General features: G+C 42.1%; 38 protein-coding genes, 1 tRNA gene, 4 pseudogenes and 1 riboswitch. Of the genes and pseudogenes, 27 read left to right on the top strand and 16 right to left on the bottom strand.

Annotated features, from left to right (window positions below; genetic code table 11):
- Window positions 1-140 precede the first annotated feature (140 nt).
- Window positions 141-1,040 carry a DMT family transporter gene (locus LNN34_RS13485; protein ID WP_229043626.1) on the bottom strand — a complete coding sequence of 300 codons (900 nt, stop codon included), beginning with the start codon at window positions 1,038-1,040 and terminating at the stop codon, window positions 141-143.
- Between the two features lie 133 nt (window positions 1,041-1,173).
- Between LNN34_RS13485 and LNN34_RS13480 the strand changes: the two genes are divergently transcribed.
- Complete coding sequence (locus LNN34_RS13480; RefSeq protein ID WP_229043625.1) at window positions 1,174-2,622, top strand: PLP-dependent aminotransferase family protein; 1,449 nt, start codon at window positions 1,174-1,176, stop codon at window positions 2,620-2,622.
- Window positions 2,623-2,792: 170 nt separating this feature from the next.
- Window positions 2,793-3,566, top strand: a complete 774-nt coding sequence (locus LNN34_RS13475) for a GNAT family N-acetyltransferase (RefSeq protein ID WP_229043624.1) — start codon at window positions 2,793-2,795, stop codon at window positions 3,564-3,566.
- Window positions 3,567-3,651: 85 nt separating this feature from the next.
- On the opposite strand, the gene LNN34_RS13470 is transcribed toward LNN34_RS13475, so the two are convergent.
- Window positions 3,652-4,413: an MBL fold metallo-hydrolase gene (locus tag LNN34_RS13470; RefSeq protein ID WP_229043623.1), complete on the bottom strand. Its 762-nt coding sequence runs from the start codon at window positions 4,411-4,413 to the stop codon at window positions 3,652-3,654.
- Window positions 4,414-4,704: 291 nt separating this feature from the next.
- Between LNN34_RS13470 and LNN34_RS13465 the strand changes: the two genes are divergently transcribed.
- Window positions 4,705-5,124 carry an Lrp/AsnC family transcriptional regulator gene (locus LNN34_RS13465; protein ID WP_229043627.1) on the top strand — a complete coding sequence of 140 codons (420 nt, stop codon included), beginning with the start codon at window positions 4,705-4,707 and terminating at the stop codon, window positions 5,122-5,124.
- A 289-nt stretch (window positions 5,125-5,413) separates the two neighbouring features.
- On the opposite strand, the gene LNN34_RS13460 is transcribed toward LNN34_RS13465, so the two are convergent.
- Entirely contained in the window at window positions 5,414-5,998 is a 585-nt protein-coding gene (locus LNN34_RS13460; protein WP_229043622.1) for a DUF421 domain-containing protein, read from the bottom strand.
- Between the two features lie 329 nt (window positions 5,999-6,327).
- Between LNN34_RS13460 and LNN34_RS13455 the strand changes: the two genes are divergently transcribed.
- From LNN34_RS13455 to LNN34_RS13440, 4 genes are all read left to right on the top strand, one after another.
- Entirely contained in the window at window positions 6,328-6,663 is a 336-nt protein-coding gene (locus LNN34_RS13455; protein ID WP_229043621.1) for a thioredoxin family protein, read from the top strand.
- Between the two features lie 159 nt (window positions 6,664-6,822).
- Window positions 6,823-7,422, top strand: coding sequence for a TetR/AcrR family transcriptional regulator (locus LNN34_RS13450; protein ID WP_229043620.1), 600 nt, complete (start codon window positions 6,823-6,825; stop codon window positions 7,420-7,422).
- Entirely contained in the window at window positions 7,419-7,763 is a 345-nt protein-coding gene (locus LNN34_RS13445; RefSeq protein WP_229043619.1) for a DoxX family protein, read from the top strand. Before LNN34_RS13450 ends, LNN34_RS13445 begins: the two co-directional genes overlap by 4 nt.
- A gap of 131 nt (window positions 7,764-7,894) precedes the next feature.
- Entirely contained in the window at window positions 7,895-8,368 is a 474-nt protein-coding gene (locus tag LNN34_RS13440) for a GNAT family N-acetyltransferase (RefSeq protein ID WP_059353163.1), read from the top strand.
- 399 nt (window positions 8,369-8,767) lie between these two features.
- Here LNN34_RS13440 and abc-f read toward each other — a convergent pair whose 3' ends face one another.
- The 3 genes from abc-f to LNN34_RS13425 all read right to left on the bottom strand — a co-directional run bounded on the left by abc-f (window position 8,768) and on the right by LNN34_RS13425 (window position 12,829).
- Window positions 8,768-10,402, bottom strand: coding sequence for a ribosomal protection-like ABC-F family protein (abc-f, locus tag LNN34_RS13435; protein ID WP_229043618.1), 1,635 nt, complete (start codon window positions 10,400-10,402; stop codon window positions 8,768-8,770).
- A 359-nt stretch (window positions 10,403-10,761) separates the two neighbouring features.
- Window positions 10,762-12,141, bottom strand: coding sequence for an amino acid permease (locus LNN34_RS13430; RefSeq protein WP_229043617.1), 1,380 nt, complete (start codon window positions 12,139-12,141; stop codon window positions 10,762-10,764).
- Between the two features lie 178 nt (window positions 12,142-12,319).
- Window positions 12,320-12,829 carry a DinB family protein gene (locus LNN34_RS13425; protein ID WP_229043616.1) on the bottom strand — a complete coding sequence of 170 codons (510 nt, stop codon included), beginning with the start codon at window positions 12,827-12,829 and terminating at the stop codon, window positions 12,320-12,322.
- A gap of 167 nt (window positions 12,830-12,996) precedes the next feature.
- Here LNN34_RS13425 and LNN34_RS13420 point away from each other — a divergent pair, with 167 nt between their 5' ends.
- From LNN34_RS13420 to LNN34_RS13410, 3 genes and pseudogenes are all read left to right on the top strand, one after another.
- Window positions 12,997-13,455, top strand: a complete 459-nt coding sequence (locus LNN34_RS13420) for a MarR family transcriptional regulator (protein WP_044161608.1) — start codon at window positions 12,997-12,999, stop codon at window positions 13,453-13,455.
- Window positions 13,452-16,109, top strand: a complete 2,658-nt coding sequence (locus LNN34_RS13415) for an MMPL family transporter (RefSeq protein WP_229043615.1) — start codon at window positions 13,452-13,454, stop codon at window positions 16,107-16,109. The genes LNN34_RS13420 and LNN34_RS13415 overlap by 4 nt, the downstream gene beginning before the upstream one ends.
- 37 nt (window positions 16,110-16,146) lie before the next feature.
- A pseudogene (locus tag LNN34_RS13410) lies at window positions 16,147-16,452 on the top strand (SDR family oxidoreductase); the annotation flags it as partial.
- A gap of 40 nt (window positions 16,453-16,492) precedes the next feature.
- Here LNN34_RS13410 and LNN34_RS13405 read toward each other — a convergent pair.
- The 3 genes and pseudogenes from LNN34_RS13405 to LNN34_RS13395 form a co-directional block, all read right to left on the bottom strand.
- The gene (locus tag LNN34_RS13405; protein WP_229043614.1) at window positions 16,493-17,122 is read right to left on the bottom strand and encodes a nitroreductase family protein; all 630 of its coding nucleotides are present in this window, start codon (window positions 17,120-17,122) and stop codon (window positions 16,493-16,495) included.
- 15 nt (window positions 17,123-17,137) lie between these two features.
- A pseudogene (locus LNN34_RS13400) lies at window positions 17,138-17,631 on the bottom strand (MarR family transcriptional regulator).
- Between the two features lie 82 nt (window positions 17,632-17,713).
- On the bottom strand, window positions 17,714-18,271 hold the full coding sequence (locus LNN34_RS13395) for a helix-turn-helix domain-containing protein (RefSeq protein WP_059291866.1): 558 nt from the start codon (window positions 18,269-18,271) through the stop codon (window positions 17,714-17,716).
- 118 nt (window positions 18,272-18,389) lie between these two features.
- Here LNN34_RS13395 and LNN34_RS13390 point away from each other — a divergent pair, with 118 nt between their 5' ends.
- The 3 genes from LNN34_RS13390 to LNN34_RS13380 all read left to right on the top strand — a co-directional run bounded on the left by LNN34_RS13390 (window position 18,390) and on the right by LNN34_RS13380 (window position 20,839).
- Window positions 18,390-19,115 (top strand): AzlC family ABC transporter permease, encoded by a 726-nt coding sequence (locus tag LNN34_RS13390; protein ID WP_059353168.1) that lies wholly within the window; start codon window positions 18,390-18,392, stop codon window positions 19,113-19,115.
- On the top strand, window positions 19,112-19,435 hold the full coding sequence (locus LNN34_RS13385) for an AzlD domain-containing protein (protein WP_059291864.1): 324 nt from the start codon (window positions 19,112-19,114) through the stop codon (window positions 19,433-19,435). Before LNN34_RS13390 ends, LNN34_RS13385 begins: the two co-directional genes overlap by 4 nt.
- Before the next feature lie 198 nt (window positions 19,436-19,633).
- Entirely contained in the window at window positions 19,634-20,839 is a 1,206-nt protein-coding gene (locus LNN34_RS13380; RefSeq protein WP_229043613.1) for a Bcr/CflA family efflux MFS transporter, read from the top strand.
- Window positions 20,840-20,879: 40 nt separating this feature from the next.
- On the opposite strand, the gene LNN34_RS13375 is transcribed toward LNN34_RS13380, so the two are convergent.
- A complete protein-coding gene (locus tag LNN34_RS13375; protein WP_044161595.1) occupies window positions 20,880-21,617 on the bottom strand; it encodes a sulfite exporter TauE/SafE family protein in 738 nt (245 codons plus the stop codon).
- Between the two features lie 253 nt (window positions 21,618-21,870).
- On the opposite strand from LNN34_RS13375, the gene LNN34_RS13370 reads away from it, so the two are divergent.
- The 3 genes from LNN34_RS13370 to LNN34_RS13360 all read left to right on the top strand — a co-directional run bounded on the left by LNN34_RS13370 (window position 21,871) and on the right by LNN34_RS13360 (window position 25,605).
- On the top strand, window positions 21,871-22,545 hold the full coding sequence (locus LNN34_RS13370) for a GntR family transcriptional regulator (RefSeq protein WP_059334603.1): 675 nt from the start codon (window positions 21,871-21,873) through the stop codon (window positions 22,543-22,545).
- A gap of 138 nt (window positions 22,546-22,683) precedes the next feature.
- Window positions 22,684-23,946, top strand: a complete 1,263-nt coding sequence (locus tag LNN34_RS13365; RefSeq protein ID WP_069487562.1) for a glycoside hydrolase family 18 protein — start codon at window positions 22,684-22,686, stop codon at window positions 23,944-23,946.
- A 471-nt stretch (window positions 23,947-24,417) separates the two neighbouring features.
- Window positions 24,418-25,605 carry a macrolide family glycosyltransferase gene (locus LNN34_RS13360; protein WP_059291859.1) on the top strand — a complete coding sequence of 396 codons (1,188 nt, stop codon included), beginning with the start codon at window positions 24,418-24,420 and terminating at the stop codon, window positions 25,603-25,605.
- Between the two features lie 95 nt (window positions 25,606-25,700).
- On the opposite strand, the gene LNN34_RS13355 is transcribed toward LNN34_RS13360, so the two are convergent.
- The 4 genes and pseudogenes from LNN34_RS13355 to LNN34_RS13340 all read right to left on the bottom strand — a co-directional run.
- The gene (locus tag LNN34_RS13355) at window positions 25,701-26,408 is read right to left on the bottom strand and encodes a membrane lipoprotein lipid attachment site-containing protein (RefSeq protein ID WP_069487564.1); all 708 of its coding nucleotides are present in this window, start codon (window positions 26,406-26,408) and stop codon (window positions 25,701-25,703) included.
- Between the two features lie 64 nt (window positions 26,409-26,472).
- Entirely contained in the window at window positions 26,473-27,861 is a 1,389-nt protein-coding gene (phoB, locus tag LNN34_RS13350) for an alkaline phosphatase PhoB (RefSeq protein ID WP_229043612.1), read from the bottom strand.
- Window positions 27,862-28,406: 545 nt separating this feature from the next.
- A pseudogene (locus LNN34_RS22010) lies at window positions 28,407-28,886 on the bottom strand (DUF4944 domain-containing protein).
- Window positions 28,870-29,337 (bottom strand): annotated as a pseudogene (locus tag LNN34_RS13340) (GNAT family N-acetyltransferase); the annotation flags it as partial. The pseudogenes LNN34_RS13340 and LNN34_RS22010, both read right to left, overlap by 17 nt.
- Before the next feature lie 117 nt (window positions 29,338-29,454).
- Here LNN34_RS13340 and LNN34_RS13335 point away from each other — a divergent pair.
- Window positions 29,455-30,432 carry an HD domain-containing protein gene (locus tag LNN34_RS13335; protein ID WP_044161585.1) on the top strand — a complete coding sequence of 326 codons (978 nt, stop codon included), beginning with the start codon at window positions 29,455-29,457 and terminating at the stop codon, window positions 30,430-30,432.
- A gap of 220 nt (window positions 30,433-30,652) precedes the next feature.
- Complete coding sequence (locus LNN34_RS13330) at window positions 30,653-31,219, top strand: YdhK family protein (protein ID WP_229043611.1); 567 nt, start codon at window positions 30,653-30,655, stop codon at window positions 31,217-31,219.
- Window positions 31,220-31,235: 16 nt separating this feature from the next.
- Here LNN34_RS13330 and pbuE read toward each other — a convergent pair whose 3' ends face one another.
- Window positions 31,236-32,402, bottom strand: a complete 1,167-nt coding sequence (pbuE, locus tag LNN34_RS13325) for a purine transporter PbuE (protein WP_105955092.1) — start codon at window positions 32,400-32,402, stop codon at window positions 31,236-31,238.
- A gap of 54 nt (window positions 32,403-32,456) precedes the next feature.
- Window positions 32,457-32,556: riboswitch (purine riboswitch) on the bottom strand.
- A gap of 178 nt (window positions 32,557-32,734) precedes the next feature.
- Here pbuE and LNN34_RS13320 point away from each other — a divergent pair.
- The 8 genes from LNN34_RS13320 (at window position 32,735) to LNN34_RS13285 (ending at window position 39,981) form a co-directional block, all read left to right on the top strand.
- Window positions 32,735-33,046: a PTS sugar transporter subunit IIB gene (locus tag LNN34_RS13320; RefSeq protein WP_024120394.1), complete on the top strand. Its 312-nt coding sequence runs from the start codon at window positions 32,735-32,737 to the stop codon at window positions 33,044-33,046.
- Complete coding sequence (locus LNN34_RS13315; protein WP_024120395.1) at window positions 33,046-33,378, top strand: PTS lactose/cellobiose transporter subunit IIA; 333 nt, start codon at window positions 33,046-33,048, stop codon at window positions 33,376-33,378. Before LNN34_RS13320 ends, LNN34_RS13315 begins: the two co-directional genes overlap by 1 nt.
- Before the next feature lie 17 nt (window positions 33,379-33,395).
- Window positions 33,396-34,721, top strand: coding sequence for a PTS cellobiose transporter subunit IIC (celB, locus tag LNN34_RS13310; protein ID WP_229043610.1), 1,326 nt, complete (start codon window positions 33,396-33,398; stop codon window positions 34,719-34,721).
- A gap of 18 nt (window positions 34,722-34,739) precedes the next feature.
- Window positions 34,740-36,137, top strand: a complete 1,398-nt coding sequence (locus LNN34_RS13305) for a glycoside hydrolase family 1 protein (RefSeq protein ID WP_229043609.1) — start codon at window positions 34,740-34,742, stop codon at window positions 36,135-36,137.
- A 150-nt stretch (window positions 36,138-36,287) separates the two neighbouring features.
- Entirely contained in the window at window positions 36,288-37,001 is a 714-nt protein-coding gene (gmuR, locus tag LNN34_RS13300; protein WP_044161575.1) for a transcriptional regulator GmuR, read from the top strand.
- 28 nt (window positions 37,002-37,029) lie between these two features.
- Window positions 37,030-37,929, top strand: a complete 900-nt coding sequence (locus LNN34_RS13295) for an ROK family protein (protein ID WP_106295877.1) — start codon at window positions 37,030-37,032, stop codon at window positions 37,927-37,929.
- Window positions 37,926-38,873 (top strand): mannose-6-phosphate isomerase, class I, encoded by a 948-nt coding sequence (manA, locus tag LNN34_RS13290; RefSeq protein ID WP_044161571.1) that lies wholly within the window; start codon window positions 37,926-37,928, stop codon window positions 38,871-38,873. Before LNN34_RS13295 ends, manA begins: the two co-directional genes overlap by 4 nt.
- A 19-nt stretch (window positions 38,874-38,892) precedes the next feature.
- A complete protein-coding gene (locus LNN34_RS13285; RefSeq protein ID WP_229043608.1) occupies window positions 38,893-39,981 on the top strand; it encodes a glycoside hydrolase family 26 protein in 1,089 nt (362 codons plus the stop codon).
- A gap of 39 nt (window positions 39,982-40,020) precedes the next feature.
- Here LNN34_RS13285 and LNN34_RS13280 read toward each other — a convergent pair whose 3' ends face one another.
- Window positions 40,021-40,875: a manganese catalase family protein gene (locus LNN34_RS13280; protein ID WP_059291851.1), complete on the bottom strand. Its 855-nt coding sequence runs from the start codon at window positions 40,873-40,875 to the stop codon at window positions 40,021-40,023.
- Between the two features lie 336 nt (window positions 40,876-41,211).
- On the opposite strand from LNN34_RS13280, the gene LNN34_RS13275 reads away from it, so the two are divergent.
- Window positions 41,212-41,288 (top strand) — tRNA-Arg (locus LNN34_RS13275).
- Window positions 41,289-41,354 lie beyond the last annotated feature (66 nt).

The following is a 41,354-nucleotide window of genomic DNA, read 5'->3' as shown; positions in this document are numbered from 1 at the left end:
AATTGGCTGTATAAAAGGTGTTTTGATCCCTGTCTCAAAAACGGGGGTCAGTCCCTACGATTGGTATGTTTTTTATTCATTCATGTCATGACATGAAGCAGGGTACCGACCGATACCGTACATCAAGACAGAAAAGGAAATTAGAACTTTTTCATCTCCTTTAACATTTTTATTTTGCTTCCTTTTATGTAGGTGAAACAAACCCCGCTGACAGTCACCATTCCGCCTAGCAGTGAAATAAGTGAAGGCATTTCCCCTATCCACATCCAGGAAATCACCATCGTCAAAGCAGGTGTTACATAAAGTGAAATCGTTGCTTCAGAAGCACCGACGATTGAAGTTACATATGCAAGCGCAAAGTATGGGATGACCGTCGGGAATAAACCTAAGTAAACGATAGACAATGTGGAGTTCATTGAGGCGTTTAAAAACGCCCCACATAGGCCTGGAAGAAAAACAAGCATTGGTAAGGCTGCACCCCAAATCGTGAACGTTACAAATGGAATAAAACCATACTTTTTTATATAACGGGCTTGAAAAACAAAATAAATACTCTCTGCAAAAGCTGCCAGCAGAATGAACAGAATTCCTTTCATTGAAAGCGCATGGTCTCCTGTTCCTAATGAAATAAATGACACACCCAATAAACTAATGATAGAGCCAATCCATTTAGAAAAACCAAAATGTTCACCAAAAAACAGGCGAGACAACACTGCAGAAAAGATTGGTGCTGTGGTTACGAGTAAGCTTGCAATCCCGGCACTAACTGTTTTTTCACCGATATTAAGCAAAATGTGATAGAGTGCAAAACCTAAAAACCCTAATAATAAGATGACAGGGATATCTTTCATGTCAGGTAAGCGCATTTTAGTCAGCACAGCAAAAAGCAACAATGCCATAGATCCGATTAACAAACGAAATAAAGCAAGGTGTTCGGGTGTGTAATATTCCAGACCTACACGAATTCCCGGAAAAGCTGATGCCCACAAACCGATCATAAGACTGTAAGATATGATGAATTGCACAGTTTTCTTTTTCATGATCTTCACTCCTTCTTTACAAAAACCAACCAGTTATTTAGTGTGTTTTATACTAATAGAGATTTGATAAAATGGCTTCAACCAGTTACACAATTTTTGACCCAACCACTTTAGTTGAAGGAGACTGCTTTTGATGAGCTTTACAGAAGAAAAAACGGTTAGAAAGCTTCCTAAGTACTTACAAATCATTGATTATATAAAAGAGAAAATAGGAAATGGAGAGTGGCCGATTGGAAGTAAGATTCCAAGCCAGCGAACGCTTGCAAAAGACTTTCATGTAAATCGAAGCACGGTTATCACAGCGTTAGAGGAATTGATGGCAGATGGGTTGATTGAAGGCAGAATGGGCAAAGGGACAGTTGTCATCAACAATACTTGGACACTGTTGGCTAAGTATTCTGCACCCAATTGGGAGAAACATGTAACTTCGGGAATCCAGCAGCCAAGCCGAAGAATTGTTCAAGAGATCAATCAATCAGAATCAAATTCTGATCTTATACAGCTAAGCAAAGGAGAACTTTCAAATGAGATTTTTCCTTTGTCTGCTATGAAAGAGATTATGGGCAAGGTATCTCAAAACATAGAGGCGTTCGGATATGAGGAACCAAAAGGATACTTGCCTTTAAGAGAGGCATTGAGTGATTATTTAAAAACAATCGGGATTCATGCTTCACCTTCATCCATTCTTATTGTTTCAGGAGCACTGCAAGCCTTACAGCTTATATCAATGGGGCTTTTGCAAAGAGGTTCAACTGTTTTTCTTGATCAGCCATCTTATCTTTATTCATTACATGTATTTCAATCAGCCGGAATGAATCTGACTGGACTTCCTATGGATAAAGAGGGGCTTTTGCCAAACCATATTCATATGACAAAGGGGGAACGGGGAAGAGCCATATTATATACAAACCCTTGTTTTCAAAATCCGACTGGTATCTTAATGTCAGAAGAGCGGCGGAAAGAAATCCTTACCGCAAGCGAAAAAAAGCAGCTTCCCATTATTGAAGATGACATATATCGTGAGCTGTGGATAGATGACATTCCGCCATATCCTATTAAAACAATAGATAAAAACGGCCATGTGCTATATGTAGGAAGTTTATCGAAAACGCTAAGCCCGGGCTTAAGGATTGGATGGATAGTCGGGCCAGAGCCAGTGATTGAACGTTTATCTGACATTAAAATGCAGACAGATTACGGATCGAGTTCGTTGTCTCAAAGAGTAGCGGCGGAATGGTTTACATCTGGCCAATATCAGCGGCATTTAGAACGGGTGAGACATCAATTAAAGATAAGAAGGCAATTTGTTACGAGCGCTTTAGAAACCAATATGAAGAATGCAGCTGTTTGGACTATTCCTAAAGGGGGATTCTTTATCTGGTTAAAAATATTGCCCTCGATATCTATGAAATTACTTTATAAAAAAGCCTTAACAAAAGGGATTCTTCTCAATCTTGGGAGTATTTATGCTCAGGAAAAAGGCAATTATATTCGCTTGTCATACGCTTATGCATCCCTTGAAGATCTCCAAAAGGGAATTTATGAATTAAGTTTGATCATTAAGGAACTGGCAAGTAAATAAAAATGCATTCAATGTTGATAGATAGGTTCTTAGAAATTATAAGATGAATATGTAGAGTGGTGGGTGTCTCCTCATCTTACTGGCTGTTTTAAAAAACAGAAGTGTCTCTTAAAAGAGGGGAATTCTTTTACGGATAGAATAAAAGAGGGAAAGTGATAGGAGGGTACAGTTTGCAGGAGATAAAAAAAGAACAATATAGTAAAGTCAAACCATTGATACATCATAAAGAAACATGTTGCCCGACATTTGTTTATTCAATATTAGAACAAACAATTCCGGGAGTTGTTTATGCAGATGATCAATCGTTTCTGATAGGAACCAGCTCAGGAATTTATTATGTTGCAGGAGATGAAAGAAATCAAAATGTTAATGAATGTATCGTTGAATTATACAAAAAGAGAGCTAAATCCCAAAAAAGATTTACTCTATTTTCTCCCAATCGCTCATGGGACAGCGTAATAAAAACTGTACTGCCTGATGAGTTGAATCAAATGATACGATATGCGTTTTTTCAACAAATTTCTGCCAAAAAGGCTTTTCAGCTTCCAAAGGGATTTACATTAAAAAGAATAAATGAAGATATCATTTCAAGCAGCACTGCATTTCAAAAAGCTTATTATGAGGAATATTGGGGCTCAGTCTCGAATTTTTTAAAAAACGGATTTGGATTCGCTGTTTTGTATGACAATCATGTTGTCAGTGAGTGCACCTCCATATTTCTAGGCGGCGATCATGCAGAAATGGATATCTATACACACGAAGAATATAGAGGGATGGGGTTCGCTTATATTGCTGGGAGCAAGTTTATAAATGATTGTCTCGAAAAAGGCGTCAGCCCTAGCTGGGATTGTGATGTCAGCAACAAATCATCTATTCATGTAGCAAAAAAACTAGGATTTGAGATATCAACCAAATACACCATTTTTTTTAAAAAATCAGGTTGAAAAAGACCCTTCTAAGGAAGGGCCTTTTCTTGAGCACCAAGCTGACGGAGCATATCATGCTTATTCACATGAACTCTTTCGCCATTTAAAATGAATATGATTCGCCATCATCCGGCACTAGTACATGAGATGACATGCCTTTTTCATGAATAAAGCCTTTTACTTCTTCTCTGGATAATGCCCAATGGTTGACCGCTTCCATATGGCTCACGATTATTTTTGCATGAGGGGCTGCTTGATGCGTTTCATGGATATCTTCTTTCCCCATGACGAGAGAGCCGCCCTCAAAGAATTGATTGTTTCCTCCGTTCACTACAATGATTTCTGGCTGGTGTGTATCGATCTCTTCTTGGATCGCATCATACCAAACCGTATCTCCGGCTACATATAACGTTTTCTCGCTTTGGTGTTTGAACACGACACCGCATACAAGACCGGCAAGTTTTAAAATATCTCCTCTGCCGTGTTCGCCTTTGGTTTTGATTAATTGAATACCTTCAAAGTCTGTGTCGGTTGTGAGAATCTCGACATTTTGAAAACCGGCGTTTCTGACTTCTTTCGCATCTTCTTCATTTTGTACAAACATTTTTATGTCTTTTGGCAACATGTCTTTGGCTGCATCATCAAAGTGATCTAAATGCAAATGAGTGACAATGACTGCATCAAGATTGTTGATGATATGATCCACTGATGTCGGCAAGCTGACTAAAGGATTTTTTTGGTCTTGTCGTGGTGAATTTGGGAATGGAGGATAAGTGCCCTTTTCTGCTAACATTGGATCTATTAAAAACGTTTTGCCTGCATATTCGACAACAAGTGTGGCATTACGAATTTGTTGAATGTTCATATTAAAACTCCTTTTCTTTGATATACGTATAGCTTATACTATGACCAATCGCCAAATACATGGATGAAATCAAGTCTTTTTGCCGTTTTACTTGAATGTTGAAAGAACCTATTACAAATGAACATCGAACGGGCTAGAGTGCATGCTGATTGAAGAGAATGCAGGAGACAACCAAAATAGTACGCGGGTTTTAAAAAAGTGAATGTGTTTTTTGGAACTCGGACATAGGTGCCAATTTACTTAGCGCATACAATGTTTTCATTTGTTTTTGAAAGGAAAGGATAGGATATGATGTTGGATCACACGGATATGCAAATAATAGAAGAGTTATCTAAAAACAGCCGTATTACAATGAAAGAATTAGGAGAGAAAGTTCATTTGACGGGCCAAGCCGCTGCATCCAGGGTTGCCAAATTAGAAGATAACGGAGTGATTGAGGGTTATACCATTAAAGTGAATCAAGACAAATTGGGATATTCTATCCATGCCTTGATTAATATCTATACAAAAAGCACGCACCATCAGCCTTATCTTTCCTTTATCAAAACGCAAGAGACATACGTCATCAATAATTATAAAATCAGCGGGGATGGCTGTTATCTTCTGGAATGCAGATTTCCCTCTAACGAATTGCTGGATGAATTTTTGGTAGGCTTAAATAAGCATGTAAACTATAAATTGTCTATTATTATTAATAACATGAAACAATAAAATGCATAAAGTAAGAATATATAAATGCTAAAAAAACCAAGGGTGTCAGCCTTTGGTTTTTGTTATAAGGCGGAAGGATACTGAAGTGATAAAGACATTTAATCAGACTGTGGCGAATCATCTGTAATTGGAATCCATTCTTATTCCAATTAGTGATTAACAAATTACGTATATCATCTGGATCTGTGGTGTTCTTTGGAACAGGGAGGCGCTGCACCAGCTGTTCAACTGAATGGCCGACAATTGATGAAAAAAGGCACACAAAGACGTCCAATCACAGGCGTCTTTTTTAATGCAGCTTTTTAGGGCTTGAATTTACATTTTCATGATCGATTTCATCAAATAAATTTCGGTTCTTTGAATGGGATGGCTGAACATCTTCTTTGATAAAGTCGGGGTGAATAATCTTTTTTAAATCCCTGACTGTTAAAGGCTTGGCTTCATCAATTAATTCTAAGCCTAATAGACCGTTTGCTTCTAACGTCGCCTTTTTGACATCCTGTAAAGTAGAAACGCCGTGCAGTCTCAATTGCATTTCCAGCTGATCTAACGTCAGTCTCATTCTCTTTAAATTGTCTACATGTAATTGGCCATCTTGAATGATAATTGTCGCTTTCCCGGTTAACAGCTTTTCAATCAAATTAGACTTTAGCTGAATCCACTCCATAAAAAGGAGTGAGAGCGTAAAAATGACAGCTGCAACTAGTGTTTTTAATAGGCTGTTTTCGATGATCGGCTGAACAATGATGGTTCCGATCGAAATCATGACAACCGTTTGTGCCGAGGTCATTTGCGCAATTGATTTTCTTCCTGAAATTCTAAGCAAAATCACACCGGATATTATGAGGACAAATGCTTCCCAAGTAAAACTCATCCTACCACCTGACCAGTAATGTAAAGGATTATAACGCCGGAGGCTAACTGCAGAGCGTCTTTGACCATTTGAACGTTAATATATCCGAAAGCCTGGTTGTTCATTCAGCATGATGAATGACTTTGTATGTTGCCAAGCTGCCCGCATGAGAATAAACAGCGATAAAGTTGCCTTACAGCGGTTCGCGTTCCAAGCGACTTAGATTAGGTGAAAAGATTTGTATTACAATTTTTGACAGGTTATATAAAAATAAAGCAGATATATGGACATTCTTAAGGCTGGTCCCGTATATTTCAGGCAGGTAAATACCAATCAGCAGGAGGAATGGGATGAAAGAGGTTACTGAATTACTATCACTGAATGCAATAGAGAATTTTATAAACCGTCACCAGTTAAGTTTTATCTATATATCAAGACCTAGCTGTATAGTATGCCACGCAGTTTTGCCTCAGCTCAGAGAATTGCTGGAGCAGTTTCCGCATATCAAACTAGGACACGTTAATGCTGATAGTGTGGAGGAGGTTGCCGGCAGATTTTCGGTCTTCACCGTTCCCGTTCTTCTTTTATTTATTGAGGGTACTGAATTTCTGAGAGAAGCGCGTTTCGTGCATTTTGAACAGCTGGAACAGAAATTAAAAAGAGTTTATCAATTATATGAGGAATAAAATGCGCAGTTAAACGAACATGGCAGCAAGTCATGTTCGTTATTTTTTTATGAAGGAAGCAGCTGAATATGAAATTCATTGACATAAAATCCAAGTGCATGAAATAATACTCATGAGTAATGTTACTAAAGAGTATCTTTTTGTGGAGGCTGATCCGATGTGAAAAGCAGAAAAGGACGTAAAGGGGAGGAGAGCCGGAAACGATTGCTCAAAGCTGCTGCACAGGAATTTTCGATTCGGGGATTTCATGAAACGAAGGTAAGTGCCATAGTGAAAAGAGCTGGACTGACGCAGCCTTCCTTTTATCTGTACTTTCAAAGTAAAGAAGCCATCTTTTTGGAGTTAATCAATGATTTCCACTCTCGCTTAAGAAAGCTGACAGAATCACTTCTCCTGGAAACCAGATTACATGCGAACGATCTAACAAACAAAGTGCTCTCTGCTGTGGAAACTGTTTTTCAGTTTCTGGCGGAGGACAAGGATTTAACAAGGATCGGTTTTTTTCTCAACCCAGAAGCGAAACAATTGAAACAAGATGTCGCGATGGTTTTGAAAGGCAACTTAGAAGCAGAACAGCGCCTTGGCTATTTTCGTTCCGAATTGGAAATGGAAACCGTGGCGGAATGCTTGATCGGCATGATTGAACATTTGACCGATTCATATTTGTTAACCGGAATCAAAGATCCGGCAAGTCTCGCAGCTCAGGTTGTCAATCTCTTAATATACGGGATGCTTCCAAAAGGGAGTGACGCAAGATGATATCTATCATCATGAAAGTCAGTTTGGCAGCTTTTATGCTCGCGGGAGGCATCATAAAGGTGTTCCGCGTGCCCTTTCAAGTGGAGCATTGGCGGCATTATCAATATCCGTTATGGTTTCTGACTGTTACTGGTATTCTTGAAATAGCGGGGGCATTTGCTATGACAGCGGGAATTTGGAATCGGTATGCAGCATTTGGGGCAGGCGTCCTGTTTATCGTTCTCATGGCGGGAGCGGTTCATGCACACATTGTTCGAGCGCGCCAATCGGTTCTCATGACGATACCCGCAATAATCTGTTTGATTGTTTCTATCATTATAATCATTTGGGAGTCCACATAAGCCATTCACTTAACAAACCAATTTGAAGGAGACCTCCTTCTCTTATCGAATAGAATAATAGAAGTAGATCTTCATGTGTACGTTATTCGTCCGGCACCAGCTGGACTTTTTTCATAAAGGAGGAATACAGGATGGCGTTAACTTTGGAAAACATGACTGTGGAGGAGTTCGAAGCATTTCGCGGGACGTCCGTGCAAAATTATGCGAAACAAAACATACAATCGGGAACATGGACGGAAAAAGAGGCGTTTGAGAAATCGGAACAGGCATATGAGAACATGATTCCGAATGGACGAAACAGCAGCAATCATCATTTTTGGAACATCAGGAATGACCTTGGAGAAAACATTGGCTGGCTCTGGCTGTATGCTGACCCGCACCATCCGCAAAAAGAGGCGTTTATTTATTCATTTGGCCTGTATGAAGCTTTCCGCGGTAAAGGGCTGGCTCAATTGGCGCTTCACGCGTTAGATGATAAGGCGAGGCAATTGGGAGCGGAAAGGCTTGCTCTCCATGTGTTTGCGCACAATGAAACAGCCGTCCACCTTTATCAGAAAATGGGGTATATCATGACAAATATCAAAATGCGGAGACAGCTGGTCTAGCAGGTGAAAATGCGGCCTGCTTAGCGGACGCGTTTAGTCCGAGATTGTTGAAGAAGAAGCAGCGTTTATCATTGGTTTTTTGAGTCCCGGAATGCCCTATGTAGCCTTTTTGCTGGCAATGTCGTTTATGGCTCCTGCAATTTTATTTCAGCCCAGTACCTTGATGTTTCTGCATGCTTTGAAAAGCCGGATTGGACTTGTTTTTAAAGAATCGGGCATCACATGTCCGCCCGAGAAGTGTGTGATAGCCTTTATTACGCTTTTTGAAGGGCTGACATTCAGCTGGTTTACGAGAATAAACAAACATTTGAGCGGTCTTTAGATATTTCCTGCGGCGAGGGCTGGAGACGAAAGCTTAAAAAATACCAAGGGCGAACAGCCCTTGGTATCCCTAAAACGCTATTGATCCAGTTCTTTCATCCGTTTCGTAAGCTCATTGAAAGCCTGGTCCAGCTCCTTGTACCCTTTATCATTTGGCGTCATAAAACTGAGCTTTCCCAGCACTTCTTGTCTTTCTGTCTCAAGCTTTAAACGAAGCTCCTCCCGGTCATTTCTTTCTGAAGGAACGTCATTCAATTGCCTTTCGATGCCATTGTTTGAAATAACGAGTTTGCTGTTCGTTGTTTTCTCGAGAAAATAACGGTCGTGTGAAACCACAATCAGTGTGCCGCTGTATTGTGACAGTGTTTCTTCCAGCTGTTCGCGTGACGGCAGGTCGAGGTGATTGGTCGGTTCATCTAATATCAGCACGTCTTTTTCCTCTAAGATATAAGCCATCAGCTTGCACTTTACACGCTCGCCCATACTCATATGTTGAATTGGTTCTGTCCATTGAGAAGCGGTAAATCCCAATCGCGTCATGATATTCTGCACGTTTCCTCTCGCCTCGAACGTGTCTTGATAAAATAACTCCTCCGGTGTTTGTTCTAAAGGCAAATCAAATACTTCCTGTGTTAAATAACCGATTTTTGCTGATGGTGATATCCACACCTTTCCCTCAGCCGTTTCCTGTCCAAGAATGACTTTCAATAAGGTTGTTTTTCCGCAGCCGTTTGGGCCTGTAATGGCAACCTTTTCTCCGTGCTGAATCGTAAAGCGGGCGTTTTGGAACAGTGTCTTTTCGCCAAATGACTTCGTCAGGTTTTGAACCTCTAAAAACCGTTTTCCTGTTTTATGAGTTGTATCAATTGAAAAACGAACAGTATATTCCGGGTCGACAGGCTCAGCCTTTGTCTTTTCGAGTTCTTTTTCAAGCCGCTTTTGTTTCGATTTGATCTGGGCATCTGTGCGCTTTGCTTTTACACGATGATATTCTTTAAACCCTTCCTTTTTCGTCGATTGTGCGTGGGCTTTTTCCGACCATGAAGTGAGTTCTGTCATTTGTGCTTCAATCCGTTCAATCATTTTCTGCTGTTTTTCATATTCGCGCTGCTGTGTCAGTCTTTTTTCTTTCCGGAACTTCATGTAACCAGAGTAATTCCCTTTGTATTCAGTCAGCGTGTGGTCCTCGATTGACCATATTTTCGTGGCAGCTTCATCTAAGAAATACCGATCGTGCGAAACGAGAATGACAGAGCCGCTAACATTTTTCAGCTGCTGAATGAGAAATTGCAAGCTTATGTCATCAAGATGGTTTGTCGGTTCATCCAGCAGGAAAAGGTCTGCATCCTCTGATAGCCCTTTTGCCAGCCGTGCTTTCAGTTTTTCTCCGCCGCTTAACTGGCTGAAATCACGGGCTGGCACGTGCCATTTCTCCAGCAGTTTCACTTCGGCAGGTGTCTGATTCTCAAAGGAATACGATTCAGTTTCCTGTTCAACCAGCACCGTTTTTAAGCCGTGATGCATCCATTGGATTTGTCCCTGTGACGGAGTTAAGTCCTTGTTGATGAGGTGAAGCAGCGTCGATTTTCCTGCCCCGTTTTTGCCGATAATCCCAATGATATCGCCTTGCTGAACACTGGCATTTACGTTTTTAAAAACGGTAAGATCCTTCACTTCATAGCTGATGTTTATTAGTTTTAATTGTTCTTTCATCTATATCCCTCGCTTTAAGGGAGAACAAAAAAATCCTCCCAAATGTTTTGGAAGGATTAGCCGTGCCTTTGCCATGATTAAATAAGCTATTCTTCAGAAATAGCGCGTACGTATATAGAAAATGGGCAGACTAATCCTATTTTTTATGATTTGAAATATGCGATTTCAATCGTTAAAAATAAGATTAGTTAATCATTGTCCACCCATCATCCCTTCTCAATTTATTACAAACAATATAGCATATTTTTCAATCCTTCTCAATTTATTACAAACAATATAGCATATTTTTCAATTAGAAAGCAAAGGTCATTTTCATCAAAAAGCTCCTGCTCTCATTTCTGAGGCAGGAGCCGCGAATCTTATTGATGCTTCGCTTTTCTTACTTTATAGATCACAATCAGCAAAATAAACCAAACCGGTGTAACAAATAAGGAAACCCGAGTATCCTGTGCTAATGCCAGTACAACAAGGACAAACGCCAGGAACGTCAAAATTAAGTAATTCGTAAATGGATAAAGCGGCAGCTTAAATTTGTTTGCTTTCGCCAATTCAGGTCTTGTTTTACGGTATTTCATATGGCAGATAACGGTAATTCCCCAAATATAGATAAAACATACGGTGGAAATACTTGTGATCAAGGTAAATACGCCTTCCGGCATGATGTAGTTCAATGTGACACCGATTAAAATCACGATAGCTGAAAAGAACAATGCATTTCTCGGTACCTTGCGCGGTGTCAGTTTCGCCATTGATTCCGGCGCATTTTTGTCTTTCGCCAGTGAATAGACCATGCGGCTTGTACTGAATACAGCGCTGTTGCAGGCTGAGGCAGCTGACGTTAATACAACAAAGTTGATAATGCTTGCCGCACCGACGATGCCGACTGCAATAAAGACCTGTACGAATGGGCTTTCGCTAGGATTGATGACATCCCATGGATAGATGCTCATAATCACAAGAAGCGCCCCAATATAGAAAAGCAGCACCCTTACAGGGATATTGTTGATTGCTTTAGGGATGACTTTTTCAGGGTTTTCTGTTTCACCAGCCGTAAGCCCGACGAGTTCAATGCCGACAAAGGCAAACACAACCATCTGGAACGAGAGGATAAACCCGTGTATTCCATTCGGGAACATACCTCCGTGGCTCCAGAGATTCGAGAAACTGGAAACACCTGAACTTGTGGAAAAGCCTTTGAAAATCATAAAAAGACCGATCACAATCAGCGCCAAGATGGCAATGACTTTAATTAATGCAAACCAGAATTCCAATTCTCCAAACAGCTTGACGGTAGCCAGGTTCATAATCAGTAAAATAATAAGAGCGATTAAGCCCGGAACCCATTGCGGCACACCGGGAAGCCAATACTGGGTATATAGCCCGACCGCAGTTAAATCGGCCATCGCGATTGAAATCCAGCAGAACCAGTAGGTCCAGCCTGTGATAAATGCGGCCATATCGCCTAAATAATCTTGAACAAAATCAACAAAAGAGTGATAGTTCAGATTAGACAACAGAAGTTCTCCAAGCGATCTCATAATTAAAAAGCAAATGATCCCTGTGATCATGTAAGCAAATAAAATTGACGGCCCTGCAAAGTGTATCGATTTTCCCGAGCCGAGAAACAGGCCTGTCCCAATGGCTCCGCCGATCGCAATAAGCTGGATGTGCCTGTTTTTCAGGCCTCTCGACAGTTTCTGCTGATTTATATTAGGATCTTGCGTCATGTCGTCTGTCACTTTGTGTGTTCCTCCATTGAAAATTGTTTAAACATGTTTTTAGATACTATTATAACACTAAAATTTCTATCTTTTTTACTATACAGGAAATATGGAAGGGAATTTTAAGGTTTATCGATTCATCACAAGATACGAAAAAAGCGGCTCAATCGTGGGAGCCGCTTTTGTTTACGCCATTTTATGATTTTTTCATATACAGATAAAGCCCATAATCAGTCGGAGCAGATGCGTACCCTATCTGATGCAGCATCGCTGTTATGTTGCCGCGGTGATATGTCCCGTGATTTACAACATGCGGCACCAGTTCAGAAGCGGTCGTTTTCATGATTCCGCCGGCGGGATTTTCAATCTGAAGGGGTTTATGGATCTGTTCCTTTTGCTCGAAAAAAGTTGTATATCGCTCGGACAACTTTAGAAACAGGGCTTCCATTTCCGCTAGTTCCTTCGCCACTGTCTGGTCTGTAAGCTGTTCAGCTAATGCCAAAGCATGGTTCATACTTTTTCCGGAAAACACTTCCGCCCAGCCGAGATCAGAAAGATAAACATGGGACAAGACATGGGATATTGACGGGAACACACTTTGGATCTCCTGACGATAAACCTCCTGTGGAAGCTCTTTTAATCGATTAAATATTTGCTGATGAGCCCATACGTTATATTCATACAATTGTAATGCTAGATCAGACATGTGAATTTTCCCCTTTCACGTTTATCGTTTCTATTGTATACGAACAAACATTCTTTAGGGAGTTTTCTGCGAATAAAATGTATTGACAGAACATAGTTTAGGGGGATAAACTATGTAGTATCAATCGAAAGTTTAGGGGTGTAAACTAAAGTGCAGGAGGAAAGACGTTGAATGAACAGAAGCTATGCCAAGCGATCAATCTTTTCGTAGAAGTTTTACTTGAAGGTACAGAGTTTGTACATCATGAAGTCGATCAGGATGTATTCAAACACATCTCCAGAGAACAGGCCGACCTGTTAAAAATTTTAAAAGTCAAGGGCCCATCTTCTCCCGGCAGCCTGGCCATGTATCAAAACGTGCATAAGAGCGCGATTTCTAACCGATTGAAGAAGCTGCTGGAAAAGGGATTGGTTGAGTGGGATGACTGTCCGGTAAAAAGTGATAAACGCACGAAACGAATCAAAATTTCAGAAAACGGTGAAAGCATTATCGAAGAATTGGATTCAGCTATCTTTCACGCGCTCAAAGAGCTGATGCACGATATAGATGAGGAGCACTTACAATCATTCATTGACATATTTACCATTCTAAAAAGCAAATTTAAAGGAGGGGATCTTCCGGAATGAAATCGATTGTCAGATTCAAATGGGTCATTGCGGCGGTTATCTTAGCGCTGACTGTTATATTGAGTTTATTTTCTCCCAACTTAACGGAGCTGGCCAATCAAAAGGGGCAGTCACAGCTGCCGGCTGATTCCGTTTCAGAAAAAGCAAATGCTATTCTGAAAAAAGCCGGAGAAAACAATAATTCGATAAGCATTGTCTTCACATTAGATCGTGCGCTAAATAAAGATACAGAGGATCAGCTCCGCAGCATAATCGATAACGTCAAAAAGATTGATGGTGTTGAAGAGGTAACATCTCCGCTGACAGGTGAAAAAGAAATCAAAGATCAATTGATTTCAAAGAATAAGAAAACCATTCTTATTCCCGTAACGATCACCGGATCTGATAAGAAAGCGGAAAATATTGCTGATGATATTTATCAAATCGTTCCCGATGATTTGACGGCATATATTACGGGAGCGTCTCTTATCAATCAGGATTTTGCGCACAGCTCAGAGGATGGGCTTAAGAAAACGGAAGTGATCACAGTCTGTTTGATTATCGGCTTGCTGCTGATCGTGTTCCGCTCTGTTGTGACGCCTTTTATCCCGATTGTGATTGTCGGTTTCTCGTATGTAATCAGTCAATCTATACTGGGCATTTTAGTTTATCATGTTGATTTTCCTATTTCGACATTTACCCAAACCTTTTTAGTTGCCATCCTGTTTGGGATTGGAACAGATTACTGTATTCTTCTTCTGACTCGTTTCCGTGAAGAACTGGCAAACGGGCATGACAAAAAAGAGGCAACCCTTATTGCTTACCGTACAGGCGGAAAAACATTGTTTATCAGCGGGTTTGCGGTATTGATCGGGTTTTCTGCCCTTGGTTTTGCGAAGTTTGCCATTTTCCAATCAGCTGTGGGAGTTGCTGTCGGGGTTGGCATTTTAATGATCATCCTCTTCACTCTGCTGCCTTTATTTATGGTGATGCTCGGTGAAAAGCTCTTCTGGCCGTCTAAGAAAGTGCTGTCGCACAGTGACAATAAATTGTGGGCGTTTCTCGGCAGACATTCTGTTGCCCGTCCGTTTCTGTTTCTCGTCATAACAGTCATCATCACGCTTCCGTTCATTTTGACCTATGATGACCAGATTTCATTCGATTCAACGGCGGAAATCAGCAGCGATTACAAATCTATCAAAGGTCTTGAAGCCATTAAGGATGGGTTTGGTGAAGGAAAAGCATTTCCGGTGAATGTGGTGATAAAAGGAGACAAGGATCTCACTACCGCTAAGACGATCCCTTATCTCGGAAATATCAGCAAAGCCATTGAGAAAGTCGAACATGTTGATTCCGTCATGACCATCACCCAGCCGACGGGTGAAATAATCAAAGATTTATATATTGATAAACAGCTAGGCTCTGTGTCAGACGGACTGGATAAGACAGTAAAGGGGATTGCTGATGTCCAAAGCGGGTTAACGGATATTGAAGATGGGCTGAATCAAATGTCCGGGCAAACCGGAACGGCCGCGAATGGCAGCTCCGAAGGCTCACTGTCAGATGCAGCTGACGGTTTGGGAAAAATCAATCAGCAGCTGCAGCTTGTCAGCAAACAGCTTTCTCAAACCGGCAATACCGCACAGGCGGTGCCGCAGCTCACAGCAATCAGCGGACAGCTTGGACAAATTCAAACCGGACTTGAGCAAGCAAATGAGCAGCTTTCAGGCCAGCAGAAACAGGCCGGAACGCTGACAGAAAGCCTGAATCAGCTTGCCGAAGGTGTGAAGAGCGCAAATAATGGACTGACAAAAATCACCGACGGGATTACGGCATCCAGTGATATGTTAGAGGGCATGAGCAAAAGCTCAACCGTTCGGGATACGGGGATTTTTATTCCTGATCAAGTCCTGAAAGATAAGGATTTTAAGAAATCAATTGATCGGTATTCCTTTGCAGACGGCAAGGGAGTGCAATTAAGCGTCGTCTTGGATTCAAACCCGTATTCAGAACAAGCGATTACGACCATAAACCAGATCAAAAAAGCGGTAGCCGGCGAAGTCGGCGGCACGCCTCTGGAGGACACTCAAATTGTTTACGGCGGGGTAACGAGCGTCAATGCCGATTTAAAAGAGCTGTCTACAACGGATTTCTCCAGAACGATGGTCATCATGATTCTCGGGCTGTTTATCGTTTTGACAATCTTGTTCCGTTCAATGGTGATGCCGATTTATATGATCGCTTCACTGCTGCTTACGTATTACACTTCAATATCAATGACGGAATTAATTTTTGTGAATATCTTGGGCAATGATGGAGTCAGCTGGGCGGTACCGTTCTTCAGTTTTGTCATATTGATCGCGTTAGGGGTGGATTACTCGATCTTCCTGCTTGACCGCTTTAAAGAAGAGGTTCAGCTTGGCATTCATCAAGGTGTCATCAGGTCAATGAGCAAAATGGGCTCTGTCATCATCACTGCGGCTATTATTTTGGCCGGTACATTCGCGGCGATGATGCCATCAGGTGTTAATACGCTGATGCAGGTGGCAAGTGTCGTCATTATCGGGCTGCTGCTATACGGCCTTGTCATTCTTCCGCTCTTGATGCCGGCAATCATTGTGACATTTGGAGAAGGAAACTGGTGGCCGTTTGGCAGAAAGAAAAATAAAGAATAGAAAAAAAGAGTGGTGACAATTCATTTGTTCATCACTCTTTTTTGTAAATGTAAAAGGCACGTTTTTCACCTGTCAGCAAGCGTTGAAATACATGGAGGAGAAGGGGAGAATCATCAACTTTTCTACATCTGTTGTCGGTCAAATGTTTCTGACGTACAGCATATATGCGGGAACAAAAGGCGCTTGAGCAATTCACCCGTCAGCTTGCCAAAGAATTAGCTGTGAAACAAATCACCATTAATGCGGTACCGGAAGATATCGCAAATGTGATTGAATTTTTAACGAGCGAACAATCCAATGGATCACAGACCAGACGATCCGGGTGAACGGCGGATTTATTTAAAATGAAAAAGCTCCCAAGAGTCATTCTTGGGAGCTTTGTTTTATTTCCATTCTGCAATGGTAGCAATCGGCAGACGGTAGGAAGCGTATCCTTCGTCCGCAGCTTTTCCGATGGAAAGAAGCATAACAGGCACATAACGCTCTTTGTCTAATCCGAAGGCTTCCGCGATGTTTTCTTTATCGTAGCCGCCGATCGGGTTTGTGTCATAGCCGTGCGCGCGTGCAGTCAGCATAAGCTGCATAGAAACAAGGCCGCCGTCAATCAGGATCGTTTCACGGTTTACCTGTGCAGGAAGCTTTTCAAAATGAGCAGTCAGGGCAGCGATTTGTCTGTCTTTGACCTCCTGCGGCATGTAACCGAGCTCCACGGCTTTTGAATAGATTTCTTCTAAGTAGTCTGCATTGTTCATGTCTGCAAAAACAGCGATGACGGCAGATGATGTTGTGACCTGTGTTTGGTTAAAGCTTGCTAGCGGCGCGAGCTTCTCTTTTCCTTCCGGGCTGTCGATGACGAGAAAACGCCATGGCTGCGCGTTGACAGAGGATGGCGCAGTTGTAGCTTCCTCTAGGATTTCTGTCATCTCTTCTTTGCTGATTTTCACTGTCGGATCATAATTGCGAATGGAACGGCGTCCTTTCATAATTTCCATAAAATCGTTTGTTTTGATCATGTTGATACACTCCTTTTAAGCTTCAATATTATCTATATTGTTTCGCATGCGCGCCAGCACATCAATGAGCAGGTGGCGTTCTTCTGCGCTTACATTTGCGAGCATTTCCTTCATGAAACGCTCCTTTTCCTTCTTAGAAGACTCAATTCGCTCTCTTCCTTGGTCTGTTAACCGAACAAGGGTGATGCGGTTGTCCTCGGGCTTGCGCCGTCTTGATACCATGCCTTTGGCTTCAAGCTGTTTTAGGTGTCTTGTGACGGCCGCGCTGTCGATATTGACTTTCTTTTGAAGGTCGCTTTGACTGATCTCATCCGCATGATAAAGCAATGTCAGCAATTCCAAACGAGATTGGCTGATGCCCGTGCATGCCTCGAACTTCACGCCAATCACTTTGTTCACGCCTTGCAGCTGATATAAAATCTCGGCTTCCTCAGAACAAAATGATGCCAAAACCCATCCCTTCTTTCTTGTCAAAAAAATAATTGATATATCAATGATTGACACGTCAATTAATATACAACGATTGATTTCAATTTGCAAGCCATTTGCACATTTGAAAAACCTCCCAACATATAAGGTGGGAGGTTCTTGTTATCCTTGCGGCTCAGGATAAAACATCAGCAGAAAAAAGCTGGCCGTTTTCTGTGATGAATTGATGTAGCTGTGCGGCGTGGATCCCGTAAACTGCATGGCGTCTCCTGGTACCAGCGAATGCTCCTGATCCTGCAGATTGACGGTTAACTCGCCTTCTTTGATTAAAATGTATTCTTCTCCTAAATGTGTTTTTGCTTCATGTATGCATCCCGGTTTCAGATCGACAACATAAATTTCAAACTTTGTTTCAGGATTGTAGGGAAAAAAGGGGTAAACAATGTAGTTTTCTTCATTATCTGTAACAGGTTCAATATCTTTAAGATTAATTTTTTTTACTTTCGGCTTGTCTTCTTTCAGAAAAACAGAAAAAGATACCTGCAGCCCATTTGCGATCTTCCAGAGAGTGGTGACAGTCGGGGTCGATTTTTCTTTCTCAATTTGTCCGAGCATCGCTTTGCTGACGCCCGTTAACTCAGAAACTTGATCAAGAGTCAGGTTTCTGCTTTTTCTGAGTTTGACAAGATTCTTTGCGATAATGGCTTGGATATCATCCATACATGTATCTCCTTACGTCATATTCGCTTCATTATAACATATTAAAATCAGCTATTACATACAGTTGTAAGCTATAACATATATGTGTATAATATGTTGGACGAGGAGGAGAAACAGAATGATATCAGAGAAAGAAATCACTCATGCCCAAACTTGCGAGCCATCGTTCTTACAAGGGTTTAAAGATTGTGTCCCGACGCTGATCGGCTATATCAGTATAGGTTTGGCTGCCGGAATCGTGGGGATTGCCTCGCATTTAAGCGTCCTTGAGATTACGCTGTTGTCAGGTTTGGTTTTTGCCGGCGGCTCCCAGTTCGTTATCTGTGCTTTGTTAGCAGCGAACAGTCCGATGTCCGCTATTATCCTGACAACGTTTATCGTGAATTTACGCAATTTTCTATTAAGTGCCGCGCTTGCTCCTCATTTTTCAAAGTATTCGCTAGTGAAAAATGTGGGGATCGGCATGATGGTGACAGATGAGTCATTCGGTGTTGCTTCAAATAAGATTGTAAAAAAAGAACCAATTAGTGATCGATGGATGTTCGGTTTAAATCTCACTGCATATGCGTGCTGGGTGCTCTCTTGTGTGGCAGGGGCAGTCTTTGGTAAATGGATTACCGATCCGGAAACGTTCGGACTCGATTTTGCGGTGACGGCTATGTTTTTAGCACTGCTGATTTTGCAGATGGAACATGTTGTGCCTGCAAAGATTAAACACTATGTATCTCTCATTATTTATATGGTGATTGGGATGATTGTTTTCTCTTTCTTTATGCCGTCACATCTCGCTGTGATCATCTCAACGATCATTGTAGCGACAATCGGGGTGGTGACAGATAAATGAGCATAAATACATACATCCTGATGGTGATTATCGGCTGCGCGCTGGTTACAATGATTCCCCGCGTAATTCCATTTTTAGTTGTACGGAATATTTCCTTGCCGGAGCCTGTGCTGAAATGGCTCTCCTATGTGCCGGTTTGTATATTGACGGCACTTGTTGTGAAGGATTGCATGATTCAATCCAATGATTCTCTGAAATTGAATTGGCAGGCAGCAGTTGTATTGATTCCTACTCTATTGATTGCACTGAAAACAAAAAGTTTATCTATGACAGTCATCAGCGGTGTTGTTCTTATGGCCGGCTTGCGCTTATGGGTATAAAACAGCTGCTTACATCAAAACTCACGATATCAGGGGGAAGCACCCCCTGGTATTTTTTGTGTCTCTGATTCAATCTTTAAGCGGCTTTCACTGGCTGAAAGTTATGGTACAATATACAAATGTTTTACAGCTTCAATCAATTGTTGGAGTGACATCTGTTTCAGATAAATAATAGATTGAAGGGAAGGTTTTGATAGGATGCTGCAAAATCCAACTGGAAAAGAGCGTTTGGCATTGGCATTTCTGCTCGGCATGCTTGCTATATTGGGCCCGCTTAATATAGATATGTATTTGCCTAGTTTTCCTGACATTGCCGATGATTTATCGGCCAGTGCCTCGCTTGTACAGTTAAGTTTAACAGCCTGTCTGATCGGGCTTACCATCGGCCAGGTGATTGTCGGGCCGGTCAGTGATGCGCAGGGAAGACGGAAACCGCTATTAATCTGTATTTTCTTATTTGCGTTATCTTCTCTGTTCTGTGTGCTTTCACCAAACATTACAACACTGGTGGCAGCCCGTTTTTTACAGGGGATTACGGCCTCTGCAGGACTTGTGCTGTCTCGGGCAATCGTGCGGGATGTGTTCACAGGGAGAGAGCTTTCTAAATTTTTCTCACTGTTAATGGTGATTACCGCAGTCGCGCCAATGATTGCGCCAATGACAGGCGGTGCTCTTTTATTGCTGCCGTTTGCAACGTGGCATACGATTTTTCACTTTTTAACGATCATCGGATTTGTGCTAGTACTGGTTATTGCGCTGAGGCTAAAAGAAACATTGCCGCCCGAAAAGCGGATTCCAAGCTCAATTGGAACATCTGTCAGAACAATGGGGAGCCTGCTGAAGGATCGTTCTTTTATGGGCTACGCGTTAACTGTCGGATTTGTTCACGGGGGAAGCTTTGCTTATGTATCCGGTACGCCTTTTGTGTACCAGGATATTTACGGAGTGTCGCCGCAGGTGTTTAGTATTTTATTCGGCATTAACGGCCTGGCGATTATTACGGGAAGCTTTATTATCGGGCGCTTTGGCGGAATCATTCATGAAAAAAGCCTGCTCCGCATGGCGGTCATTACAGCTATGATTGCGACTGCCGTGCTATTAACGATGACGATGATTCACGGTCCTCTCGCTGCATTGGTTATCTCTATTTTTGTCTATATGATTACGATCGGCATGGTTCTGACGAGCACGTTTACGCTGGCCATGGAAAAACAGGGGCACCGCGCCGGAAGTGCAAGTGCGCTGCTGGGAATGCTCCCACTGCTCCTTGGCTCCATCGTTTCGCCGCTTGTGGGCATTGATGAGACGACAGCTGTTCCGATGGGAGCGATCATGTTTGTTACAGCAGTTATCGGTTCGCTCGCCTTTTTTAGATTAACTAAAGAGAGCGTGAAGCAGAATTAATCAAAAAAAACCTGACGGCATGTCAGGTTTTTTGATTTTATTAAAATAGCAAAAGCAGGCCGGCGATGGCCGGAGTCAAAAAGATTGCTGATTTCAAGACTGCCTTTGGCATGAGATTGGTGAATTTCGCGCCAACATACGCACCGCACATGGTTCCGATCAAGACTTTGACCAGCAATACATAATCAACAAATCCTTCCGTGATATACCCTATACCTCCGCCTACAGCAAGAGGGATAATGACAAGCATCGTCGTTCCGACAGAATGTCGGATGGAAAGGTTCAGCATAATCATTAAACCGATCTGGATAAAAGGAGCAGAACCGATGCCGAATGTGCCGGAAAGTATGCCTGATACAATTCCTAAAATCACGGCTTTTGTGTACATTGACACATTGCTTTGATTCCCTTGAGGCTTTTCTTTTAAAATAAATAATCTGATTAAAATGAGAATCGCTGATAAAAATAACATTCCCGCTGTCAAATAATGAAGCAAATCGGCGGGAATAAAAGATGTCAGCTTTGCCCCGAAAAATGACCCGACGGCAGCAAAGCATCCGACCGTTAAACCGATTTTTAATTGGATGTTGCCTTCCCGGTAATGGCTGTAGGCCCCTGATAAACTGGTGAAAGCCATGCCGGCGAGGGATGTGCCTAAAGCTGTATGAATCGGAATATGGAAAACAAGGGTTAAAAGAGCAATAACAAAGCCGGCGCCCCCGGCACCAATAAAGCCTAAAATGATTCCGAGAAGAAACATAACAAGAATAATGAGCATATTTATTCCTCCATTGTATTCTGAGCTGTAAATGTAATGAAGCTGAGTGATTGTAGCTGAGGCGAAGTGTCCGGCAGCCGATGAGAGAATCATCTCATTGGTTGACAGTAGTCCGTCGACCGTCGTTTAGCAAACATATCGTACCGCAAATTTTGGAATTTGACAAGGCAGTTTGTTGCTTCCCTTTATCATCTGTTATATGATTTTGATGAAGAACAGCCCCCTGAATCTATTCAAAAGAGGTATTATTTATATGGATGATTTTAAATTAGACAAGCCGACTCCTTATTACCTGCAATTTTATTTCCAGCTGAAAAAAATGATTTTTAACGGGACTTTTAAGCCGGGGGAACGGATCAATGAAACACAGCTGGCTAAAAGTTTCGGCGTCAGCCGCTCTCCGATACGGGAAGCTATGCGGCTGCTTGAGAAAGACGGCTTGTTAAGAGCAGATGACCGGAATGGATTTTCAATCGCTTCTTTAACGGCTAAAGATGTAGATGAAATTTATAAAATCAGAATTCCACTCGAACTGCTTGCTGTCGAATTGGTCATAGACGAAGCGAATGACGAAGAGCTTCAAACGCTTGAAACACAGCTTGAAGAAACAGAAAACGCTATTCGTAACGGAGCGGAAGAAACTGAAATGATCAGCTTAAACCAAAAGTTTCATCAGCTGCTTGTCGATTTTAGCCATAACAGACATTTAAAAAACTTGCTTGAGCATGTAAACGATCTGATTCACTTTTGCAGAATTCTTAATTATAAAGGGGACAACCGCCCTGAAACGATCCTGCGTGAACACCGCAGCATATTTGAAGAAGTAAAAAAGAGAAACAAAGAAGCAGCCAAAGAATATATGATGGCTCATTTCAATCATGATTCAGAACATTTGAAGCGTGTGCTTGAAGAAGGAAAAGAAAATTAAATGACATGTACAGATACCGAGGATGAGTCCTTGGTATTTTTTATTTCTCTCATCACTTTAATCAATCGTAAATCATATATAAGGAAGCCCATTAATAAGATTCTATGATGATTGACTAACGAATAATGGGGGTTAGACATGTTTATCCATATCGTCCGGCCGGGTGATTCTTTGTTTTCCATAGGCAGAAGATACGGTGCTTCTGTTGATCAAATACGGGGTGTGAATGGTTTAGAAGAAACGAATATTGTGCCGGGGCAGGCTCTGCTCATCCCTCTTTATGTATATACAGTACAGCCGGGAGACACGCTCGGAGCTATTGCGGCAAAAGCGTTTGTTCCGGCAGAACGGCTAAGAGCCGCAAATCCAGCTATAAATCCAAATGCCTTGCAAGCAGGAATGAGACTGACGATTCCTAATATCTCAAACTATATTGCGGGAACGTTAAGCTTTTACGTGCTCCGCAATCCGGAGCTAGATCGTGATTTAATCAATGATTACGCCCCGTATTCGTCTTCGATTTCCATTTTCGAATACCATATTGCGCCTAATGGCGACATTGCGAATCAATTGAATGACGCAGCCGCTATTGAAACCACATGGAGAAGACGGGTGACGCCGCTTGCTACAATAACAAATCTGACCTCAGCAGGCTTCAGCACGGAACTTGTACACCAAGTGTTAAACAATCCAACTGCGAGAACCAATCTGGTTAACAATATTTATAACTTGGTATCCACAAGGGGATATGGCGGCGTGACGATCGATTTTGAACAAGTGAGCGCCGCTGATCGGGATCTGTTCACAGGATTTTTGCGTCAGCTGAGAGATCGTCTGCAGCCGGGAGGGTATGTGCTGACCATAGCGGTTCCGGCAAAAACAAGCGATGATATTCCGTGGCTGAGGGGCTATGATTACGGAGGGATCGGAGCGGTTGTCAATTATATGTTTATCATGGCGTATGACTGGCATCATGCGGGAAGCGAGCCGGGGCCTGTTGCGCCGATTACTGAAATAAGAAGAACAATTGAATTTGCGATTGCCCAGGTGCCGCGGAGAAAAATCATCATCGGAGTCCCGCTCTACGGCTACAATTGGATCATCCCTTACCAGCCGGGAACAGTGGCTTCAGCTATCTCAAATCAAAAATCAATTGAAACAGCGATGAGGTACCAAGCACCCATTCAATATTCAAACGAATATCAATCGCCTTTTTTTCGCTACAGAGATGAGCAGGGGCGGACGCATGAGGTATGGTTTGAAGATGTCAGGAGCATGAGCCAAAAGATGCTGATCGTCCGCGAGTATGGATTACAAGCAATAGGCGCCTGGCAGTTAACACTCGGATTCACACCAGCACCGTGGCTTCTGCGGAAATTTTTTACGATCAGAAAGGTTTAAGGGCACCGGTTCGGTGTCTTTTTAGTGATGTTTTAAGCGGCTGCTGAATGCTTTTACCGTCTCAGCTGCCCTGCGTTGTTTCTCGCATCGTGCATTATCTCTAAGCTGCTTCGTTACAATCAGATGATAATGGTTCACGGCGTTGAAAATAAGAAGCAGATAAATGCCATTCTCATACAAAGGAGGATATAGGCGTATTTTTTTGACTGCGGTGCTTCGAGCAGCCCTGAGTTCCCGGAAAAGTGTCATTTCACTGGCTGGCAGCGCTGGTGATATCCTTTATCTAACCGATTGATAGCTGGAAAACCGCATCAGCCTAAAGCGGCAGAATAATTCGATCATTTGTCACTTGCATGGCGTCAGTCTCCCCCATTATGATCGATAGTGAGAACGATCATCAGTCTAATCAGGCACAAATTGCATATCATCTTATGAACGCTTACGGAATATGAGTGAGAGGAAGTTGTCAGAATGAAAAAAGTATTGATCCTGAATTTCCCAGCAGAAGGCCATGTGAATCCTACATTAGGCATTACGAAAGCCTTTGCCGATCGAGGATATGATGTCCACTATATATCCACTGAAAAATATAAAGAAAGATTAGAAGCGGTGGGAGCGACTGTCCATCTTCATCAGGATTTGCTGAGAACAACACCTATTCAAGTCGCTTCGCCAAACGGCATTCTTGATTTCTTGAAAATACATATCAAAACCTCACTGGACATTTTACATGTCGTAAAAGAGTTGTCAAAAAGCATTCAGTTTGACTTTGTTTATTATGATAAATTCGGTGCGGGAGAGCTGGTCAGAGACTATCTCAACATCCCGGGCATCTCTTCATCTGCTTCCTTCTTATTCGATGAAGAGCATTTAAAGATATTGCCGCTGCATCCGGATTCAGAAGTGCCTTTACAATTGGATCAAGAGTGTGAAGATCTGCTGGCAGAGATGAAAGAAACATACGGCGTATCCCCGAAAAACTTGGTTCAATTCATGAACAATAAAGGCGAACTGAATGTCGTATATACAAGCCGTTATTTTCAGCCCGAAAGCGATCGTTTTGGGGATGAATGCCTGTTTATCGGACCAAGCTTTCCAAAAAGAGCAGCCAAAACGGATTTTCCTGTTGAACAGCTAAAAGATGAAAAGGTCATCTATATTTCAATGGGTACGGTACTGGACAAAACAGAAGAATTCTTCAACCTTTGTATTGACGCTTTTTCTAATTTTGCTGGAATAGTCGTTATTGCAGCGGGAGAAAAAGCAGATCTCACAAAATTAAAACAGGCACCGGAAAACTTTATCATTGCCCCGTATGTGCCTCAGCTGGAAGTGCTGGAACACTCAGACGTTTTCATTACACACGGCGGCATGAATAGCGTCAATGAAGGCATTCATTTTAACGTGCCTTTGGTTGTAATGCCTCATGACAAGGATCAGCCAATGGTAGCGCAGCGTCTCTCTGAACTCCAAGCGGGCTATACGATCTCTAAGGATGAAGTAAATGCGCAGTTATTGAAACAGGGGATAGAGGAAGTTTTACAAAACGATCAATATTTGGAGGGCATTAAAAGAATCAATCAAAGCTTTCAAGAGTGTATGGACATGGACGAAGTGATGGAGCGAATTGATCAGCTGATTCATCAGAAAACCAAATAGAAAAAGTGTATAAAGAAAACCGCTGTGTTGAATAGCGGTTTTTTTCATATCTATCCGTAGACAAAACCTCCTGTACGATGTGCAGGAGGCAATGATTAAAATGCAATTTTGATCTTTTGTGAATCACTGATCTTCTTATGGTTTTGGTCAAAAACGTCACTTGTTGTGATTTCAATCCATTTGATCTCTTTTTTCTTCTTCTCAGCTGATGGTTGATCATGAGCATGTCCGTTTGCTGCGTTTACAATAAAGCCGAGATTGCCGGATTTTTCGGCGCCGCCTTCTAATTCACCATTCAACTCTTCGAGGTACATATCTTTGTTCCAATCAAAGGTTTCACCTGTATTTGTTTTCATCAATGCAATCGGGGCAAAATTCACTTTCTCGGAAGATGTGTTTTTGATATCAACGAAAACTTTAACGAAATCAAACTCTTCATCGTGTGTTAATACATGAAAATAATCAATCATGCTGTAATCCGGACGTAAGTGGATCAGCTTCATTTCTTTTACTGTTAACTCTACGTTTCCAATCTTATAAGTTTGATTGACTTGTTTGATATCTTTTAAGACGGCTTCTCCTTTGTCATCAGAAAACGTTTGATTTACCTTAAGCAATGACCGGTCATCTGTTACCTGTGCATTAGGCTGATACTCATCTATACTGTCCTTTTGAGACGAAGTGCTTTGCGGTACGGCTTTAGCTGTTTGCTCTCCGGCTGTATTTTGTTTTTCAGAATCGGCGTTTGATGAACAGCCCGCAAGCATGACGATAAAAAATAAAATCGATAGAATCTTTTTCATCATGAGTCCTCCATTAAAAAGAGAGCCCGTTCCTTATACAAGCAACGGGACACCTTGTATTCTCCTACTTATCTTTAATCTTAATGTTGTATTGTAAAGCGTCGAAAACATTTTTGGCGATTTCAGTATTATCGATTTGGCCGGAAAACTTCTCATTGGACGGTCCGTACGCATAGACAGGAACATCCTCGCCGGTATGTCCGCCTGTTGTCCATCCTGTGTGGGAGCGTTTATTGAAAATCTCCTCAATCGCATTATCGATATCAAGGACTTCCTTCGATTTTGCCGCTTTTTCAACAGATTGAATTTCAGATGCTGTTAAAGCTAATTTCTTTTGATCAATATACGTTTTTAATGTTTTTTCAACATCTGCGCCGCCGGCGATTTTTTCTGCCATAAAGTCAGGCGTGCGTTTTGCCGCTTTAATTGGCTCACTGAACCAGTTGTAAATGCCGTCCGCACCGATGGAGTACCCGCCGGTTGAGTGGTCAGCCGTTGCGACAACCAATGTATGCTTGTCTTTTTTAGCGAAATCGATCGCTGCCTTGTAGGCTTGTTCAAAGTCTTCCATCTCACTCATGGCGCCGACAATATCATTGTCATGCCCCGCCCAGTCAATCTGGCTTCCTTCAACCATGAGGAAGAAACCGTCTTTGTCCTTGCTTAATTTTTTGAGAGCTGTGTTTGTCATGTCTTTTAATGAAGGAATATCCTTCGTGCGGTCGATCTTTTTAGGCAGGCCGCCGTCAGCGAATAGGCCGAGAACTTGGCTGTCCTTGTTTTTCAGCATGTCCTTGCGGTTATCCACATAGCTGTATCCCGCTTTTTTGAATTCCTTTACCAAATTACGGTCCTTGCGGTCAAAATTGCTTTTTCCTCCGCCTAGAAGGACATCGATTTTGTGCTTGCCGTTGACCATTTCATCAAAATAATCGTCTGCAATAGAATTCATGTTTTTCCGGCTGTGATCATGTGAGCCGAAAGAAGCCGGAGTGGCGTGAGTAATCTCTGAAGTGGCGACAAGGCCGGTCGATTTTCCTTTTTCTTTTGCCGCTTCAAGAACTGTTTTGACCTCTGAACCGTCATTATCCACTGCAATTGCATTATTATATGTTTTAACCCCAGCTGACATAGCCGTTGCGGCAGAAGCAGAATCCGTTACATTTTGTTCAGGGTCTTCAGGGTAAGTCGTCTGCTGGCCGACAAGGAATTGGTCAAAAGCTGTAGGCTCAACAACCTTTGTCTTTTTATTATCCTTTAAGTAACGGTGAGCGGACGTATAAGACACACCCATCCCATCACCGATCAGGACGATGACATTCTTAATTTCGTTTTGATTCCCCTTTTTCTTTTCCTGGGCGCTGGCTTCAGGCACGCTGCCGCTGACTAGGCTGCTGAACGCAATAGATGATAACACCGCAATAGGCAGCAGCTTCTTCGGGAATTTTTTCAACTGAATAACCTCCTAAAAATATGATCCTCAATGACAAACCCATTATATTTTTAAAGTGTTAAGCTAGTATTAATCGATTTTAAAGATTGAGTTTACAAGATGACTAACTATGGTGGAAAAGGGAACTGTAAGAAGTTGATTATTGTTTATCAATTGGAAAGCAAAAAGGAATTTCAGACAGGTTCTTTCTATCTTTCTTCTTCCCTAGATTTTGTGTGAGCTGTTTTTAATTCAGAGAGGATTAATCAGATGTTTTCGATTAGCGCGGTTTCGAAAAGTATGGGATGATTCGTATACATTAAGTTATTACGAGAAAATCGTTTTTATACGGAAGGAGTCATTTCTGCAAAAAAAATAAAACTGGATTCCTATTATTGGTATTTGAAAGAGGAGGGGAGACAGCCAATGAGACGTTTGAAAGTGTACTCGGTGCAACTGACTTCCCCGATTTTTACAGGTACTGTCTTTGCCCTAGCTAAATATATTGTTGGCTATTTCTATCCAGCAACCACTATGGCTCGGGCCGGACTCCAGATTGTGAATCTTTAATGATGAAATAAAGTTTTTTCATCAAGCGAAAAAACGGTATCAAAATGTTGCTTACCCTGCTTCCATATCACTTCAACAGATGAGTCATGCCCATTAAGCTCCGTTTCATCTATGGGTGCCAAAAAAGAGACAGACTTCTCTTTTTGGCTTCCGTCACGGAAAACTGCCGCCGGAATAATCACTTATCGGTGTTTCTGTATGAGAATGGAGCAGCACCTCGTCATCTTTTTTCACAATGAGCGATTTCAAATATGTGTTGTCTGCTTTAGCTTGATCACTAATCCAATAAAGATTGCCGCTGTATTCATTTGGCGCATCTTCGTTCTTAGCAAAAACGTCTTCCCAATGTTTGTTCTTGCTTTCTCCTATGTAATTTGGGTATTCCAATCTGGCCTGATGAATGAATTGATATTCAAAATATATCACCGCAAAAAGCGCATAAAAAAAATAAGCGGGTATTTATAATGATGAGACATAAAAAACTCCTATCCTAAAACAATTTCCTTTGAAAAAAAGAATTTCATCCCGAATCAAAATCTCGTTTTCAGCTTTTTCGGGAATTTCCGGTTTGATCCGCCTTGTTTTTTCAACTGCGTTTTGCAACAATGCGGTGAATCAATAGCCCTTGCTTTTGGTAAAATGCCATCGTATGTATGTTATCATTTGTTGTGATGAGCTTTATCCGTTTACACAGCCATAGCTTGGCTGTTTCTTCAGCCTTTCTCAGCAATGTTATGCAATTCCTTTCTTTTCAATCAGACTATCCAATGAAAAAATATTGCAGTCTTTTCCATCTATAATGTATGTAATCAACCGATGATGTCCCCATTCTCATCTAAAGCATCATAACCGGCCAATTCAACACATTGAAATGTATAGCTGGACATTTTCATCTAGGCGTACCCAATGCGCGGCAAAGAAATCAGTCCTATTTGCTTAGCTAACTCTTTACTTTGGGATGATCTTCATCTTGACCTCTTTCTTTTGTTTACTAACAATATATACAAAAAATAGAAAGAAGAAAATAGATTTTGAGGTGACAGTATGGAAATAAACGATGTGCTTTACGGCAGGCATCAAATAGACGGAGTACTGGAAGAACTCATAAAAAGCGTACCCGTGCAAAGATTAAAAGGGGTTTATCAAGGCGGCGCCAGCTTTTTAGTCAATCCAAAGTGGAATGTGACCCGGTATGAGCACTCCATTGGCGTTATGCTTCTAATCAAAAGGCTGGGGGGAACCATAGAAGAGCAGATCGCGGGTCTTCTCCACGATGTGTCGCACACAGCATTTTCTCATGTAATCGATTTTGTATTTGAAAATGAAGCGGAAGATTATCATGAAAACATTTTTCAACAAGTCATTGACCAATCCGAGATCCCTGGCATTCTAAAAAAACACGGTTATGATGCCGACGATCTTTTATTAAATGATACAAGATGGACACTGCTCGAACAGCCCGCACCGGAGCTGTGTGCTGATCGCATAGACTACACGCTGCGAGACATGTATCAATATGGAAAGATCACGCTCCGCGAAGCAGAAATCTTTTTAGATCGCCTCATTGTGAGAAACGGAAGGGTGTTTCCAGATGGTATCGCAACAGCCGAATGGTTCGTGCGGGTGTATTACAAGGAAGTAATCGATTTCTTTATGAACCCAGTGAATGTATATGGATATGAATACTTAGCGCGAACGCTGAAGGCTGCGCTGCAGCACAATGTCATCGCCGCCGAAGATTTGCTGAAAACAGACCAAGAGGTGTTAGACATCCTGCATTCATCAGAAAATGAAGAAGTACGGAGACTGCTTGAAAAAATACATCCTCACATACAAGTAAAAGAGGATGACATTCATTACGATTTTCATCGAAAAAAGAAAATGCGTCTCATCGACCCTTCTGTTTTCCATCATAATGAATGGATCACATCCTCATCAGTATCTGAAAACATCAGAAAAATGGGAGAGGCCGCATATCAGAAAGCAAAAAAAGGCGTGTATGTCAAAGTAATCAAAAACTAACCGAAGCCGCGCCACCGCGGCTTTTATCCTCCGCGTTTTATTCTGCGGATCACGGGGAATAGGACAAACAGCAGTATATTTTATGAGAATATCAGCGCATTTACATACCGTTCGGGGGTATAGTATTATTGGAAAGATCATGTCTGACAGGCAGATGTGAAGGCCATTCTGTTTCTGCGGATTACATTCACACCAAAAAATGAAGCAAAGGAGAATGAACATGAAGATTTCGAAAAAGGCACTTGGAATTTTATTGATGTCACTTATTTTTGTTTTATCAGCATGCGGCAATAGCGATAGCAAAAAAGAAAGCACTCATGAAAGTCATTCGGACTCCGGCTCACACGAAGAAATGGATCATTCCGGATCTGCTGAAGTTCCAGAGGGATTAACAGAATCGAAACATCCTAAATATAAAATAGGCAGCCAGGTCATCATTAATGCTTCTCATATGAAAGGGATGAAGGGCGCCGAAGCAACAGTTACAGGCGCATTCGATACAACGGCATATGTTGTTTCTTATACACCGACAACCGGAGGACAGCGAGTTGATCATCACAAATGGGTGATTCAAGAAGAGATAAAAGATGCAGGAGATAAACCCCTCAACCCCGGAGATCAGGCGATCTTAGAGGCTTCTCACATGAAAGGCATGAAGGGAGCAACTGCTGAAATCGACTCTGCAGAAAAAACAACGGTATACATGGTGGACTATACATCGACAACAAGCGGAGAAAAAGTGAAAAATCATAAGTGGGTAACTGAAGACGAGCTTTCAGCTAAATAATGAAAAAATCCTCCCTTTACAAGGAGGATTTTTTTACGGTATGAACAGGTCTTGTTAAAGAAAATAAAGCAAACAGAACGGCGATCACAACAATCGATCCTCCGCACCAAGCTGTTGACACAACAGTCCCCGTCTGATCCAATACAACACCGCCAATGGCTGAACCAAGGGCAATCCCGATTTGCAGCGCAGACGTATTAAAGCTTTGCTGAATGTCAGACGTGTCCGGTGCAATCTCAATTAAATAGCTTTGCTGTGCGGGAGCCAGACTCCAGCTCAGCAATCCCCAAATGACCATAACAGGCAAAAAGAAAATCATAGACGACGTTGACAGCGGCAATAAGAACATAATGATGGCGAAGGAACCGGTCACCAGCAAGATGCTCTTAAAGGAACCGAGCCGGTCAGAAAGCGCTCCTCCAAAAGGACCTCCGCACACGGCAGATATTCCGAAAAGGAAATAGCAAATGCTGACCCAGAAAGAGCTTAGATGGAGAGTCGTCTCTAAAAACGGGGCAAAATAAGCATATAAAGTGTAGTGCCCCGCTAATGTAAACATCGTCACAAGATGCGAGCTGGCGATTTTTGCATTGGCAATTGTCTTGATTTGATCCCGGAATGGAATCATTTTCTCCGTCGGTATCTTCTCAAAAAAGATCGAAATAATCAGCATAGAGACAAGCGCCAGAAGCCCGATGCCAAGGAACAAAATGCGCCATCCGAAGGAATTGCTGATCAATATTCCAAGCGGCACACCTAATGCGATGGCAGAACTGAATCCCATAAAAATGATGCCGATTGCACGGGCTCTGTATTCAGGCGCCACAATTTTCGGCGCAATTGTCAAGGAAAGCACAACAATCAGCCCCGTGCTCATCGCCGCCAATACCCTTGATACCATCAGCATCGCAAAATTAGGGCTGAAATAGGCAACAAGGTTACTTAAAAAGAAAACAAATAACGCAATTAAATATAAACGCTTCCGTTCAACCTTCGCGGTCATTGCCAAAAGCAGCGGCCCTGAAACAGCATATCCCAGTGCAAACACACTGATCAGCTGTCCGGCCGAAACAATGGAAATGTGTAAATCATTTGCGATTTGAGGAAGAATCCCACCCACAATTAACTCAACCAATCCGACTGCAATTGTAGAAGCTGCAAGCAGAAAAACTTTAAAATTCATAACAAACTCCTTTACATAAATTTTTTGACAAATAAAAAAATCCTGATTACAAAAAAAGTGATACACAATTTTTGTAATCAGGATTTTACGGTTCCTGGTAGACACCCTCAATCCATATTATTGAGGTTATACAAGTAAAAATAGCTATTTAATTGATTTAGTTTCCGAGGATGAGTTTAACATATTGTGAGCGAATCTTCCATAGAAAAATTTGATAAATAGTTGAACTGAAAAATATGAATATATTTATCTTTATAAAAGTATAGACAATTAAAATTAATTGACTATAATAAATTTTGTAAGCGTTTTAAATAAAAGAGGGGGGTCATCCATTGAAGAAAATTTTACTGGCGTGCAGTTCGGGAATGTCCACCAGTTTGCTGGTGACAAAAATGAAAGAATACGCGCAATCCATCGGAGAGGAAGCGGAGATCTGGGCAGTCGGCCAGGATAAAGCGAAAGAAGATATGCAAAAGGCAGATGCGGTTTTAATCGGCCCGCAAATGAGCTTTCTGAAAAGCGAACTGCAAAAAGAAGCCGACCAATACAACATTCGGGTTGAGGTCATTGACATGATGGCTTACGGAATGGCTGATGGCAAAAAAGCTTATGAACAGGCTTTGTCATTAATGGGGCAACAATGATGGAGCAGATAAAAATCACCGATTTAACAGACGAACAAATCAGCTTTCAGCTTATTCTCCACAGCGGCAATGCCCGCAGCTGCATCATTCAATCACTGCGCGCCTACAAGGAAGGAAACAGGGGGGAGGCAGATGCCCTTATTGCCCAGGCTGAGGATGCTCTATCTGCAGCCCATGACATTCACTTTCAAATGATACAGAAAGAATCAAGCGGCGAGGCAGCCAATTTCTCATTGCTGCTTATGCACGCGGAAGATCACCTGATGTCAACATTGACTATGAAAGAATTGGTAAAAGAGCTGCTTGGCATCTTTAAAACAAAGAATATATAAAAATCGGGGTGGATAGGGTGTTCGAGAAAATCAGCCAGTTCCTTGTTCCAATTGCAGGGAGGTTAAATAATAACCGTTATTTGCAGGTGTTGCGCGATGCGTTTATGCTGGCCTTCCCGCTTACGATATTCGGGTCCATTTTTGTGGTGTTAACGAACCTGCCGTTTTTAAGTAAATTCATGAATGCTTCAATGCTCACATCGTTTCAGTCCAATTTTGGCATTGCGTCTACGGCGACCATGGGGATTATGTCTGTCTTCGTCGTGTTTGGTATAGGCTATTATCTCTCAAAAAGCTATCAGGTCGAAGCCGTGTTTGGCGGTGCGATCGCTTTGGTTTCCTTTTTGCTGCTGACGCCTTTTATCGTTCAGCCGGAAACAGGAGATGCCATAACCGGAGTCATTCCGGTAGACCGCCTCGGTGCCAAAGGAATGTTTCTGGGTATGATCACGGCATTTCTTTCTGGTGAAATCTACAGAAGAATCGTTCAAAAAAACCTGACGATCAAAATGCCTGCCGGGGTTCCGCCGGCTGTAGCAAAATCATTTGCCGCACTTATTCCGGCTTTTATCACATTGACTGTGTTTTTGCTGATTAACGTTCTGGTCACTCAGCTTTTCAAAACCAACATGCATGATGTCATTTATCATGCGATTCAGGCTCCGCTTGTCGGACTTGGAAGCGGTATCATTCCGACGCTGATTGCCGTGTTTTTCATTCAAATTCTTTGGTTTTTCGGATTGCATGGGCAAATCATTATCAACTCTGTGATGGACCCGATCTGGAATACACTGCAGGTGGAAAACCTGTCAGCCTACACAGCGGGGAAAGAAGTGCCGCACATCATCTCAAAACCGTTTATGGAGATTTATACAGTGGGGATGGGCGGAACCGGGATGACGCTGGCAATTGTATTTACGATTCTTATATTCATGAAAAGCAGGCAGATGAAGCAAGTATCAAAACTCGGCCTTGCTCCAGGGATTTTTAACGTAAACGAACCGATTATCTTCGGACTGCCGATTGTGATGAATCCGATCATCCTTGTGCCTTGGGTTTTGGCGCCGATGGTTGTCACACTCGTTACCTATCTGGCTATGTCCGCCGGGCTTGTTCCGCCTCCAACAGGTGTCACGGTCCCATGGACGGTCCCGCTATTTATTAATGGCATCATGGCGACAAACTCAATCATGGGCGGCGTGATGCAGCTTGTCAATCTGATGATTGTCTTTGTGATATGGTTCCCGTTCCTGAAAGCAATGGATAAATTACATTTGGCGAAAGAAAAGGAACAGGCTGTTCAGGAAACAGCACAGCAAAATGATAACAGCATCAAAATGTGACAGAAGGAGAGAGAGAACTTGACTCAAACAAAACAGTATCGTTTTCCGAAAGATTTTTGGTGGGGATCATCCGCTTCAGCGACACAAACGGAGGGTGCCTCCGATCGAGACGGAAAAGGGAAGAATATTTGGGATTACTGGTTTGAAAAAGAGCCTCATCGCTTTTTTGATCATGTAGGGCCTGCATCCACATCGCAATTTTACGATCACTATAAAGACGATATCAGGCTGATGAAGGAGCTTGGCCACAACTCGTTCCGCATGTCGATTTCATGGTCGCGGTTAATACCGGGCGGAACAGGCGAGATCAACCCTAAAGCCGCGGACTTTTATAACAGCGTCATTGATGAGTTTACGGCTAACGGAATAGAGCCTTTTGTCAATTTGTTTCATTTCGATATGCCAATGGAACTTCAAAAACTCGGTGGCTGGGCAAACAGAGAAACGGTGGACGCTTATGAAAACTATGCAAGAACTTGTTTTCGTTTGTTTGGCGATCGGGTGAAAAAATGGTTCACCCATAACGAGCCGATCGTGCCGGTAGAAGGCGGATATTTATATGATTTTCATTATCCGAACAAGGTAGATTTTAAAGAAGCCGTTCAAGTCGGGTTTCACACGTTGTTATCAAGCGCCCGCGCCATTCAGGCTTACAGAGAGATGAAGCAGGATGGAAAAATCGGCATCATCTTAAATTTGACGCCATCCTATCCGAGAAGCAGCCACCCGGCGGATGTAAAAGCGGGAGAAATAGCAGATGCGTTCTTTAACCGATCTTTTTTAGACCCTTCTGTAAAAGGCGAGTTTCCAAAAGAACTCATACACATTTTAAAAACTGAAGGCTTTATGCCTGAATACGAGAAAGAGGATCTTGAGCTCATTAAACAGCATACGGTTGACTTATTAGGTGTCAATTATTATCAGCCGAGACGTGTAAAAGCAAAAGAGCACCTGCCAAATCCGGATGCGCCGTTTTTGCCTGACAGGTATTTCGATCCTTACGTCATGCCGGGCCGCAAAATGAATCCTCATCGAGGATGGGAGATTTACGAAAAGGGCGTTTATGATATCCTGATCAATCTAAAAGAAAATTACGGGAATATCGAGTGCTTTATTTCTGAAAACGGCATGGGGGTTGAAGGGGAAGAGCGTTTCAGAGACGAACAGGGCATGATTCAAGATGACTACCGAATTGAATTTATCAAAGAGCACTTAAAATGGATTCACCGCGCTATACAGGAAGGATCAAACGCAAAAGGCTATCACTTATGGACGTTTATGGACAATTGGTCATGGACAAACGCTTATAAAAACCGATACGGATTTGTTTCAGTCAATCTGGAGAAAGACGGAGAAAGAACTGTCAAAAAGAGCGGAAAATGGTTCAAAGAGGTTGCTGAGAAAAATGGTTTTTAGGTTGCTATAGCTAAAAGGTCTTCCGGCGGTCAAGATTCCTAACAGAGACAACAAATAGCCATAACATTGATGAAACAGGAAAAAGAACTTATGATATCCGTAAAGAAGTTTATTCGATATCGAAATTTTTACAGCTGCCGGAGGATACCAATGAATAAATACGAAATCATTGCAAATGAAATGAGAAAACGAATCAAAAATAACGTATATCCCATCGATCAGCCGATTCCCGATGAAGTATCTCTTGCAAAAGAGTTCAATTCAAGCCGCATGACGATGAAAAGAGCTCTTGATAATTTAGTTGCTGAAGGACTGTTATTCAGAAAACGCGGTCACGGAACCTTTATCATTCAATCTGCGATACAGGATGATCATGTCCATGTCGTCAGCAATGAAATCCTCGGTCTGACCAATTTGTTAAAAGACAAAAAAATCAAAAGCAAAGTCATTCAGTTCGAGGTGCAATTTCCCACTGAGGAAGTGGCTGCTCATTTATCAATTGATCAGAAAACGCCGGTTTATTATGTTGTACGGCTGCGAATTGTGGAAGGCGAGCCATATGTATTGGAAAAAACATATATGCCGACACACTTAATACCCGGCATTAATGATGAGGTGCTGCACCACTCTATTTATGAACACATTACAAACGGGCTCCAGCTAAAGATTGCCGGAACGCACCGGAAAATCAGAGCCTGTAAATCTGATGAGATGGATCAGCAGCATCTGGGCTGCAAACAGGATGATCCCATTCTTGAAGTTGAGCACGTGGGCTTTTTAGATAACGGAATTCCATTTGAATATTCCTTTTCACGTCATCGGCATGACAAATTTGTCGTCACTTCGGTAAACGTAAGGCGCTGATCGCGGAGATAACAAGGAGGCCATCTGCATGCTTGGCGGTATTGAAGCAGGCGGCACAAAATTTGTATGTGCCGTCGGAACAGAAGATGGAACGATCATTGACAGAATAGAGATACCAACAGCGATGCCGGATGAAACGATAGAGAAAGTCATTCAATATTTTCGCCAATTCTCGCTACAGGCAATCGGCATCGGGTCCTTTGGTCCCGTTGATACAGATGTAAACAGTAAAACATATGGAACCATTACTGCCACGCCTAAACCAGGCTGGAGGCACTATCCATTTTTGAAAACGATAAAAGAAGAAATGAATATTCCTGCTGGATTCAGTACGGATGTGAACGCTGCGGCGCTCGGTGAATCTCTTTTCGGCGCAGCTAAAGGCTTCGACAGCTGCTTATATATCACGATCGGCACTGGCATTGGTGCAGGCGCGATTATAGAAGGGCGGCTTCTGCAAGGATTATCACATCCTGAAATGGGCCATATCTATATTCGCCGCCATCCGGATGACATGTATCAAGGAAAGTGTCCCTATCATAAGGATTGCTTCGAGGGTTTGGCTTCCGGTCCTGCTATAGAGTCACGATGGGGAAAAAAGGCCGCAGATTTATCACATGTTAATGAGGTCTGGGAACTTGAAGGATATTACATTGCGCAGGCGCTGGCACAATATATCCTTATCCTGGCACCAAAAAAAATTATTCTTGGCGGCGGCGTCATGAATCAGAGTCAGCTGTTCCCTTATATCTATCAATATGTACCTAAAATAATGAACAGCTACTTGAATTTTTCTGAATTATCAGAAAGTATAAATGAGTATATTGTATCTCCCCGTTTAGGCAGAAATGCCGGAATCATCGGAACGTTTGTTTTAGCCGATCAGGCATTAAAAGCAGAAGAAGCATCCGGGGAGGTTCCATCATGAAGCATCCTTTATTTTTAGAGCCGATTTTTAAAGAAAGGATATGGGGCGGCACAGCGCTTCGTGATAGATTCGGCTACAGCATCCCTTCAGAAAAAACGGGTGAATGCTGGGCTGTCTCGGCCCATGCCAATGGATCATCGACTGTTCAAAATGGCCGGTTGGCAGGAAAAACACTAGATCAAGTGTGGAAAGAATGCCCGGAGTTTTTCGGCTTTCCGCAAAGAAGCGTGTTTCCGTTACTGGTGAAAGTACTTGATGCCAACATGGACCTCTCCGTACAAGTGCATCCTGATGACCATTATGCCATCGTGCACGAAAACGGAGACCTCGGAAAAACAGAGTGCTGGTATATTATTGATTGCCAAGAAGGCGCGGAACTGATTTTGGGACATCATGCAAGCACGAAGGAAGAACTCAAACAGCTTATAGAAAGCGGTGATTGGAACGGACTGCTTAGGCGCATCAACATAAAGCCGGGAGATTTCTTTTATGTTCCAAGCGGCACGCTGCATGCATTGTGTGAGGGCACCCTCGTCCTTGAAATTCAGCAAAATTCTGATACCACATATCGAGTATACGATTATGATCGCTGTAATGACCATGGCCAAAAAAGGGATCTCCATATAGAAAAAGCGATGGAAGTCGTAAACATACCGCATGCGGATTCTGAACCAATACCAGCGATAAAAGAAATGAAGGATGCCGTGATTACGTCTTATGTTCAGTCAGATTATTTCTCAGTTTACAAATGGAATGTCAGCGGCAAGCCGGTTTTTCCTTCTCCTCAAACCTATTTGCTGTGCAGTGTTGTCGAAGGCTCAGGGATAATAGAAAACAACGGTGTGCAGTATGAATGCAATAAAGGCTCACACTTTATTTTGCCTGCCCATTTTGGCGAGTTTTCAATAGAAGGAACTTGCGAGCTGATCATATCTCATCCTTAATAAGAACGGAGGAATTTCTGTGTTAAAGAAACCTATCATCTGTTTGTTCATCGTATTTTTATTTGCGTCTGCCGTTTTGGCTGAGCCGATCCAAGCACATACTGTGTCACCTGTTAATTCTAAAGCACAGCAGACAACAAAAGATGTGATGAATTGGCTCGCCCACCTGCCGAATCGTTCTGAAAACAGAGTCCTTTCCGGTGCGTTTGGCGGTTACAGTCATGACACATTCTCCATGGCCGAAGCAGAAAGAATCCGAAGCTCAGCCGGACAATCACCTGCCATTTACGGCTGTGATTACGCTAGGGGATGGCTTGAAACCTCAAACATTGAAGAGTCTATAGACGTAAGCTGCAACAGTGATTTAATTTCGTATTGGAAAAGCGGAGGGATTCCGCAGATCAGTCTGCATCTAGCGAATCCTGCTTATCAGTCAGGACACTATAAAACACCGATTACCAACGATCAGTATAAAAAACTGTTAGACTCTTCTACAACAGAGGGGAAGCGGCTGAACGCCATGCTCAGCAAAATTGCTGACGGGCTTCAAGAGCTGGAAAACCAAGGCGTGCCCGTTCTGTTCAGGCCGCTGCATGAGATGAACGGCGAGTGGTTTTGGTGGGGGCTTACATCATATAATCAAAAGGATGATGAAAGAATCTACTTATATAAACAGCTCTACATCAAAATCTATCATTATATGACTGACGAAAGAGGATTGGATCATTTATTGTGGGTTTACTCTCCCGACGCTAATCGAGATTTTAAAACCGATTTTTACCCTGGAGCTTCATACGTAGATATAGTTGGGTTAGATGCATACTTTCAAGATCCATATTCGATAAGCGGATACGACCAGCTGACAGCACTTAATAAACCATTTGCCTTCACAGAAGTTGGTCCGCAAACAGCAAACGGCAGCTTTGATTACAGTCTGTTTATGAGTGCGATAAAACAAAAATATCCTAAAACGACTTATTTTCTGGCATGGAATGATGAATGGAGTCCGGCTGTGAACAAAGGCGCTTCATCTCTCTACAATGATAACTGGACATTAAATAAGGGAGAAGTGTGGAACGGTAATACATTAACACCTATAGTTGAATAAAAAAGGTTCTCAAGGATATCCTTGAGAACCTTTTGATCATCAGGCGTTCATATCCCCTAAGCCGGGACTATGTTCATTCGGCATTTCCGGAAGAAACGGAACAGGAAATCCAGCCGGAGGTTCAGTTACTTGCAGCTCGCCGCCATTTCTGCTTGGAGATTTTCCTTGAAAGATCTCTGCAATTCTTGTTTCATCTAATCTGAAGTTAAACTGTACATTATGGTAGCCTAATTCAACATACTTTCTGCACTCTGGATATTTATTAATGTCGTAATTCGGAACTGGTAAAAGCTTAGCCCAGTCAACACCTAAAGTCTCAAGCGCTTTAGCGAAAGCATTTTGATGAGCATTGTCACGAACAATAAGAAAAGCGAGTGTTTCCCGGAACGTCTGATTAGAGCTCATTTCATAGATTCTTGTTTTTTGGAGAACACCAGTAGACTCAAGCAACAAGTTATCCAACAGGTCAGTGATTAAGTTTCCGTGATTATACACCCACGACGCGTTCCAAGGATTGCCGCCCGCATCAACCGGGAGTGAACTCTGTGCGCCAATAATGTAATGATGAGGGTTAGCATGTTTAACTGCTTCATCAAGGGGGGCGTGATCTATACCCTGGCTGCCGACTCCAGCACCGCCTGATTCATCTAATAAAGCATTGATTGTATTTTGCACAAGCTCTACATGGGCAATTTCTTCTAAGAAGATGCCGCGCAGCAAATCACGATATTGTTTCTGCTTTCCTCTGAAATTGGAGCTTTGAAAGAAATATTGCATCATTGTACGCATTTCCCCATAATGTCCGCCTAATATTTCCTGCAGTACTTTAGCTGCGGCCGGATCTGGCTTATCGGGTTTAATGATATTGATTAGTTCTTCTTTGTAGTAAAACATAACACGCCTCTTTTCTTATTTATTTTGTTTTTTATATCATCTGTACAATTAGATAAACTATACGGACTAACCAATAGCTGAAAAGAAAATGAGAAAAATGAAACAAAAGTATAGAAAAGTATTGACCGATAAAAAAACACATGGTACATTATTAAACGTCGCTGATGAACAGCGCAGAACAAAATGAAAAATAAAAAAGTTTTTCGAAGGTGTTTACAAACACTTCAGAATGTGTATAATAGATAAAGTCGAATCAAAAAGATTTGAAAAAACATTCAAAAAAAACTTCTTGACTTTAACATCAATTAATAGTATGATAGTTAAGTCGCTCGATAAGCGCCCGTAGCTCAATTGGATAGAGCGTTTGACTACGGATCAAAAGGTTAGGGGTTCGACTCCTCTCGGGCGCGCCAATATAATATACATGCGGGTGTAGTTTAGTGGTAAAACCTCAGCCTTCCAAGCTGATGTCGTGAGTT

Origin of the sequence: Bacillus sp. AF23 (assembly GCF_020861455.1) — a bacterium.
Classification (GTDB): Bacteria; Bacillota; Bacilli; order Bacillales; family Bacillaceae; genus Bacillus; species Bacillus halotolerans.
This window is presented reverse-complemented; position numbering and strand designations above follow the sequence as displayed.

Excerpts from the sequence above, each read along its gene's own strand:
- manA (WP_044161571.1), top strand. The coding sequence starts at position 37,926 with ATGAAGCATCCTTTATTTTTAGAGCCGATTTTTAAAGAAAGGATATGG.
- LNN34_RS13335 (WP_044161585.1), top strand. The coding sequence starts at position 29,455 with ATGGAAATAAACGATGTGCTTTACGGCAGGCATCAAATAGACGGAGTA.
- pbuE (WP_105955092.1), bottom strand. The coding sequence starts at position 32,402 with ATGAATTTTAAAGTTTTTCTGCTTGCAGCTTCTACAATTGCAGTCGGA.
- LNN34_RS13370 (WP_059334603.1), top strand. The coding sequence starts at position 21,871 with ATGGATGATTTTAAATTAGACAAGCCGACTCCTTATTACCTGCAATTT.
- LNN34_RS13315 (WP_024120395.1), top strand. The coding sequence starts at position 33,046 with ATGGAGCAGATAAAAATCACCGATTTAACAGACGAACAAATCAGCTTT.
- LNN34_RS13455 (WP_229043621.1), top strand. The coding sequence starts at position 6,328 with ATGAAAGAGGTTACTGAATTACTATCACTGAATGCAATAGAGAATTTT.
- LNN34_RS13460 (WP_229043622.1), bottom strand. The coding sequence starts at position 5,998 with ATGAGTTTTACTTGGGAAGCATTTGTCCTCATAATATCCGGTGTGATT.
- LNN34_RS13395 (WP_059291866.1), bottom strand. The coding sequence starts at position 18,271 with ATGGATGATATCCAAGCCATTATCGCAAAGAATCTTGTCAAACTCAGA.
- LNN34_RS13355 (WP_069487564.1), bottom strand. The coding sequence starts at position 26,408 with ATGAAAAAGATTCTATCGATTTTATTTTTTATCGTCATGCTTGCGGGC.
- gmuR (WP_044161575.1), top strand. The coding sequence starts at position 36,288 with ATGAATAAATACGAAATCATTGCAAATGAAATGAGAAAACGAATCAAA.
- LNN34_RS13440 (WP_059353163.1), top strand. The coding sequence starts at position 7,895 with ATGGCGTTAACTTTGGAAAACATGACTGTGGAGGAGTTCGAAGCATTT.
- LNN34_RS13425 (WP_229043616.1), bottom strand. The coding sequence starts at position 12,829 with ATGTCTGATCTAGCATTACAATTGTATGAATATAACGTATGGGCTCAT.
- LNN34_RS13360 (WP_059291859.1), top strand. The coding sequence starts at position 24,418 with ATGAAAAAAGTATTGATCCTGAATTTCCCAGCAGAAGGCCATGTGAAT.
- LNN34_RS13405 (WP_229043614.1), bottom strand. The coding sequence starts at position 17,122 with ATGATCAAAACAAACGATTTTATGGAAATTATGAAAGGACGCCGTTCC.
- LNN34_RS13485 (WP_229043626.1), bottom strand. The coding sequence starts at position 1,040 with ATGAAAAAGAAAACTGTGCAATTCATCATATCTTACAGTCTTATGATC.
- LNN34_RS13480 (WP_229043625.1), top strand. The coding sequence starts at position 1,174 with ATGAGCTTTACAGAAGAAAAAACGGTTAGAAAGCTTCCTAAGTACTTA.
- abc-f (WP_229043618.1), bottom strand. The coding sequence starts at position 10,402 with ATGAAAGAACAATTAAAACTAATAAACATCAGCTATGAAGTGAAGGAT.
- LNN34_RS13390 (WP_059353168.1), top strand. The coding sequence starts at position 18,390 with ATGATATCAGAGAAAGAAATCACTCATGCCCAAACTTGCGAGCCATCG.
- LNN34_RS13365 (WP_069487562.1), top strand. The coding sequence starts at position 22,684 with ATGTTTATCCATATCGTCCGGCCGGGTGATTCTTTGTTTTCCATAGGC.
- LNN34_RS13295 (WP_106295877.1), top strand. The coding sequence starts at position 37,030 with ATGCTTGGCGGTATTGAAGCAGGCGGCACAAAATTTGTATGTGCCGTC.
- LNN34_RS13445 (WP_229043619.1), top strand. The coding sequence starts at position 7,419 with ATGATATCTATCATCATGAAAGTCAGTTTGGCAGCTTTTATGCTCGCG.
- LNN34_RS13385 (WP_059291864.1), top strand. The coding sequence starts at position 19,112 with ATGAGCATAAATACATACATCCTGATGGTGATTATCGGCTGCGCGCTG.
- LNN34_RS13380 (WP_229043613.1), top strand. The coding sequence starts at position 19,634 with ATGCTGCAAAATCCAACTGGAAAAGAGCGTTTGGCATTGGCATTTCTG.
- LNN34_RS13280 (WP_059291851.1), bottom strand. The coding sequence starts at position 40,875 with ATGTTTTACTACAAAGAAGAACTAATCAATATCATTAAACCCGATAAG.
- LNN34_RS13330 (WP_229043611.1), top strand. The coding sequence starts at position 30,653 with ATGAAGATTTCGAAAAAGGCACTTGGAATTTTATTGATGTCACTTATT.
- LNN34_RS13375 (WP_044161595.1), bottom strand. The coding sequence starts at position 21,617 with ATGCTCATTATTCTTGTTATGTTTCTTCTCGGAATCATTTTAGGCTTT.
- LNN34_RS13415 (WP_229043615.1), top strand. The coding sequence starts at position 13,452 with ATGAAATCGATTGTCAGATTCAAATGGGTCATTGCGGCGGTTATCTTA.
- LNN34_RS13465 (WP_229043627.1), top strand. The coding sequence starts at position 4,705 with ATGTTGGATCACACGGATATGCAAATAATAGAAGAGTTATCTAAAAAC.
- LNN34_RS13470 (WP_229043623.1), bottom strand. The coding sequence starts at position 4,413 with ATGAACATTCAACAAATTCGTAATGCCACACTTGTTGTCGAATATGCA.